The following is a 55,607-nucleotide window of genomic DNA, read 5'->3' as shown; positions in this document are numbered from 1 at the left end:
TACTTGGCTTCGGACGAATCTCGCTACATGACGGGGCAGACCCTGGTGGTCGACGGCGGACTCACCAGCAAGAGTCCGCTCGCGACCGGCCGTTCGTCGATGTTGAGCTGAATCAGCTCCGCCAACCGCTGGGGCCGGCGCCCAGAACCTCGATGGATCCCTGACTGGCGTGTGAATGCTTGGTGCGGTGCGTCATTCGCCACCTTCCGTCGATTCGGGTCCAAGAATCGTGGTAGTCGCCGAGGGTGAAGAAGTTCAGGTGAGCCTTGCTCCCGGTGCCCACATGCATGTCGCTGACATAGGAGCGGCTGGTGGCGAGATCGCCGACCACCTCGACCAGCACGTTACCGATCAGATGTTGGGTGGGACCGCACTCGTCGAGGAACGAGCGGATGGACGCCACTACCTCGGCGGGTCCGCGCAGAGTTCCGGTGCCCAATTCTGCCGTAGCGTCCGGCGTCATGATCCGGTGGAGTTCATCCCAGTCCCGCGCATCCATGGCTCGGGCGAACTCGAAGATGGAGCGGGTGATCTCGCGTTCGTCGAGAAGAGTGGTGATGTCGATGCTCATGCTGTGCGCCTTTCTTAACGTCGGGGGGTTAATAAAGGCGCACAGCAGATGTCAGCGGTTGAGCAGCTTGCGCATCGCTTCGGCAGCGCCCTTGACCATCTTGTCTCGGGGGAAGCCACTGCGCTTCTTGGCGCCTTCGTAGTTTCCTGCAGCCACCCAGATCGGGCCGTCGGCAAGGTGTTCGAGACCTTCACGTGCAACATCTTCGGGCTCTGCGACGTTCATGCCCGGGATGTCGAAGTTCAGTCCCGCGCGAATCATAGCGGGTGTGCGAGTGACACCGAGAATGAACTCGACGACGTGAACGCCGTACGGCTGGAGTTCGAGCCACAGGCTTTCGGCGAAGATGCGCCCGAATGCCTTGGACGCCGCGTAGATGCTCTGGTGCTCGGAGCCCATGAATCCGGCCAGCGAACCAAGCAGCATGATGCCGCCGCGTCCGCGATCCTTCATCAATCCGCCGAAGTGGTGCGAGAGTTCGAGCTGCTTGTTGATGTTCAGCTCGATGACTCCCGCAAATCCCGTCAGATCACCGGTCACGAACTCGTGGCCGTAGCTGTTGGCGCCGGCGTTGAAGATGAGCAGGCCGACCTCGACGTCGTCGGTGACCGCCTTGATCTGATCGAGCGCGTCCGGAACGAGCAGATCCAATGCGAGAGTGCGTACTTCGACGCCGTTGGCGCGTGCCTTGGCCGCGGTCTCCTCGAGCGGGCCCGGCTTGCGGGCGATGAGAACGAGGTTGATGCCGATCTTGCTGAGCTCGTCGGCGAACCCTGCGCCGACACCTTCGGAACCGCCGGCGATGACTGCCCACGGGCCGTAGTACTGAGGATCGATCATTACTACCTTCTTCGAAAGATGTTGGCTTGACTAGTGAAACGGAGTCGGTACGGGTTCGCTGTCGTCGACGATCGGCTGAGGCACCGGCTCGTCGTTGAGAATCTCGAGCTTGCCGGCCGTTGCAGCGTTCACGATGGACGCGATCAAGGCGCCGCACTCCTTGCGGGGAGCACCGGGTCGTCCTTCGCGTTGCCCGAATTCACGGTCGTCGGCGATTTCGAGGCACTGGGCGCGGGCCTGGTCACTCCACTGAACGGTGGTGTGTTCCCAGCTGTTCTTCTGAACCAGGACCTGCGCCTTGCACTCAGCGCACTGAAGAGGCTGCATCTTCGTCTGCCTTCTTCGCAGCGAGGTTGTCTTCGACTTCCTTCTGCCAGGCGGCGACGGGTCGCGCGGTGTCGAGTTCGAATTCGAAGCGTTCGGTCATCTCGGGAGCGATGTCCGCGACGTCGACGTAGAACTGTTCGTACCAGCGACGGAGCTGGTAGACCGGGCCGTCTTCTTCGCACAGGAGCGGGTTCTCGATGCGAGTCTTGTTCTTCCAGATCTCGACGTCCTGCTCGAAGCCCTTGGCGATGAACGTGCCGAAGTTCGCGGCCATCGCGTCGGCAGCTTCACCCTGGAAGCGATCCGACTTCTTGACGATGATGCCGTACTGGAGGACGAACTTGTCAGCGCTGACCGGGTAGTGGCAGTTGATGAGCACAGAGTCGACGTTGTAGTCCTCGTACTCGTAGGTCAGGTCGTCGACCATGAAGGAGGGGCCGAAGTACGTGGCAACAGAGTTGCTGCCGACCATCTTCGGGGTGCCTGCTGCGTGGGGACGCATGTCCGAGCGAGCGACGCCGCGCATGTACTGCGTTGCGGCGTGGCCTTCGAAGACGTTCTTGAAGTACGTCGGGAAGGAGTAGTGCACGTAGAAGAAGTGCGCCATGTCGACGATGTTGTCGACGATTTCACGACAGTTGGTGTCGACGGTCGTGGTGTACCAGACCCAGTCGCTCCACTCGTCGCTGAGCGCGCCTTCGATACGGGGGATGGCTACGTCGTCGGTCGGCGGGTTGCCCTCGGGGTCGTGCCAGACGAAGAGCATGCCGTCCTGGTCGAGGGTCTGCCAGGCGCGCGTCTTGGCCAGCGGGGGAACGCGGCGTGCATACGGAATCTTCTGGCACTTGCCGTTGCCGCCCCAGCGCCAATCGTGGAACGGACAGGCAATGGCGTCGCCCTTGATGGTGCCCTGGCTCAGGTCGCCACCCATGTGGCGGCAGTACGCGTCGAGGATCTTGACGTTGCCTTCACTGTCGGCGAAGACGACGAGCTTGGTGCCGAACGCCTCGATGGAGTGCGGCTGGCCGTCCTTGAAGGACTCCGTGAGCCCAATGCAGTGCCATCCACGCGCAAAGCGTGTAGGCGCGGTTCCAGCTTGGATCTCGCGAACCTCGTCGTTGTCGGACTGAGTGATCGTCACGATGAGTCCCGTCCTTTCCAGGGGCAGTGTCGACGCCCGACGCTAGGGGAGCGTGAATTGCCTCTGGGGTCTCGTCTCACTGGCCGGGACCAGCGGCGAGCGCGAGGATCCGGCGGCTGATCCCGGCCTCCGGGACTTCCGATCACCGGAACGCGTGACCGACATATCGTGACGGGGCAGCCGTTATGTCTATCTGCCGATCCGCTCCCTCACGGTTCGGTGCGAGGAGTGTCTCCCATGGTCAACAAGGTTCTGAGTTCAGTCCGTGATCTGCTCCCGAAGATCGCGGCCCGCGCTCAGAAGGTCGACGATTCGCGCAAGATCTCCGAACGGACCATCCGGGAGCTGTCCGAAGCCGGCGTCTTCTCCATGCTGGCGCCGAAAAGATACGGAGGTGCCGAGAGCGACCCGGTTCAGTTCTACGAAGTGGTCAGGGCCATCTCGGCTGCCTGCGGCTCGACCGGTTGGGTCGCGTCGGTGGTGGGGGTGCACCCGTGGCATCTTGCACTTTTCGACGACCGAGCGCAGGCCGACGTGTGGGGAGAGGATCAGACGACGCTCATCTCGTCCGCCTACGCGCCGGTCGGTCGACTGACGGCGGTGGACGGTGGTTACGAACTGTCGGGCCAGTGGGGCTTCTCTTCCGGCTGTGATCACGCGAGTTGGGCATTGCTGGGCGCGATGGTGGTCGGCATGGATGGTCGTCCCGTCGATTTCATGACGGTGTTGGTGCCGCGTACGGATTACGAGATCCGAGATGTCTGGGATGTCGTGGGGATGCGCGGCACCGCGAGCAACGAGATCGTGGTCGACAAGGCCTTCGTTCCCGAGCACCGATTGAAGCGCAACTACGAGACCGCACAACTTCGCGGCCCAGGCCAAGCAGTCAATCCTGGTCCGCTGTACAAGCTTCCGTTCGGGAGTATCTTCACCTCGACGGTTGCCGCTCCGTGTGTGGGCATCGTCGCCGGTTGTTACGAGGGGTACCTGGACGTGATGCGTGAGCGCGTCCGTCTGAGTTTGGGTGGTGGACGGTTCAGCGAGGATCAGTTCGCTCAGGTCGCCGTCGCACGTGCGTCGTCGGAGATCGATGCTGCGATTCTGCAGATGGATCGCAATATCCGGGAGATGTACGAACTTGCTGTGGCCGGTCAGGAGCTCCCACTCTCGATGAGGCTGCGTGCGCGTCGTGATCAGGTTCGTGCGACGGAACGCTCGGTGGAAGCGATCGACATGCTTTTCAAGACGGCAGGCGGGAACTCCCTCTCTCGCGGAAACCCGATCGAGCGTGCGTGGCGTGACGTTCATGCGGGCAGCGTTCACGTTGCCAACGAACCCGAGCGCGCGTTGGCGCTCTACGGCCGGGCGGCGTTCGGACTGCCGGTGGAGGACAACCTGATCTGACGGGTTGGCGCGTCACCGGGTGGGGTATTTGCCTTTGGATGAGGGAAGTACCGGCTCTGACCATCGGCTCGATCGTCGACATGGCGGGTGTCGCGCGCGCGAAGGTGATGCCGGCCGGCCGAACCGGTGTCTTCGAGAAAGCCGGTGCGGGAGTCTCACCGAGCTGGAACGTCTTCTGTAGCGACGATCGGATTGCCTTCACCGATTCCTTTTCCGTCGTGGGTGATCTCCGGTTGCGTATCGACCGCTCCGACCTCCGTGATCTCGGAGGGGGCGTGTCGTGGGCGCCGGCGACGTTGCACGAGCAAGACGGTGCGACGGCTGCCGTGTGTACTCGGTCCGCACTCACTGCCGTCGTGGCGCGGCTTGCCGCCGACGGACTGGAAGCTCGGGTGGGTCACGAGATCGAGTTCACTCTTTTCGGTGATGCGTGCAACGGAGCGTGGTCGGCGTACGGGTTAGGTGCAGTCCTGCGCCGCGAGGACTTCCTCAAGGACCTTCTGCGCAATGCCGAACGCGCACAACTTCATATCGAGCAAGTTCATGCAGAGTACGGACCGGAACAATTCGAGATCTCCATCGCTCCGGCAACTCCTGTTCAGGCTGCCGACCTGGTGATACTGGCCCGGATCTTGATCAGCCGCACTGCCAGAGCCCACGGATTGGCGGCCTCGTTTTCACCGATACCTACGGTCGGAGGTGCAGGGAACGGTGCACACCAGCACTTTTCGTTGAACTCAGGTGGGCGACCCGTCTTCTCCGGTGGCGGGCAGGAGTACGGGATGACCGACAAAGGATCGTCAGCTTTGGGTGGAATCCTCTCTCACCTCACGGAATTCACGGCCATCTTTGCGTCCTCACCGCTCTCCGGGGTCAGGCTGCGACCGGACAATTGGTCGGGGGCCTACGTCTGTTGGGGGCTCGAGAACCGGGAAGCGGCACTGAGGTTCTGCGCAGAGTCACCGTCGAATCCACACGGCGCCAACGCCGAAGTGAAAATCGTCGATCCATCGGCCAACCCGTATCTGGCGACCGCTGCGATACTTGGCCTTTCGCATATCGGTATCGGCAATGCCTCGCCATTGCCGCCGGAAATTGTGGTGAACCCGTCGACTCTCACGGAGGCGGAACGTGATGAGCGCGGGGTGACCCGAGTCCCCACCGATCTGCGCGAGATAGTGCAGAAGTTCAACTCCTCCTCGGTGGCGAAGGAAATCTTCGGGGAGTCGATCATCGAAGCGATGGTGTCAGTGAAGGGAGTTGAGCGCGAGACTTTCTCCCAGATGGACGAGGCGACAACCGTCGAGCGGCTTCGATATACCTGGAGCTGAAAGGGTTGACGCGCAAGATGTCGAGTCCTATGTTTAAGCTATTCCTTAATTAAGGAGTTGCTTACATGGACGAGCGAAGTGGCCGACTCGATGCAGTGTTCAGCGCATTGGCCGACCCGACGAGGCGTGAAATGCTCTCTCGCCTCACTGATGGTTCGATGACCGTCGGTGAGTTGGCCGAGCCGTTCGAAATGAGTCGACCTGCCATCTCTCAGCATCTGAAGGTGCTCGAGCGAGCCGGTCTCATCGAACGAACCGCCACCGCGCAATGGCGCACGTGCACCCTTCGCGCAGAGGGTCTCGACGACGCCAGCGCCTGGGTCGACGAACACCGGCGAGGCTGGAACGAACGCTTCGACCTCCTCGACGAGCGTCTACGTGAGCTGAAACAACGTCGACCGAAGAAGGAGAAGGACAATGAGTGACCGGAATGCCGATGCCACTGCAGAATTCACCATCACCCGGATCTTCGACGCGCCGCGCGACCTTGTCTGGCAGGCGTGGACCGACCCCGACGAGGCGGCGCGCTGGTGGCATCCGAAGGGTGTCAGCAGTCCCCGTGAGCATGTCACGATCGATCCCAGAGTTGGCGGAACGTACCGCTACCTGATGATCAACGACGAGAACGGAGCCGAGTACCCCACCGGCGGAACCTATCTCGAGGTCGACGAGCCGAAGAGGCTGGTCTTCACCTGGGGAAATCCGAGTGATCCGGTGGATGCCGCACCTCGGATAACGGTCACGCTCGCAGAACGGGGTGACAAAACCGAGATGACCTTCCACCTGGTAGGAATTCCGGGATTCAAGGGTGACGGGAATGTGTACGACGGATGGGAATCCGCTTTCGACGTGTTGGACGAAGTTCGCGCCGGCGACTAGTCGGGAATCGGACACCGCGACAGCGGTGCCGGTGATTGAATGAGACTGATACTTCATTCATCACCGACTCAGGAGAGCCCGATGGCACCAGAAGTTGCGGTAGTTCTCGAGGGATACACCTACTTCGAATGCCCGCGCTGGCACGAGAACCGGATCTGGGTGTCGGACTTCTACACCTACCAGGTGATTTCGGCCCGCGAGGACGGGACCGACATACGCGTCGAGGCGGAGGTTCCAGGGCAGCCGTCCGGGCTGGGGTGGCTTCCGGACGGCAGATTACTGGTCGTCTCCATGCGGGACCAGAAGATTCTGCGGCGAGAATCCGATGGCGAGTTGGTGGTGCACGCAGACTTGTCCGGGTACGTCAGTGCCAACGTCAACGACATGCTGGTCGACGCACAGGGACGAGCGTACGTGGGCAACTTCGGGTTCGATCTGATGAACCTGGCCCCCGTCGAGACGGCAGATCTCCTCCGCGTCGACCCCGACGGATCGGTGCACGTCGTCGCGCGAGATCTCCACTTCCCCAACGGAATGGCTCTGACGTCGACCGGAGATCTGCTCGTGGACGAAACGCTGGGAAATCGAATCAGTGCGTTTGCCGTCCAGGCCGACGGCTCTCTGGGTGAACGCCGCGACTGGGCGTCGTTCGGGCCGGTGCCTGGTGGACCCGAGATGGAGACCACCCTCGCTCAGATCGTCGTTGCGGCGGACGGGTGTTGTATCGACGGAGACGATTCGATGTGGGTGGCCGATGCCCTCGGAAGCCGTGTTCTTCATGTGGGCGCCAGCGGGGAGATAGTCGACGAAATTGCCTTCGACAGCGGTGTCTTCGCTTGCGGACTCGGCGGTTCCGACGGTCGTACCCTGTTCGTTTGTGCCGCCCCGGATTTCAATGAACACGCTCGCAAGGTGGCTACCGAAGGAAAGCTGCTGTCGATTCGCCTGGAGCCTTTGAGCTGATATGGAATTGGTGACCTCGCTACCTGCCGACACTCCGCTGCGGCAGGTAGCTGAGCACGTCCGACGCATCGAGAACCTTGGTTTCGACACGGTGCACATCTCCGAAACCATTCGTGATCCGTTTGCGGTGGCGGCCTTGGCCGTCGAGCACAGCAGTACTCTCACTGTCCGGACGTCGATGGTTGTCGCGTTTGCGCGCAGTCCCATGGTGACGGCTTTGGCTGCCTGGGATCTTGCGGGTTTCTCGGGTGGGCGATTTCAACTGGGGCTTGCGACGCAGGTGCGTGGGAACATCGTCGGGCGGTACTCGATGCCGTGGACGGATCCTGTTGCGCAACTGCGTGATTACGTCAGCGCTGTACGCGAGATCTTCCGAGTTTTTCAGGAGGGCGGTGAACTCGACCATGCCGGAACGCACTACACCTTCGACCGGCTGCAGCCCTACTTCAATCCCGGGCCGCTCGATGTTCCGGCTCCGGAGATCTGGACCGGGGGAGTGAACTCGCGCATGTGCTCACTGGCGGGAGCCGTCGCCGACGGTTTTGTTTCTCACCCCACCAGCTCCCATCCGAAGGTGCTCGCGGAGAGGATCATTCCATCGTTGACGGCAGGAGGAAGGAAGCCGCGACTGATTGTCGTTCCGAAGATGATCACCGGCAAAGATCCTGCCGCGATACTTGCTCAACGAGAAGCGGTGCGCAGTGAACTTGCCTTTCTCTACTCCACTCCGGCGTACCGAGTCGCGCTGGAGGTCCTCGGATTATCCGAGGTCGGGGAAGAACTGACAGTGATGGCGCGGGCAGGTGATTGGGCTCGACTACCTGCCGTCCTCACCGACGATGTTCTCGACAGGCTGGTCACGCAATGCACCTACGCCGAACTCCCCGAGGTGCTGAGTTCGAAATACGCGAGTCTCTGCGACGGCATTGCACTGGCGGTGCCGGCGAATCCCGCCGACGACCGCGTCTTCGCAGCGATGTGTGAGGAGATTCGAGCCGCCGCAGCGTCTGCCCCGTGACGTCCAGTCGGCGCGAACTACACTCTCGACATGGGGCGCGTCTACGAAGGCATCGATGAAAAGCTCACCACGTGGTTGCAGGCTCAACCGCTGTTCGTCGTTGCCACCGCACCGTTGTCTGCTGACGGGTTGGTCAATTGCTCACCCAAAGGGGGAGTCGGATCGTTTGTGGTGCTGACATCCAACCGGGTGGCGTACCTCGACCTCACCGGCAGCGGTGTGGAAACCATCGCGCACGTGCGCGAGAACTCCCGAATAACACTGATGTTCATGGCGTTTGAAGGCCCGCCGAAGATCGTACGACTGCACGGTCACGGACACGTTCTGCTTGCAGGGTCGGAACCGTTCAACGAGCTTGTCGGTAGGTTCCCTGAGCACCCGGGGGTGCGGTCAATCGTCGTGGTCGATCTGACGCGCATTTCGGATTCGTGCGGATACGCAGTACCGCTGATGGACTACCAATCCGATCGTGACGTGCTCGACCGCGTGGCGGAGAAGAAGGGCCCGGAGCGGCTAATCGCCTATCGCGCCGAGAAGAACGCGAAGAGTGTGGACGGGTTGCCCGGTCTCGACCCGGAGTGACGCTCTGGTCCTGTCCGTTGTTCAGTCGCCGTCTCACCTGCGATGGGTGATGCGCGAATTCCGCGTGGCCACCAGATTGGTTGCAGAGGGTTCCGCGTGAGGTCACGTCGATGGCATCGCGTTCTTGCGTGGACGAGGACACAAGGACCGGAGGAGAGTGCTCATGGGTGCTGAGACCAAGCCTGCAACACCGTTCACCGTCGAGGTCAATCGCGCGGCAGTCGACGACTATCCCATGTCTGACCGGGAGGATTTCGGCGACGCGGACCGCGGGTTCATCGCCGGGTGGGAGAACGATCAGGTCTTCAACGACGAGGGCGATCTGATTCACGACGGTCAACCTCTGGAGTACATCACCGATGACAAGCAAGCGCCTGACTCTGTGAACCCCAGTCTGTGGCGGCAGTCGCAGTTGGTGAGGCGCTGCGGGCTCTACAAGGTTGTCGACGGGCTGTACCAAGTCAGGTTCGCGGTTAACCTGACCATTGTCGATGCGCCGGACGGACTGGTCATCATCGACACCACCACCAGCGCTGATCTAGCCAAAGCAGGCCTGGAACTCTTCCGCCGTGAACTCGGCAACAACAAGCCGATCGTCGCGATCATCTATACCCACACGCATTTCGACCACTACGCCGGCGTCAAGGGCCTCGTCGACGAAGCAGACGTGGTGTCCGGCAAGATTCCGATCGTCGCGCCTGGAACCATCGAGTCTTTCAACAAGTTTGCGATCGGCGAGAACGTCATCACCGGCAATGCGATGTCGCGGCGGATGGGGTACACCTTCGGTTTGATTCTGCCCCAATGTGATTGTGGTCTGGTGACCGTCGGTCTGGGATCAGGCGCCGACGGGATGAACATCCACATGACCTACATTCCGCCCACCGACGGCATCACCAAGACCGGTGAGGTACGCAATCTCGGCGGGTGGGACTTCGAGTTCCTCTACGCTCCCGACACCGAAGCGCCGGAGGAGATGCATATCTGGATCCCGGCCATCAAAGCGCTCACCTGTGCCGAGAACGCCAATCACTCGATGCACAACATCCAGACGATCCGAGGCGCACGCACCCGAGATGCGCGCAACTTCGCCAGATACCTGGATGAGACTTTGGTGCGGTGGGGCGACGAGGTCGAAGTTCACCACGGTCCGCACACGTGGCCGGTGTGGGGGAACGCCACGGTGGTGGAATTCCTTGAATCACAACGGGATATGTACAAGTTCATTCACGACCAGGCGCTAAGGTTCGCGAACCAGGGCTACACGCCGCTCGAAGCTGCGGAGGTCGTCCGGCTACCGGAAGCCATCGGACAGAAGTGGTACAACCGCTACTACCACGGCGGACTGCACCACAACGTGCGCGCTGTGTTCCACAAGGAGCTCGGCTTCTGGGACGGTGACCCTGCGACGATCCTGCCGTTGCTGCCCGAGGATCACGCCAAGCGGCACGTCGACTTGATCGGGCGGGAGAAGATACTCGCCGAGGGCCGCAATGCTTTTGATGCAGGCGATTATCGGTGGGCGGTGCAGCTTCTTCATCACTTGGTATTCGCCGATTCTGACGACGAGGAAGCGAAGAATCTACAGGCGGATGCCTACGAACAGCTCGGGTATCAACAGGAAGTGCCGCAGTATCGGTCGATTTTCCTCGCCACCGCAATGGAACTGAGAAACGGGGTGACCGGTGCCGGCCAGGTCAACACCGACAGTACGGACACGATTCTGTCGATGCCGATAGATCTGCTCTTCGACTACGCCGGTGTGCATCTCGTTGCGGAGAAGGCGAACGACGTCGACATTTCCATCAACTTCAGTTTTGCCGATACCAAGCAGGATTGGAACATGTGGGTGCGTCGGGCGGTGCTGAACGCACGCTCCGGACGTGCACCCGACGCGCAGCTGACGGTCACGGGCCCGAAGCCGTTACTTGCCGGAATCCTGCTCCAACCGGGCAAGGCATCCGCCATTCTCGAAAGCGGGAAGGTCACGCACGACGGCGACGTCTCGACACTGTCGCGCTTTGCCGACATCATGGACGTGTTCGACCCGAATTTCAACATCGCGACGCCGTGAGACAGAGTGTGGGGCAGCCGATTGCGATATCGGCTGCCCCACGATCTGTTGCCACACAGTGCGATTGAACTGTGTTACTTCGTTACTTCGCCATGTCCTGGGCTGCTCGGTACGAGAAGACCATGGCCGTGCCGAGCGGAACGCCAGGACCGGGGTAGAAGCGGCCGCTCAGTGACGCGCTCGTGTTGCCGGCGGCGTACAGGCCGTCGATGGCGCTGCCGTCGGCACGCAGGACTCGACCGTTGACGTCGGTGACCAATCCGCCCTTGGTGCCGAGGTCACTGAGGACGATGCGGGCCGCGTAGAACGGACCGTTTTCGATCGCCGTCAGTGCCGCATTCGCGCCGCCGTTGGGTGGGCAGAAGAATGCGTCGTACGGGTCTTCGCCGCGATGGAACTCTTCGTCGACTCCCAGCTTTGCGGCATCGTTGAACTTTTCGACAGTACTGCGCAATGCGTCGGCCGGCAGTCCGGTCTTGGCGGCGAGTTCTTCGAGAGTGTCGGCGGCGACCCAGGTTCCGGCCTCGAGGTGCTTGGCAGGCGCCGTGTTCGGGATGCAGATGGCAGGTAGTCCGCCACCCTCGCGCGAGTCGAAGATCATGAACGATGGCACTGCAGAACCGTTGTCGTCGTGCGCATCCATGGCCCGGCCGAACTGGTCGTACGGGAGAGACTCGTTGAGGTAACGCTCGCCCGCGTTGTCGACGACGAGTCCGCCGCGAACGCCGACCATGAATGCGGCGCTGCCGTCCGGCTGCTCGACGCCGGGGCAGAACCACGCCTGATCGAGCAAAGCGGTTGCGCCACCGACAGCAATTCCGGCGGAGATCGCGTCACCGGTGTTGGCGCCGAAGGGACCCATACTCCAGATCGCTTTGCCGGGGGTGCCGGCCTGCTCACGCATCTCGGCGTTGCCTTCGATGCCGCCCGCTGCCATCAGCACACCGCGGTTCGCCTTGATTCGCTGGGTTTCGCCGCCGGATTCGACCTCGGCGCCGACAACCCGACCGTCTTCCACGATCAGGGAGGTGAGGATGGATTCGGTACGAAGTTCTGCGTTACCGGTGCTCTGGACTGCGGCCAGCAGTCGGCCGATCAGTGCGCGCCCACCGATCATCGGGCCGGGAGCATGATCCTGACCGGTGCGGTCTTGGTCGAGTTCCGGACGCACCTTGCCGGCGAGGTCACCGATGTCGGCGGGATCGAGATCGAGAGGGTTGATGGAGCGTCCCGTGTCCATCCGGCCTTCGGCCTTGTAGTAGTCGGGGAACGCACGGAACTCGAATTCGATGTGCGGGTTCTGCTCGAGTAGTGCGACGACATCGGGAGCGGTCTCGACATAGGCATCCTGGCGCTCGGACTCGGCGTCGCCGAGCAATGCGCGCAGATAGGTGCGTGCGTTCTCCGTCGAGTCGGGGAGTCCCGCACGTTCCTGTACTTGGGTTCCCGGCAGCCAGATGGATGCGCCCGAGTACGCGGAAGTTCCGCCGAAGCGATCGGTTTTCTCGAGGACGATCGTCGTCAATCCTCGAGCTGCCGCGGTGTATGCGCCGGTCAGCGCGCCGCCGCCGGAGCCGACTACCAACACGTCGCACTCGGTGGTCCAGTCCTGCATCATTGCGTCCTTACTCCAAGAGGGTGGGGTGTCCACGGAATACCGCACGGGGAGAGAAGGCCATGCCAGGTCCCACTGAGCGGGCAATATGCCGAGATGGGTGGTCGAGATGAGAGAATTGGCGAGGTCGTTCGCGACCGGGACACAGAATCGATGATGGGGGCGACGTTGCCGAGAATTGCCGAGGTCAGGGACGCTGCAGAGCCCAGTTCGGACGAGCAGCGGGCGCGCCATGTGCGGATGCTGGAAGCGGCAGCCGAATTGGGGACCGAGAAGGAACTCTCACGGGTACAGATGCACGAGGTCGCCAAGCGGGCGGGCGTGGCTATCGGCACTCTTTATCGCTATTTCCCCTCGAAGACGCACCTCTTCGTCGCTGTGATGGTCGAGCAGATCGACCAGATCGGTGCCAGCTTTGTCAGGCATCAGGTTCAGTCGGACAATCCGCAGGATGCGGTGTACGAGGTATTGGTTCGCGCGACTCGCGGGTTACTGCGTCGGCCGGCTCTCTCGACTGCGATGCTGCAGTCGTCCAGTACCGCCAACGTCGCGACGGTGCCGGACGTGGGAAAGATCGATCGCGGCTTCCGGCAGATCATCCTCGACGCGGCCGGGATCGAGAACCCCACCGAGGAAGACAACACCGGGTTGCGTCTGCTGATGCAGCTGTGGTTCGGGGTCATCCAATCGTGCCTCAACGGTCGAATCTCCATCCCCGATGCGGAGTACGACATCCGCAAGGGATGCGACCTGCTTCTGGTGAATCTCTCACGGCACTGACGTGACTTCGCCCCTCTCTGGGGAGGGTTCGTCATGTTCGCAAAATTGAAATCAATTCTATTTTTGAATCAGCATCAGTTGAGAGTTGATGTCAATCCGGACATTGCCCTGGCATCATTAATAGAATAAATTACAGAAAAATAGACGGTGAGCCAGCTCACCGACCGAAAACTCCACGAAGGAGCGAACATCATGGGTCATGCAGTCATCGTCGAGGCCGCTCGGACACCTATCGGCCGTCGTCGCGGCGCCCTGGCGGGACTGCACCCCGCCGAGATTCTGGGAGCAGCGCAGCTCGGCGTTCTCGAACGGGCAGGCGTCGCACCGGAAGACATCGGACAGATCATCGGCGGCTGTGTCACCCAGGCAGGTGAGCAGTCCAACAACGTCACGCGGCAGGCGTGGCTGCACGCCGGATTGCCGTACAGCACCGCGGCAACCACTATCGACTGCGCCTGTGGATCCGCCCAGCAGGCAGTGCATTTGATTTCCGGCCTGATTTCGTCTGGTCAGATCTCGGCCGGTATCGGCTGCGGCGTCGAGGCTATGAGCCGTGTGTTCCTGGGTCAGGCAAACGCACCCGGAACGGGAAACCCGTACCCGGACGACTGGACCATCGACATGGGTGACCAGTTCACCTCCGCGCAGCGAATTGCCGAGAAGCGTGGGATCACGCGCGCCGACGTCGACGCGTTCGGTCTGGAATCGCAGCGCCGCGCAGCTCAGGCTTGGGCAGAAGGACGCTTCGACCGCGAGATCGTGCCCGTCAAGGCTCCCGTGGTGGACAAGGAAGGCGTGCCTACCGGTGAGATCGCCACTGTCACTCGCGACGGGGGACTGCGTGAGACGACGGCAGAAGCGCTGGCTGGGCTCAAGCCGGTCATCGAAGGCCATATCCACACCGCCGGCAACTCGTCGCAGATCAGTGATGGCGCGGCTGCGGTACTGCTGATGAGCGAAGAGCGCGCACAGGAACTGGGATTGAAGCCCCGCGCGCGGATCGTCGCGTCCGGCATGGTCGGATCCGATCCCTTCTATCACCTGGACGGACCGATCGAGTCCACCCAGATGGTGCTCGACAAGGCCAAAATGACCTTGGACGACATCGATCTCGTCGAAATCAACGAAGCCTTTGCCTCGGTCGTGCTCTCCTGGGCGCAGGTTCACGGCGCAGACCTGTCCAAGGTCAACGTCAACGGTGGTGCGATCGCGCTCGGACATCCCGTCGGTTCCACGGGCGCTCGTCTGATCACCACTGCGCTGCACGAACTCGAGCGCTCGAACAAGTCGACGGCTCTGGTCACGATGTGCGCCGGTGGCGCTCTCTCGACCGCCACCATTATCGAACGCATCTGACCCGTACTGACACTGTCGAATTGACGAGGTAGACATGACTATTGGATTGAGTGAAGAAGATCGTGACCTCCGCGACTCCGTACGGGGCTGGGCGGCGCGTCACGCAACACCCACCGTCGTCCGTGAAGCCGTCGAGGCGAAGGTCGAAACTCGCCCCCAACTCTGGAACGGGCTTGCCGAGCAGGGGCTTCTCGGACTACACGTAGCCGAGGAATTCGGCGGCGCAGGATACGGATTGGTCGAACTCGCCATCGTCGTCGAGGAACTTGGACGCTCGATGGTTCCCGGACCGTTCCTGCCGACGGTAGTGGTCAGCGCTGTTCTCAGTGATGCCGGAGAAACGGACAGACTGCCGACGCTCGTGGATGGCAGCACGCTCGGAGCTGTTGCACTGCAGCCAGGGTCGCTGAAGATCACCCGCGACGGCGACAACACCACCCTCAGCGGAACGTCCAGCCTTATTCTCGGCGGCCATGTCGCTGACCTGTTCCTCCTCGCGACGGACAGCGGATTCGTTCTGCTCGGACGTGACCGCCTCGAGGTCACGGACTTGGCCAGCTACGACGTCGTGCGTCGTAACTCCGAGGTCACCGTCGACGGTTTGGTGCTCACCGATTCCGAGATCCTCACCATCGATACCCAGCGTGTACTGGACATTGCCGCAACACTGTTCGCGGCCGAGGCATCAGGCTTGGCCGACTGGGCAGTCACGACGTCGGCCGACTACGCGAAGGTGCGTCAGCAGTTCGGTCGCCCGATCGGCCAGTTCCAGGGTGTCAAGCACAAGGCTGCACGTATGCTCGCGCTTGCCGAGCAGGCACGCGTCTGCGCTTGGGACGCTGCGCGTGCGCTGACTCCCGCCAACGGCGTCGGTGCCGAAGAGGCTTCTCTCGCAGCAGCCGTCGCCGGAGCCACGGCCCTCGAGGCTGGCTTCTCCGTCACGCGTGACTGCATCCAGGTGCTCGGCGGAATCGGCTACACGTGGGAGCACGACGCGCACCTGTACCTGCGCCGCGCGCAGTCCCTGCGAATTCTGCTGGGTTCCACGGCATCCTGGCGTCGTCGCGTTGCCGAGCTGACCATTGCCGGAACCCGTCGCGTGCTCAGCGTCGAGCTGCCGCCCGAGGCCGAGGCGATCCGAGCCGACGTCCGAGCCGAGCTCGCTCCTGCACTCGAACTCGAAGGCGCCGCCCAGAAAACGTATCTCGCGGAAAAGGGCTACACCGCACCGCACTTCACGGCTCCGTGGGGCAAATCCGCCGATGCCGTCAGCCAGCTGGTCATCGCCGAAGAGCTGCGCGCTGCGAAGATCAAGCCGCACGACATGATCATCGGCAACTGGGTCATCCCGACGCTCATCGCGCACGGCAACGAAGAGCAGCTCGCCAAGTTCGTCCCGCCGTCACTGCGCGGCGACATCGTCTGGTGTCAGCTCTTCTCCGAGCCCGGCGCAGGTTCCGACCTCGCCGCGCTGAGTACAAAGGCCACCAAGGTCGACGGTGGCTGGAAGTTGCAGGGCCAGAAGGTGTGGACGTCGATGGCACGCGACGCGCACTGGGGAATCTGCCTCGCGCGCACCGACGCCGACGCCCCCAAGCACAAGGGTCTGTCCTACTTCCTGATCGACATCAAGAACAGCGGCCTCGACATTCGCCCGCTTCGCGAGATCACCGGTGAAGCACTGTTCAACGAAGTCTTCTTCGACGACGTCTTCGTTCCCGACGAGTGCCTGGTCGGCGAGCCAGGCGACGGCTGGAAGCTCGCTCGCACCACGCTGGCCAACGAGCGTGTCTCGCTGTCCAACGACTCGTCGCTCGGATCGGGTGGCGAGGCTCTTCTGAGCCTGGTCGACGGACTGCCCGGTGGCATCGACGACGAGCAGCTGACCGTGCTCGGAAAGGTGCTGTGCGACGCGCAATCCGGTGGTCTGCTCGGTCTGCGCACCACGCTGCGCTCGCTCACCGGCGCGCAGCCGGGTGCCGAATCCTCGGTGGCGAAGCTGATCGGTGTCGAGCACATCCAGCAGGTCTGGGACGTGGCAATGGAGTGGGCCGGACCGAGTTCACTTCTGGGCGAACAGCATCGGATGTCTGCAACCCAGATGTTCTTGAACTCGCAGTGCATGTCCATCGCGGGTGGTACAACCAATGTTCAGCTCAACATCATCGGTGAGCGAATCCTGGGTCTGCCTCGCGACCCTGAACCGGGAAAGTGACCTGCACATGAGCAATCGCACCTTCGTCATCGGCGTCGGCATGACCAAGTTCGAGAAGATCGAGACCCGCGACTGGGAATACCCGGACATGGTGACCGAAGCCGTCTCGAATGCCCTGACCGATGCCGGGATCGGCTACGGCCAGATTCAGCGTGCTGCGGTCGGTTACGTGTTCAACGCGTCGACAGCAGGACAGCGAGCTCTCTACGAGACCGGTCTGACCGGCATTCCGATCTTCAACGTCAACAACAACTGCGCGACCGGCTCGACGGCGCTGATGATGGCGCGCGAGTGGGTCCAGGCCGGACAAGCCGAGTGCGCCTTGGCCGTCGGCTTCGAGAAGATGACCAAAACGGCGTTGACCGGTAACGGTGAGATGCCCAAGGTCACGACCTTGGACTCTCAGCTGAAGATCATGGTCGAGGATTACGGGTTCGCCCGATCGCCGATGACAGCTCAGCTGTTCGGTAACGCTGCCGTCGAGCACATGAAGAAGTACGGCACCACGGTCGAGCAGATCGCAGCGGTGGCGGTTAAGAATCACAAGCATTCGGTGAACAATCCGTACGCACAGTTCCGTGACGAGTACACCCTCGAACAGGTACTCGGCGACAAGATGATTCACGAGCCGCTGACACGTTCGCAGTGCTCGCCGACCTCGGACGGCGCCGGAGCCGCGATCGTCGTGAGCGAGAAGTTCGTGCGTGAGCACGGCCTCGAAGACCGGGCGATCGAAATCGTCGCACAGGCGTTGACCACTGACACCGAGGCAGCGTTCGCCGAGAAGTCGATGATCGACGTGGTCGGCGCGCCGATGACGGCAGCGGCCGCCGAGCAGGTCTTTGCCGAAGCCGGCATCAGCATCGACGACGTCGATGTCATCGAACTGCACGACTGCTTCGCGATCAACGAGATCATCACCTACGAAGGTCTCGGAATGTGTGGCGCCGGCGAAGGCGGAAAGCTCGTCGAATCCGGTGCCACGACGTACGGCGGCCAGTGGGTCGTCAACCCGTCTGGCGGTCTGATCTCGAAGGGCCACCCGCTGGGTGCCACCGGGCTGGCACAGTGTGCCGAACTGACGTGGCAGCTTCGCGGGACCGCAGACGCTCGCCAGGTCGAAGGCGCACGAATCGGATTGCAGCACAACCTCGGACTGGGCGGCGCGTGCGTCGTGACCGTCTACCGAGCCGGAACTTTGGAGAACTGATGGCTATCGATCTCGAGGTGGCATTGTCCGCCGAACCGACTGTGCGCGAAGCGTCGTGGACCGACCGCGACGTCATGCTCTACCAGTTGGGGCTCGGCGCCGGCGTGAACGCTCTGGATCCCGCCGAGCTCACCTGGGTGTACGAAAAGGGTCTGAAGGTGCTCCCGACCTTTGCAATGGTTGCAGGCCAGGGAGTTTCGGCGGGTGTACTGCCCGCAGCGTCGATGAGTATGCCGGGAATCGACATCGACCTGCGCAAGATTTTGCACGGTGGGCAGTCGCTGACACTTCACGCGCCGATCCCGTCGACGGGTGCTGCTCGTATTTCCACTCGTATCGCTGACGTGTGGGACAAGGGCAAGGCTGCCGTCATCGTGCTCGAGACGGCGGCCGAGGACCTTGACGGGAATCCGTTGTGGACCACCGGAATGCAGATCTGGGCCCGCGGCGAAGGTGGCTTCGGCGGCAGCGCCGGTCCCGAAGTTGTTGCCGGGGTGCCTGACCGGGCGCCCGACAAGGTACTGACGTCGAGCACGAGTACCTCACAAGCTCTGGTGTACCGACTCAGTGGAGACATGAACCCGCTGCACGCTGATCCCTCCTTCGCGAAGATGGCGGGATTCGACGCTCCGATTCTGCACGGTCTGGCGTCGTACGGCATCGTCTGCAAGGCGGTGGTCGACGGAATTCTCGACGGAGATCCGACGCGGGTGAAGAACTACTCGGTGCGGTTCGCCGGTTCGCTCGTCCCCGGCGAATCCATCACCACCTCGGTATGGCAGGACGGCAACACACTGACCTTGACGGCGACGTGCCCCGAGCGCGAGAACTCCCCGGTTCTCACACACGCAACAATGGAGATCAACTGATGGACCTCGGCACGCACCCCACGGCAGCCACACACCCGGGCGGCACGATTCTGACGTCGCCGCCGCAGGACGCCCCGGTCGACCGGGCCACGGCAGCAGCGCGTCGCGTTGTCGACGCGATGCTGCGCACCGACCGCGGAAACGCCAATCTGGACCGGGTTGCGGAGGAGCTCAACAGCATTGCCGAGCACCTCGAGCAGCACTCACCCGAGGTGGCCGAGCGCTTGATCGACATGTGGAACGGTGAGGGCGTGACTCGTCACGACCCCGTGACCGGCCCCGAGAACGCCATTGCGCCGCCGCTCGTTCTGGAAGGGCTCGCTGACGGGTCGGTGCAGGGAGTGGTCACGTTGACGCTGCCGTACCAGGGCCCTCCCGGCCATGTGCACGGCGGTGTTTCGGCGCTGCTGCTCGATCACGTTCTCGGCGTCGCGAACGCCTGGGGTGGAACTTCCGGCATGACAGCACAATTGAGCACTCGGTACCATCGCCCGACTCCGCTGTTCGAGCCCCTCACGATCAGCGGCAAATTCCTGTCCAAGGACGGCCGCAAGATTCACACCGTCGGTGAGATCAAAACTGCGGACGGCGAATTGTGTGTGTCGGTAGAGGGACTGTTCATCGACAAGACCGTGCCGCGCCCCAGGTAGGGGCTTCGCCCCCGTGCGCCTTTTTGGTAGTGGGAACTACCAAAAAGGCGCACAGGGGTTCTGACGAAGGAGGGCCCAGTGGGCAAGCTCGACGGACGTGTAGCAGTGGTCACCGGTGCCGGTATGGGCATCGGGCGCGGAGTGGCGGGCGCGTTCGCGCGTGAAGGCGCGTCGGTGTTGGTTGCCGAGATCGACGAGGCAGCGGGCCTCGAAACCACCCAGTGGTTGCGGGACGAATGGGGCGCGGAGGCGGAATTCGTCCGGACCGACGTCACTGACAAAGCTCAGGTTGTTGCCATGGTCGACAAGTCCGTCGAGCGGTTCGGACGCCTCGACATCCTGGTCAACAATGCTTGGCGGACTTTCGGTTTCGCTCGGCTCGAGAAGATGACCGACGAGCAATTGCGCGGCGGTTTCGACATGGCAGTGATGGCGGCATTCTGGGCGATGCAGGCTGCCCTGCCGGAACTGGAGCGTCACGGCACGGGCCGCGTGATCAACATGTGCAGCCTCAACGGCGTGAATGCTCACATGTACTCGGTGCAGTACAACGCGGCGAAGGAAGCATTGCGAACCCTGACTCGCACTGCTGCCCGCGAGTGGGCTCCCAAGCAGGTGAACTGCAACGTCATCTGTCCCGGTGCGCAGAGTGCGGCGTACAAGCGTGTCGCCGAAGCCAATCCGGAGAACGTGGCAGTGATGGCCGCACAGAACCCGATGGGGCGGATCGGCGATCCCCTCGACGACATCGGCCCCGTTGCGGCCTTCCTGGCAAGTGACGACAGCCGTTACGTCACCGGCAACACCCTCTTCGTCGACGGTGGTGGGCACATCAACGGCGTGCAGTGGGCGCCGACCGTCGACTGATCGACGGCGACTCGGCCGGTGTATCCGGCGTCTATTTGGCCGTGAACCCGGCGTCGACCGGCAACGCGATACCTGTGACGTATCGAGCCTGATCCGAAACCAGCCAGGCTATCGCGTTGCTGACGTCGGCAGCTTCGATCAACTCGACATTCAAGAGGTTGCCCACGTCGGCTCCGCTCGATGTCGGGGAGTCCGCAAACAGCTTCGCGACCGCGTCGTTGACGACCATCGGTGTATTCGCGCCAGTCGGGTGCACGGAGTTGACACGAATATTGTGGGGAGCAAGCCAGTGCGACCACGTGCGCCCAAGCCCCACGATGGCGTGTTTACTCGCGCAGTAGCCGTCGGATCCGCCGGTGCCGTCACCTCCACGACCGACAAGTCCCAGAGTTGATCCGGTAAGGACTATTGCGCCACCTGTACCTTGTTCGATCATCGCGGGCGCTGCTGCCTGGACGGTATTCCAGACGCCGAATAGGTTGACCTCCATCTGGTCGCGGAAGGCGCGAGCATCGTCGATATCCGGGGACATCATGCCGATACCGGCGTTGGCCAGGACGATGTCGACGCTGCCCAGCTCCGCAATTCCTTCGGATACCGCAGTTCGCAGTGCGGACAGATCGCGAACATCCACTTCTCGCGCGACGATACTTCGTCCCAGGTTCTCGACCGCTGCTGTTGTCTGCCGCAAATCGTCGGCGGTTCCCATCGGGTACGCCACCGATTCGATCTGACGGCAGATGTCGAGCGCAATGATGTTCGCGCCCTCCTGCGCCAATCGCACGGCGTGGCTCCTGCCCTGACCTCGGGCGGCCCCGGTGATCAGTGCGGTTTTGCCTTCCAACTGTCCGGGCATGCGTGCTCCGTCCGTCGTGAATCATGATTACTCGGTCATGAGTACTGACCCGAGGGGACAGCGAAATTCGTCGCCGGCGACGTAGTCTGAGTTCAGTTACAGCGGGAACTCGCTTCGGAAGAGAAGAGGCTCGGGATGTCCGATTGGGTGAAGAAGGTCGAAGCTGAAGCCAAAGGGCTCCTCGCCGAGGCGGAAGAAGAGCTGACCGTCCTCGAAGGTGTCGACACCATAGATCCGCTTGCCGACGACGATCCGGCACCAGAAGACGGCACCAAGCCGACGTCAGACTGACCCTGCGACCCGTCGGCGCGCCTCGACACCGCTCGGTATCTCAGAACGGTGGCGGGTCGTCCCCGTAGTCGATGGGTTCTCGGCGGGCTCGCGGTGATTTCCGCCGCTTGTATTGAACGTGCTCCTCTGCTCGTTTCTGTATCCGTCGGCGCTGGCGATTGCGTTCACTCTGGATACGGGCAGCTTTGTTCTCCGCCTGGGTCCGCCGATTTCGACCGCCCTGGGGCGGTGTCGGTTCGTGCGATCCAGCCATCAATCCTGCGGGTCGCGTTCGGTAACAATGCCCGGTCGGCGACGTCAGCGACATGGTCCGATCCTCGTTCGACGTGAACCGCCACCGGTCGGAATGCTTGAGGCGATGATGGTTGCGGCAGAACGCACTCATATTCGACGCGACCGTTTTACCGCCGCATTCGGGGTCGCCGTGATGGAACGGTTCATTGTGGTCCAGATCGGAATTCCAGGCCGGGACATCACAATGCAGCCATTGGCAGCTGCCCGCGATGATCCGTAACCAGGTATCGAGAACGGCGCCCGGTCGGTAGACGCGCGCCGAAGCAGGCACCGGCTCTGCGACGTCATCAGCAGGTGCTCGGACGTTTCGAATTACGGCGTCACGGGCGATATCGCGAGCATGCTCAGCGCTGATCACCCCGTACCCGTCGAGGTGGGCGGGCTCGCCGCCACCGTGCAGAGTGGAATCAGTCATCACGACGTGAACCACGGGCCGACGAACGACAACACCACCGCTACGATCCTGCGGGCAATCAGCTCGGCCACAGTTGCACGGCAAGAATTGTGATCCGTTGGTCAACTCGAAGAGCGCGTCGGCTCGTCGCTGCTCGTACGTTCGAGAGTCGTTTCGGCATACCGACACTGCCAACTCGCGTAGTCGGCCGTCGAATGCCCGAGCCTGCTCTGCCGGAACGCTTCCCAAGATCTTTGCCATCCCGTCCTCGGCAGCGCTGACCCCGACGAAGCGATCGGTGAGAGCACGGCGTCGGCGTTCTCGCATACCTTCCGGGTCCACCATCGCCACGATCCGATCGATCGCCGCTGTCAGTCGCCTTCCCGTCAAGCCCGTTCCGCCTGCTACTGGTGGGGCGAGAACCTGCTCGAGCAGTAGTCGTTCCACCTCGTCGATCAATTCGTCTTTCACGTTCGCGGTCGCGGAATCGATCAAACCAACTCGGTACAGATCCAACTCGCCACGCGCCATCGCCGCTCGAGTGCGATGCAGACGAGTCTTTAACGAGAACCCCAACCCGATCAGCTTGCCGGCAGCCGCGCGACCCATCGTCAGTGACGCACCGACTTCCGATTCAGCCAACTCGTGTGCGGTCGACGACCACGCACCACTGGCGACATGCTCCGAGCTTCGCCGCGAAAAGAACTCGGCAATCACAGCGAGCTTGCATTCGACCAGCATCGCCTCGCATGCATGCAGATCGGTCATGAGATCAACCAGCGCACAATCAGTTTCGGTACCGGTCAGCTGTGCTGAGATACCGAAGAGCTCTGTTGTCGGGTTGACCATGCATCGATCTTATTCGAATATGCGTTCGAATGGCGTCGAATTCTTAAATCAGTCGGAATAGTCGGTTTCCTGAATTTCAGTGCATCTCAAGGGTTAGTCGTAATGCTGTCAGCGGATCCGAGGCATCTCGACGCCCACGCGGACCAGGCCCTTCGGGGTTGACGAAGCGGCCCTCGTCCGAGCGAGTCCACTCGCGTACGGCCCATCTCTCCTTGATCGCCCAACGGCCGTCGCGCCGCTCCATGTGGTCGATGAACCGCGCACCACTGGTGAAGTTGATCATTCCGATGTCTTCGGGCCCGCCCCAGTGTGTGGACATCGAATACGCCTCGCTGATCGCGTGGTCGCCGTGCAGTTCGACCAGGTGGTTGCCGATGTGGTGCATCGTGCCGCCGATCGCGGAGAGTTTTGTTGTGGCCCAGGCGATGTACTCGTCGATGGTGCCGTCGAATCCGGTGTGATGGTCGATCGCGTCCGGGTGGTAGGCGCTGCGGACGAGATCGAAGTCGAGGCGATCGATGCCGCGGCAGTACGTCAGAACCACCTCACGAATTGCCTGCTTGTCGATGAGATCCTGCAGTGCCTGGTCCATGTCACGCCTCCTTGATGCTGGTCATCCAGTCGAGTAATTCTGGTAGTTCTTCGGCAGCGCAATCGAATACGGCAGGCCGAAGCACCACGGCAGACGCGCCGCGGCCGGACCAGTCCAGGACCTTGTCAGCGGTTGCCGAGAGGTCGACGGACCGATTGTCGCGCCGAACCGGCGCCGCAGACACTTGCACACGTGCGGTATCCGGCTCGCGGTCGTGGGCTTCGAACGTGTTGCGCAGCAATGTGACACTGTCGGTGAACGTTCCCAGGTCGGTCGGGTTCACGGTCCAACCGTCGGCGACGCGTGCTATGCGGTCGAAGTTCCGCTGGCTTGGTCCGAAACCGAAGAGCACCGGTACGCGATTTTGGATCAACAGCGGGAGGCTGTGGTAGTTCTCGAAGGCGAAGTCGCGTCCCTTGAAGGTGGCCGGAGCATTGGTCCACAGTTCGCGACACGCTGCGACAGCCTCCTCCATGCGCCCGAATCGCGCGTCGAAAGGCATGTTGGTAGCGGTGTATTCGGCTTCTTGCCAACCGACGCCGAAACCCATGACGGCTCGACCTTCGGACAATGAGTCGAGAGTTGCAACCTGTTTGGCAAGCAGGGCGGCTGGGCGAACAGTGGCGATCAGAACCGATACTCCGAGGCGAGCGCGTTTGGTCACCGCGGCGATCGAGGAAAGAAGTGAAATCGGTTCGTACCAAGGGTGATCCAACGGGAACAAGAAGTTGTGTTCGGCTACCCGCTGAGCGTGTGCTTCGGCATTGAACCCGAGATGATCGCCGGTGCAGATCAGATCGATCCCGGCACGGTCAGCACGCGCGGCGAAGTCCAGAACCGGGCGAATCTTGCCGTCGAACAGGGCCTCGAGGCCCAAGATGTTGACGCCGATTTCCACAGTCGTCGTTCCTCTACAGTGCCCGCTTGGCATGCGCGGACATCTCGCCCATGTTGTCCAGACAGAAGAGTCTCGAGCTGAACTGCCACGACCCGTCGACGCAGGTGAAGCGATCGAAGTAGCGCCCCGCCAGAATGGGTTGCAGGGCAAGATCTTCGGTACCTTGGATGACCGTGACGTACGAGAGTGCCGTCGCTGATTCACCGTCGACCGCGATTCGCGTGTTGGTCAGCAGATGTTTGGTTCGTGGAACCGGCGGATCACCGTACATTCGAATGAAGCCGCTGCAGGCTGCGAACACTGCGTCGGCGTCGGACGAAATGAGCGTGGTGGCAACCCCGTCCGGCCCGCACTGCCCGTAGTCGGACGAAGCGAACAATGCAGCGACTTCACGCAATCGGCCCTGATCGATCAGATGCGTGTACTCGCAGAGCAGGTCACGGATCGCCGACTCGGCGACGATCCGTGACAGCTCCGCGGTCATACGGTGATCTCGCGCCGAACCATCTTGCCGGTTGCATTGCGAGGCAGCAGATCGCTGGTGATGCGCCACTTCGACGGCACCTTGAAATAGGACAGTCGCTCGGCAGCGTAATCACGCAGCTCCGCCTCCGTTGTGGCGGCTCCGGGACGCAGGACAACCACGGCGGACACTTCCTGGCCGAGGTCGGGGTGCGGCATGCCGATGACAGCGCACTCGATCACGTCGGGGTGTTCGTCGAGCGTCTGCTCGATCTCGGTGGGGTAGACGTTCTCGCCGCCACGCAGAATCAGGTCGGAACGACGACCGGTGAGACGGAGACGCCCGTTCTCGATTACGCCGAAATCGCCGGTGCGGAGCCAGCGTCCGGGGGCAATTGCCGACTCGGTCGCCTCGTCGTTCTCCCAGTATCCGAGCATGACGAAGGGGCTGCGTACGCACACTTCACCTTCGATGCCGTCCGGCAGCCATTCGCCGAAGGGATCGCGAATCTCCATCGAGACGGTGATGATCGGACGCCCGAGAGTGCCTGGGAACTCTTCGAGTTCGGCGCCGACGGCGACCGCAATGGCGGTGCTGCATTCGGTGAGGCCGTAGCTGTCGACCAGAGCATTGCGTGCGAACGGCACCTGCTCCTTGAGGCGTTCTTTGAACGCGGGCGACGACGGCGCGGATGCCAGCGAGAATGCAGTCAGTGAAGAGACGTCGTACTTGGCGATGTTGCCGTGCTCGAGTAGCCGCGATGCCATCGTGGGGACAGCACCCCAGTTGGTGACACGCTCGCGTTCGACCAACCCGAGCACCTTGTCGACGTCGAAGCCGCCCTCGGTCAGGATGACGGCACTGCCCGTAGCGAGACGGGGAACCACCAGATTGTGAAGGCTGGCGATGTGGAAGAGCGGGGAGGTGAGTAGATAACGCAGTGGGCTCGGCTTGGAAGCGTCGTACTCACGGCCGGTGAATGCAGCGCCGATCGCGTCGCTGTACTTGTGGTAGTCGACGACGGCCATCACGTTGCGGTGCGAGTGGAGTGCGCCCTTGGGGCGGCCACTGGTACCACTGGTGAACAAGATGACGGCAGGATCGTCCTCGTCGATGTCGGTGCTCGGCACGTCGGAGCCTGCATACTCCGCGATGAGCGCGGGCAGATCCTCTTCCATGGTGAGGACCGTGATGTCTGCCGGCAGTTCGGGGAGGGCGGCGCCGCGCTTGGCGTCCACGACCAGAACCTTCGGACGTGAGAGCTCGATCCCGTGGGTGACCTCGCGTGGAACCCACCAACCGTTGAGTCCGACAGCGATCGCGCCGAGCGCCTGCGTCGCGAAGAACGTCATGACCCATTCGGGAGTGTTGGCAGCGAGGATGCCCACACGGTCGCCCTTGCGGACTCCGTACTTGTCCCGCAGAGCAGTTGCCAGCGCGGCGACGGAATCGGCGTGCTCGGTGAACGAGATTCGACGATCGCTGGTGACGAGATAGTCGCCGTCGCCCCAGGCGCGAGATGCCGAGATGAGTTCACCGATGGCGTGACCACGGTTCTTCATCACGGGCATTATGGTGCCGAGAACCTCTTCTTCGACGATCTCGAATGGCCCACCTGGACCGGTGAGGCGTGAGACCGCCTGGTCCAGAAGCAACTGCGGATCTGCGGGGGCAGTCATGGAATGGCCTTTCGTATTGTGGCGCTTTTCACGTCACAAAATCTCACGAGAAAATCATATCTGTGGCGGCGGTTACCACTGAGCGAGACTGGGACGGTTCCGGCTCTGAGGCGTCGATACGTTCGAGTCGTATCGCAGTTGGAGTAATCGACATTCCGATATCGACTAGGACACAGGACACGATGACGAACACCGCCACCGAAGCATCTTCGAATGCAGCTCTTGCAGCTCCTCAGCGCGAGGACGTCGCGCAGATGTTGATCGACCGTCTCGGTGATCAGCACCTGGGTCTGCGGACGCGGACGCAGGACTGGAGCTGGGACGAGGTGGTGCGCGAGAGCGCAGCGCGCGGCTCGCTGGCGAAGTCGCTTCGCGCGCCCGGACCGTTTCACATCGGAGTTCTTCTCGAGAACGATCCGGAGTTCCTGTTCTGGCTCGGCGGCGCGGCCCTGACCGGGGCCACGATCGTCGGCATCAATCCGACCAGGCGTGGAGCTGAACTCGAGGCTGAGGTCCGGTACGTCGACTGCCAGCTGATCGTCACCGACAAAGCAGGCTACGAGAAGCTTGCCGGCCTGGACCTCGGGCTGACCGAAGATCGTTTCGTCCTGGTCGACGACGCGTCGTACCCGGACAAGATTGCAGCACATCACGTCGAGTCGCCTCAGATCGACCTCGGTGTCGACGCGTCGACGCTGTTCTTGCTTCTCTTCACCTCGGGCACTACCGGAATGTCCAAGGCAGTGCGGTGCAGCCAGGGGCGTCTGACGCGGTTGGCCTACGCGAACTGCGCCAAGTACGACATCGACCGCGACGACGTCTGCTACTGCTGCATGCCGCTCTTCCACGGCAACGCGTTGATGGCTCTGTGGGCGCCGGCCCTTTCGCAGGGAGCTACGGTCTGCCTCGTTCGTAAGTTCACCGCATCGGGATTCATGCCGGACGTTCGGTTTTACGGCGCAACATATTTCACCTACGTCGGTAAGGCCTTGGGGTATCTCATGGCGACGCCGGAACTGCCCGACGACATCGAGAACACCCTCACCCACGGCTTCGGGACCGAGGCGTCGCCGGGGGACAAGGCAGAGTTCATCCGTCGTTTCGGTGCACAACTTTTCGAGGGATACGGTTCGAGTGAAGGTGCCGGTTCAGTAGTGCTCGATCCGAACCAACCTGCCGGAGCGCTGGGCCGTCCCGCGGGCGAGAACATCGTCATCGTCGATCCCGATACGCGCGAAGAGCGACCCCGCGCAATTCTCGACGAGCACGGTCACGTGCTGAACCCCGACGAATCCATCGGCGAGATGGTCGACAAGGCCGGATCGAAGAAGTTCGAGGGGTACTACAAGAACGAAGACGCGATCGCCGAGAAGATTCGCCACGGTTGGTACTGGACAGGCGATCTCGGCTACGTCGACGAGGCCGGCTTCATCTACTTCGCGGGACGCAAGGGCGACTGGATCCGCGTCGACGGTGAGAACACCTCGGCTTTGATGATCGAGCACATCCTGCGTCGGCACCCCAAAGTGATTGCCACGGGTGTCTTCGCGGTACCGGATCCGCGTTCGGGTGATCAGGTCATGGCTGCGATCGAGGTCGCCGATCTCGCCGATTTCGATCCGGTCGAGTTCGCCGACTACCTTGCCGCGCAGGCGGATCTGGGTACCAAGGCAGCGCCACGATTTGTTCGCGTTTCGACCGACCTGCCCGTCACGGGCTCCAACAAGGTACTCAAACGTGAACTTCAAGCCGATCGCTGGCGGACCGACGAACCAGTGTTCCACTGGGTGGGCCGAGGCACTCCCGAATACACGTTGATGACCGAAGCTGACGTGGTGAACCTGGAGAAGGAGTTCGAGACGCACGGCCGCACGCGGTTCCTGTGAGTGAAGTTGCGCTGGTGACCGGCGCTTCCCGGGGGATCGGCCGAGAGTGCGCGCTGGCATTCGCGCGCGCCGGATTCGACGTTGCAATCACTGCTCGCACCGTTCGTGAAGGAGAGGGGCGGGCAGCCCCGCGAACGAGGCAAGGCGAGCAAGTGATTCCGGTGCCCGGCAGCCTGGAGACGACGGTTGCCGAGATCGAGTCCTTCGGTGTGCGCGCATTGGCCGTTCCGATGAACCTGCTCGATCTGGCATCCGTCCGCGGCGCCGGTGAACGGGTGCTGGCCGAGTGGGGACGTGTCGACGTGCTGGTGAACAACGCCTATGCGCAGACTGTCGGAAACATGGACCGGGTGCTCGACATCGAGATCGACGACGCTCAGGCGATGGCGATCGGGAATTATCTGCACCAACTCGCTCTGGTCCAGGTGATACTCCCGTCGATGATCAAGAGCGGCAACGGCGTAGTGGTCAATCTGGCATCGGGTTCGGCGACCATGGATCCGCCTGCGCCTCCCGGCGAGGGTGGTTGGGGTCTGTCGTACGCCGCGTCGAAGGCGTCGTTCGGACGTATTGCCGGAGCGATCAACTCCGAGTACCGAGACGCCGGAATCAAAGCGTTCAACCTGAGTCCGGGATTTGTCATCACGGAATCAGGGAAAGCCCGTGGTGGCGCGGACGCAATCGTGGACGCCGGATTTGCGGCCACACCGGCATCCGTACCCGCTGCAGCGGCGGTGTGGCTTGCAACAGATCCCGATGCGGACCGGTACCTCGGTCGCGTCGTGGATGGTCCGAAATTGATGGCGACACTGGAGGAAACGGTATGAAGCTCGGCGTGGTCGTTCCGGTCGAACTGGGTCGAAGCGGAGACCCTGATTGGATTCTGCAATTCGCCCGTGCGGCCGAGTCGCTGGGTTTCGACGAGATCTCGGCAGTGGAGCACTCGGTGGTCATCGCCGACACCGAGAGCGAGTACCCCTATTCTCCGACCGGAAAATCGCATCTTCCCGATGACTGCGACATCCCGGATCCGCTCGAACTGCTTTCGTTCGTGGCGGGTGCCACAACCACTTTGGGCTTGTCCACTGGAGTTCTGGTGCTGCCCAATCACAATCCGGTAGTGCTCGCCAAACGATTGGCGACGCTCGATCGCCTTTCCGGTGGGCGATTGCGCATCTGCCTCGGCCTGGGATGGATGAAGGAAGAGATCGAGGCGTGCGGCGGTGACTTCGAGCGCCGCGGCAAGGTAGCCGATGAGGCCATCGCGGTGATGCGTTCACTCTGGGCGGGCAAGGAAGCAGTCGATTTCGACGGCGATTACTTCTCGTTCAAGGGTGCGTACAGCTGGCCGAAGCCGCACCGCGAATCCGGAGTTCCGCTCTACATCGGTGGACACAGTCTCGCTGCTGCTCGGCGAGCAGGCCGGTTGGGTGACGGTTTCCAGCCGCTGGGACTGGCCGGTGAAGATCTCGACAAGGCTGTAGCGGCGATGAAAGCGGCTGCGGTGAAGGCAGATCGAGATCCTGCCGACGTATCGCTGGTACTCGGTGCGACACTGCCCAGGCTCGACGAAGCGAAACTCGACTGGGCACGCGGGTTGGGAGCCGATCGAATCGTGTTGTCCGCGAGTCGTCGTGGCACGTCGCTGGAACTGATCATCGACGAAATGGCCGAATGCTCGAAGCGGCTGGGGCTGAGTAACTAGGAGTGCGGGCGTGACCGGCAGCCATCGGAGCGGCTGCCGGTCATTGCTGTCGGAACGTCGATCAGTTATTGCTTGGTCAGCAATTTACTCCGGAGCTTTGCGATCGTGTCGGCGTCAAGTTTCAGCACGTCCTGCGAAAACTTCTCCCACCCACCGAACTGGTCGCGAATCTTGTCGAGTACTGGCTGAATCTGGCTGGGACGCTGCTCCATCAACGGTTTCAACAGATCGACATCGATTCCTTTCGAAGACAGAAAGGTGTAGGTCTGTTCGTTCTTGGCTTTGTTGTAGGTGTTCGACAGGACGAAGTCGTCGACGATGGTCTTGTCAGGAACACCCAGAATGCCGAGAAGTAGAGCTGTCATCAGTCCAGTGCGGTCTTTGCCTGCCGTGCAGTGGTAAGCGACTGCGGACTCGGAATCGGCGATGGTCCGTAGGGCTTGGGAATACCCGGCCATTCCGTCAGGCTTGGACAGTTGGTCGACGGCGCCGGTGTCGCTGATCCGGACGGCTTCACCGCCCCCGAGCACCTGCTCCACGATTGCAGGGTCACCAGATTTCAGGGCACTCGTAATCGCTGTGGCAAGAGCCTGAGTGCCGGCATCCAGGACTGCCGTGTTGACCACTTTCACGTTCGCGGGAACCTTGTCTGCTCCGTCCTTTGCGATCTCGCTGTCACCTCGGAAATCGACAACGGTCCGGATGCCTGCGTTCTCGATCGTTTGTTGATCGTCAGCAGTCAGATCGCTCAAGCGGTCGCCACGAAAAACCAGGCCCCACTTGACTGATCGGCCGTCGGCTGTCTCGTATCCGCCGACATCACGCACGTTGGCTGCGCCCTGCAGCGTCACGTGGCGGGTTGACGCGATGGTGGAAGTGCCGTCCTCGTCTATGACCTCGAAGTACCAGCGTGACAGTGGGTCGAGGCCGTCGACCTCAGTGGAGAAGCCGTCGACCGTGCCAATTTCCTTTCCTTCTGCGGCTGGGTTTTTCGGGTCGGTGGCGGCGAATACACGCACCTTTTCCGAGCCGCCGTGTTCCCAGACCAGTGAGTAGTGTCCGGCGGACGCTGATGTCACGTCGAGGTCGGTCGGCGTTTTCGCCGACTCGGCCTTGCTGCATGCGCCGAGTACGAGCATGAGTCCTGCCGCCGACAGCGCAAGAACTCGAGTTTTGCAAGTAGCCATGGGTCCTCCGAATCCAATTGGAAATCGGAGGCTACGCACCAGTGATCACTGTGTCGTGACCGTGTTGTGCAGAGCGGGAAAACTGCAGGCTGGAGTGCTTGTCGCCGATGATGATCAGGGATGGGCCAGCCCGTTCAGGAGCATCGCGCCGACAAAGATGGCACTGCTTGCGCGGGCGCTGCAGGACGGGTTGATCGCAATCGACGAACTCTGATCGAAGCGCGAGCGATCGGGTGCGTCGATCCGGGAGTCAGTCGAGGGCGGTGGCGTCGGTTGTCGGCGTCTTGGTGCCGGGAGTCGCTTCGATGTCGAGAACGACCTGGCTGTCGGTGGCTTCTTCGGGGAAGACGTACCGACGCATGGCCCACCAGCGGAAGGCCGTCGCCAGCAGGGTCCCGATGATCGATCCGCTGATGAAGTCCGCGAAGTTTTCCATCAACACCGACACCTCGGGTTGACGCAGATGGAACACGTACCGGGAGGTCCAGAGTGGTACCTGGTTGATGGCCAAACCGATACCCGCGACGATGAAGAACAGAGCGGCCTCGTGATGGCGCTGTCGACCACCGCGCTGCGCAAACGACCATTCGCGGTTGAGGACGTAGGACAGAACCGTCGCGATCAGGACCGCAAGGATGTTGGCCGTCACCGGGTGCTGAGGCAGAACCGTCCACTTGATGCCGAAGAACAGCACCGTGGTGACGATGAAGGCGATGCCGCCGACCACCAGGAACTTGAGCATTTCTGCGTGCGGCAGGACGCGCACGAGAACCCGCTCAGGAAGCCTATTGACCATCTTTTCGACAAACGCCATTGTTCGAGGCTAACCCTGAATACGACCGACGGCACAAATCGTCGATGCCCGTGTCGGCAAGATCATCAGAATCCGTACCCGAGAATTGCGGGCTTCTGCGCGTTGAAAGCGAAGTCGAAATTCAGGATCTCCTGCGGATCGGACGCGTGGAGTCGGTGCGCCGCCGCGAAGGTCTTGGCCTGGTGCTCGCCCAGGTACAAGCTGCTCAGGACATCAGAGGGCATCGTGATCGCAGGCACCGCGTCAGTGGCCGTACAGGTGGCCTTGCCGTCCTTGACCTGAAGTGCGAAGGTTCCGCCGGCCTTCAGGAACGGATCTTCGACCTTGATGACTGTGTCCAGGTCAGCAGCATATTCACGAGCCTCGAGAGCCGCGGGAACGTCCATGATGCGCAGCCACAGTCGATCGGAGCGCGTCGTCGTCCGGGCAAGGCGGTAGTCCGAGAGCATCAGCCGGAGTGGATCGGCAGGATGCTGGCGTGTCTCGATCCGGGTGACGAGGTCGAGGCCGCAGATCGTGCGCCACAGCGCCGCGTGCGCATCTTCGGTGATCGTCACGAACTCGTCGATCCGGGCGATGCTGTCGCGGCCCTCGCTCGTGTGCCGGTAAGCGATGTATCCGTCCGCGTGTGTCAGAAAGAACAGTCCGGAGGCGCCGTCACGATCCTCGGACGGGTCGGCGAACATGTGGTCCCAGAGTGGTTGCGGACGGACCTGAGCGCCGGGTGTCTGCAGTCGCCAGCGGTCGTAGATCTCGGGAAGAAGCGTCGAGGCAGCATTGATGTCGACGATGGACACGCCACCGTTGTCGGGCACCTCGGGGCGGAATCGTGCGAAGCGGCGATCGAGGGTGATGCCTTCGCTGAAGGTGGCCGGGCCGTATCCGAAGCGGTTGTAGATGCCGGCCTCGCTGGCCGTCAGGGCCGCAAGTGGTGCTCCGGTCGACTCGATGTGGGCGTGAAGTGCAGTGAACATCGAGCGTAGGACACCACGTCGACGGTGAGTCGGGGCGACGGATACCCAGGTGATTCCGCGCGTGGGGAGTTGGCGTCCGCCGGGCACGGTGAATTCCATGTCGATTTCGATGGCCACGCCGACGGGTAGGTCACCGTCGACGGCGAGGATGATGTCCTCGGGCTTGTAGAGCGCCTTCGTCAGTTCGCTGACCGCGGGAGACGGGTGAAAACCGAACCCCACCGAGTCGAGTAGTTGGAGAGCCGGCCAGTCGCTCTCGGTAGCGGTGCGGATGGTGATCTTGTTTTCGGGGCTCACGTATATCGACTTTGGCATAGATTGCGTGAAGACGCACATGAATATCGGGGCTGACGTTTCCGCACCGGCTCCCAGGGGTACCGCCCGACGGACCAGTCCTGCGGCACGGAGAAAACCGATACGGAGAAACACTGTGGCGATCACCGACATCAAGGAATATGCCCATCTCACCGAGGAAGACGTCGAAGCGCTCGGGCGCGAGTTGGACGCCATTCGGCTCGACATCGAGGAGAAGCGCGGCGCGCACGACGCTCGATACATCCAGCGGACGATCGCGTTTCAACGCTCTCTGATGGTGGCCGGCCGCATCGTCTTGTTCGCCAGCAAGAAGAAGCCTGCCTGGATTCTGGGGACTGCGCTGCTGGGGGTCGGCAAGATCATCGAGAACATGGAACTCGGCCACAACATCATCCACGGCCAGTGGGACTGGATGAACGATCCCGAGATTCACTCGAGCAACTGGGAGTGGGACAACACCTGCCCGTCCTCGGGATGGAAGCACTCGCACAACTTCACCCATCACAAGTTCACCAACATCGTCGGACTGGACAACGACGTGGGCTACGGAATCATGCGCGTCACGCGCGATCAAAAGTGGCACGCCGACTATCTCTTTCAACCGATCACGAATTTCGTGCTCGCGACCCTCTTCGAGTGGGGAGTGGCACTGCATCACCTCGAAACGGACAAACTCCGCAAGGGTGAGGTGAAGTGGTCCGAGAAATCGGAGATGGCCAAGGACGTCGGTAAGAAGATCGCGCGTCAGGTGGCGAAGGATTACATCCTGTTCCCCGCCCTGACCGGCCCGGCGTGGAAGACCACGTTGACGGCGAACGTCGTTGCGAACCTCATCCGAAACTACTGGAGTTACGCCGTCATCTTTTGCGGGCACTTTCCCGACGGTGCCGAGAAGTTCACGCTCGAGGAATTCGAGAACGAATCCCGAGCTCAGTGGTACTTACGACAGATGCTGGGGTCCGCCAACTTTCATGCCGGTCCCGTCATGGCCTTCATGAGCGGCAACCTCTGCTACCAGATCGAGCATCACTGCTTCCCTGACCTGCCGAGCAATCGGTACTCGGAAATCGCGGTGCCGTTGCGGGACTTGTGTGACAAGTACGACCTCCCGTACACGACCGGGCCGCTGTGGAAGCAGTACGGATTGACTCTGCGCACCATCTGGAAGTTGTCGCTGCCCAACAGGTTTCTCTCGGCTTCCCAGGACGACGCTCCGGAGACGCACTCGGAGTTGAAGTTCCGCATCCGAGGCGGAATCAAGGAAGTGTTCGGCGTCGATCCGCAGACGGGTAAGCGGCGCGGACTGCGAACAGCGATCGCGATGGTCTCGAACTGAATGCTGCAGGGTAGATGGTTCTCGTTTGTGGTCAAAAAACTGGCGCCGACCTTCGGGAGTCGCGATCAGTACCTTTGGTCGGAACGTTTAATTTCCGCGGCTTGTATAAACTGCAAGTGTGGTTCAGGTGATCTCTATCAAATTGTGAATGGTTAGGGCTGCCCGCTCGATGGCATTTTTTCGAGGTTGCAGAGGTTGATGTGGTGTCTTATATCAGCCGATGGCATCGTCTCTGGCTAAGTGTCCATTGGGTTGACGATCATCGACGGAATTTATTGAGTTCACCCAGTAGATCGCCGGGGTTAACCGGGTTCGATTTTTACATCGTTTTTTAGGGTAGAAATAACCCGCTCCAGCGCATTGTCCAGGTTTAACTCAAGATCCTCGGTGTCGCGTTTCCTCGGTGCGTCTACGACGAGGGAAGCCAAATGGCAAAGGATCTGAATCGCCTCGCCGGAATCCTCAAGGCCGAGCAGACGAAACCTAGTCTCGAGCATTTCGAGTTGAGCGTTGAGCGATGCTATGTGCAGCCTTGCCTCTTGTTCCGCATTCCGGTCTTCTGAATATGTCATCCTCAGGCGCAGTCTGCACACGGTCCTGTGAAGGTCATCCGAAGCAGTCAGAGCATCAATCGCGACTAGGAGGTTGCTCGCGCGACGTTGCCGACGATCCTCGGCGGCACGAGTGCTGTCGTGCAGTCTCTGCTGGACCGCAAGTTGCCGTTCAAGATTCAGACGTGTGCGGCGCTGAGCGTAAAGAACTCCGCAGAACGCAATGATTGCGGCTGTCAGGGTGACAATCGATCCGATGAGCGTTGCTTGAGGTGCCGTCAGCCCACCAGGGGCAGAAATTGTCAGTTTCTCGATTACCTCGGGCGGTAGGTTGAAATGCGGTTCGATTTGGATGGGCGTCGGTTTTATCTGCTCGGATACGGTCGGTGATGGCTCCGGGACTTGCTGGCTGAGCATCGGCCACACGATTGCCGCGTCCTCTCTCGAAGCGAACTTCTCAAACTACGAAATTGCACTGTCAGTGTAGTGATCTTTTTTATTGGATACCGCAAAGAGGAATTAAAGACCTGTCGCATTTGATAAATCTGCGCCCTTTTCCTCAATTGATGGATCGCCAATCGGCACAAAATCGTCCGGGGCGGAAGAATCTTTTTGAGTTCATTCGGTCCTTCGTGGACGGGTATAAATCTGCGTCGTGATTCATGGTTAGATCAGGCGTAGGTATGGATGATTGCCAAATATTGTATCTCAAGTCAATGGATTGATTCATCGCTCATCGTGCTACGCCGGAGAGTCCTGTGTAGATTTCTTTGTCATTTTCTGATCCCATGCTGAGTTGAGCCTGATCGATCACCGACTCGGCTTCCGATGTGGGTGTAGTGCGCGCGGATTCGGGCAAAAAGGCGGTGTACTTCTCTCTCATTGCTGCGAGCCCCGAATCTCGACCGGACTCATATTGCAGCGACCTCTGAACGAACTTCAGTCGGTGTTCCACATCGCCGATAACTTCCGCCCATTTCTTCACGATCAGTCGGTACTTCTTGCTGTCTTGGACGACGCCGAAAGGCTTGTTTTCTTGAGCACGTTGCTCGTCAACCGACCGGGTCGTTTCGTTGCCAACCAGCCAAAACTCCCATGTTGAGTTAGGCTGGTCAAACCTCTCGTCGTTTGTGATCGCGCTTGCGTAGCTCCGAAGTTGAGTGACATCGTCATCATTCAATCTGTGACTCGGTCGCTTCAGTTCGACCACTAGATGAGCGAAGTGGTTCTCGCGTGTCTCAAGCTGCCGTCCCAAAACGAGATCTGGAATGGCGTCCGTTCCATCTTCGCGGGTCACCGGACCGTCACCTACGAGTTTGACGTCGAGTCCTAGTTTGACCAGGAATTTCTTGAGTACTTCGTTGAGGCGTTCATCATCTCCTGTAAGCGACCATTCCTCGCCGAAGATCCAGGTTTCGTGAGCCAGAATGCGGTGGAGTTGTTTGCGTTCCAGTGTTGTCTTCTTGGTTAGTTTATCGAAAATTAGGGCATTCAGGCCCTGTATGAAGTCGACACGATTACCAACCTCTTTGCCCATCGCGATGAGATGAGTAAGAGTGGTTCGTTCCAAAAGGTCGCTCAGTTCCTTGATTCGGTCGGAGTTAAGTCGTGAGAACTGTTTCAGAATTGGTAACAGCGCTTCTGGATTGTTCTCGAATGTTTCTTTCAAGAGGCTTAAGGCCATTGCCTTTGAAGTGGTGGTCTTAGACTCGTCAACTGTACGTGATGCCGCCATTGCGACGACGTTGAAGGTATCGCGAGTGGCTTTGTCGACTGGCGTCGTTGGGTTTGTCGAGTATGGATAGACGCCCTCGGACTTCCACTTGGCCACAGTGTCAGCTTCCCGTCTCCGATTTGCCTCAGTGAGATACTGCCGAAGAGTATTTCGACCAGCTTGTAACACCTGGCCTCTGGGAGATTCGGTATCGCCTTCCAGCAGCAGTTCGTCGTTTCGGTTGAATCCGTCCCATGCCAAGTACGCAGTAAACTCTGCACCTACCGCCTGGATTTTTGGGGGCATCTCGCCTGTGATGGCTAAGTCCGACGTGCACAGGTATAGGCGCCTCTCCACGTTCTGAAGATTCCATTCGATCACTGTCAACGTGACTGCACCGTCAATGCCGGGTGGTAGCGAGACTTTAATCTCTTTTCGGTTCGCGATAACCGCCGAAGGGTCGATTGCGGCCCCAAGGAGCTTGATGCTGAAATCTTGGTGTCGTTCAAGGTGCAGGGCGAACTCGGTGAGGATGCGTTGACGAAGAATCTCCGGTGTATCGAAGGCCGCTATCGCTTCAGCCGTCACAGCACCGATCACAACTCTTGTGCCTGTGTGTGCGCCATCCAATGGCACGTCCGCGATCTGGAACTTGGCTAGATCGGATCGATTTCCCTCAACCTGGATGGTTACCAACTGCGCGTTCTGGACTGCCTCAGAAGTTGAGACCCAATTCACGGACGTTCCCAATGAGAAGGCTGCATACCGGCCACGGCCATGCTTGCCATGCACAGGTCGGCCGTTGTCGCTCTTTGTGCCCGGCATGAGCTTCCAACTGTCACCAACCGTCGAGAAAGATTGGGCTGCCTTCTGGCGATTCATGCCGTTGCCGTCGTCTTCGACCTCGATTAGGTCAAGACCACCTAGATCATTGCGCTCAACCCTGACGGTGACGGTCTTCGCATCCTCGTCGAATGCATTCCAGATCAGCTCACACAGCCCAACCTGGGGGGTCTTTATGAGAGATTCCAACATAGTTGTGCCAGGCGTGACCCGAATCTCCGTCATACCTTGCATGATCGCACAGCAATCGCTGAGACATGATCATACGATCGAACCCCGCTTGATCTTCAGGCGACCGAGCAAGCGTCCGGCGTCAGTCTTCTGTGGTCGCGGCCTCACCATGGTATCGATGCGAAGCAGGGACATTGAGCCAAAGAACACCGCGATTTTCTCATGTACCTATTGTCCGAGCAGGATGACCGGAACGTCCTCGGCAAAATCGACTATCAGTTCGCGACGCGAGAACAACCAGGTGTCGTCGATCTTTTCGAAGCTGTCCTGGTAACGAATCTCGATCCGGTTGTCCCGGTGGCCCTCGCCCCGCGGATAGATGTGGTGAGCGGAGCAGTAAGCCTCACCGTGTGCGGTGGTGGGGCCGTCGAGGTCGAGGATCTGCTGCTCGACGATGTGCCGGGTCGAGTGCAGATGTGAGACGGCATCGACCACCGAACTGCTGACGACGGAGTTCCCACGTATCTCCGTCGGCGCAGCCGTTCCGTTCAGTGCCGGCGGCAAGACGAATGCCACGTCGTCAGTGAAGAGAGCCGCAAGTGCAGTGGTGTTTCGGCGGTCGACGGCCTGTGCGTACCTGGCGGCCAAGTCGGTGAGAGCGACGCGATCCGAGGAGTCCATGCGCATATCTCACCCTATGTGACGCCGCTCATGTTTCGGCTTCCCGCTCATCGAGACACTCACAGCGCCCACCTGGGCATCTGGTTAGCGTCCAGGCCAAGAGTTGCCAGCCATGAATGCCATAGGAGAAACAGCGATGGATCTGAGGGAATCGCCCGAGCAGCAGGAGCTCCGCAAGGAGTTGCGCGCGTACTTCGCGGCGCTGCTGCCGGAAGAGAAGCGTCGCGCGGCCGGCGAGCAAGGTGTGGGTGGCGAGTACTTCCGCGAGATCGTGAAGTTGCTGGGCAAGGACGGTTGGCTCGGTATCGGCTGGCCCAAGGAATTCGGTGGACAGGGACGCTCCATCGAAGAGCAGTTCGTGTTCTTCGACGAGGTTCAGCGCGCAGGTCTGCCGTTTCCCTTCGTGACGGTCAATACCGTCGGACCGACGTTGATGAAGTACGGCACCGAAGAACAGAAGGAACGCTTCCTGCCCGGCATCCTGGCCGGCGACATCGTCTTCGCAATCGGGTACACCGAGCCCGAGGCCGGCACCGACCTTGCGTCACTCAAGACTCGTGCGGTTCTCGACGGTGACGAGTGGATCGTCGACGGCAACAAGATCTTCACCAGTGGCGCCAACACTGCCGACTACGTGTGGCTGGCCTGCCGCACCGACGCGGATGCCCCCAAGCACAAGGGAATCTCGATCCTGATCGTCCCCACCGAGGATGCAGGCTTCGAGTGGTCACCGATCAACACCGTCGGCGGTTTGATGGTGACGTCCACGTACTACTCCGGCATTCGAGTTCCGTCGAAGGACGTTGTGGGCGAGGTCAACGGCGGCTGGCAGCTCATCACGGCTCAGCTCAACCACGAGCGAATCGGCCTGGCGGCCATCGGTGGTCGCACGTACGGTCTGTGGAACCTGGTCCTGGACTGGGCCAAGGAAAACGGCGCCATCGACATCCCGTGGGTGCAACAGGACTTCGCTCGCACACACGCCAAGCTCGAGGCCATGCGACTGCTGAATTGGAAGATGACGGCAGCCGTCGCACAGGACACGCTCTCCGGAGCCGACGCCGGTGCCACCAAGACGTACGGGACCGAGACTCACGTCGATGTCTACCGCACCCTGCTCGGAATTCTCGGCTCCGCCGGTCGCATCCGCCCCGAGTCTCCGGGCGCTCTGCTTGCCGGTCAGATCGAGCAGATCTCGCGTCAGGGTGTCGTGAACACCTTCGGCGGCGGCGTCAACGAAGTTCTGCGGGACATGGTCGGCACCATCGGCTTGGGACTCGTTCGCGAAAAGAGGGTCAAGTGAGCGACATTTCGGCGCAACTCGACGCTTTTGTAGGCCAGACGCTTGTTCCCACCACCTGGGGGCCAGACGAGGTCAACATCCCCATGATCCGGCATTGGGCCGAGACCATGGGCGATACCAACCCCGTCTACCTCGACGACGACGCTGCCCGCGCCACCGGTCGTGACGGCGTCGTCGCTCCCGCTCAGATGCTTCAGGTCTGGATCATGCGGACCTTTACCGACAAGATGGCGGGCAACGACCCGTCGCAGGTGTGGACCGATCTGATCGCCACCCTCGACGCAGCCGGCTACAGCTCTGTCGTGGCCACCGATTCCGATCAGGAGTTCTTCGCCGAACTGCGCCCAGGCGATCGCGTTAACTACACCGAGGTCATCGAGTCGATTTCGCCGGAGAAGAAGACCGGCCTCGGTGTCGGACACTTCGTCACGACGCTCAAGACCTACCGCAACGGTGACGATCAGGTTGTCGGCACCCAGCGGTGGCGGACGCTGCGGTTCAAACCTCAGGAATCTGCTGCACCCGAAGCTCCTCGTGCACTGCGTCCGCGTCCGGCTCTCAACGCGGACAACGCTTTCTGGTTCGAAGCGGCCAAAGAGCACCGTCTGGTGATCCAGCGCTGCACGTCCTGCAAGACGTTGCGTCATCCCACCGGCCCGATGTGCGGCGAGTGCCAGTCACTCGAGTGGGACACGATCGACGCGTCGGGGCGTGGCACGGTGTACAGCTTCGTGGTCAATCATCACCCCAAGATCGACGCGTTCGACTACCCGCTCATCGTTGCGGTAATCGAACTCGAAGAGGGAACCCGATTGATCGCCAACATGGTGGGTATCGCGCCCGAAGATGTCGTGGTCGACATGCCCGTGGAACTTGACTGGATCGACGCCGACCCGGATCTGACGCTTCCCGCGTTCCGGCCGGCCGTACGCGAGGAGCACTGATGGACTTCAATTTCAGCGAAGAGCAGGAAGCAATTCGCGCACTGGCCGACGAGGTCTTCACCAGCAAGGCAACGATCGAGCGCACCAAGGAGATCGAACTCTCCGCTGAGCGCGTCGACCGTGAACTGTGGCGTGAGCTCGCGAGCACCGGGTTGCTCGGTATCGCCCTGCCGGAGGAGTTCGGCGGCGGTGGCCTCGGCTTGTCCGAGCTGTACGCACTGCTCGAACAGCAGGGACGTCACGTTGCGGCCGTGCCGATCTGGGAAACGACCCTTGCAGCATTGGCTGTCAACGAATTCGGCTCTGATTCCCTTCGCGCCGAACTCCTTCCGGGAGTTGCCGACGGCAGTCGATTCCTGACCGTCGGTCTCGAAGAGTTCGGTCCGTACACTGGCGGCGACCCACTGACCACGGCTGAGCAGGACGCCGACGGCAATTGGACTCTGACGGGTGAGAAGGCAGTAGTGCCGATGACTCACGTCGCGAACCTTGCTCTCGTTTCGGCAACCGCTTCCACTGGTACGGCACTGCTGCTGGTCGACCTGAATGCCGAGGGAGTGACGCTCGAACAGACGCAGTCCACCAGTTGGGAGATCTGTGCCAACGTCACCTTTGCCGGTGCCCCCGCGCAGCTGATCGGTGCGGCTGACGGCACCACGGTTCCGTGGCTGATCGACCGCGTTCAGCTGGCATTGGCCGCAATCCAATGGGGCGTCGGCTCGGGTGCAGTCGCGCAGGCCGTCACGTACCTGAACGGCCGCAAGCAGTTCGGCCGTCCGCTGGCGACCTTCCAGGCCGTCAATCATCAACTCGCTGACTGCTACATCGATCTCGAAGCGATGCGCGTGACACTGTGGCAGGCCGCCTGGCGCATCTCCGAGGGACTGGATCTCGGCACCTCGGTACTGGTCGCCAAGTGGTGGGCTACCGACGGCGGACAGCGCGTCGTGCATCGCACCACGCATGTTCACGGCGGCATGGGCGTCGACACCGACTACCCGGTTCACCGTCATCTGTTGTGGGGCAAGCAGATTGCTGCCACCCTCGGTGGTTCCAGCTCCGATCTGGCGCGTCTGGGTGCGCAGCTCGCATCCGGTGTGGAGGTGCTCGCATGACCGTACTTGCCGGTCGCAGTTACGCAGACGTCGTTGTCGGAGAGGCATTGCCCGAGTTGGCGATCCCGCTGACCCGCACGTTGATCGTCGCCACGGCAATCGCCACTCGCGATTTTCAGGACGTGCACCACGATCCGAGCCTGGCCCAGGAGCGTGGCTCGAAGGATGTCTTCATGAACATCCTCACGAGCAACGGTCTTGTCGGTCGATACGTCACGGACTGGGCCGGATCTGCATCGACCTTGCGCCGCATCGCCATTCGTCTCGGGGCGCCCAACTACCCGGGTGACACCATGACGATGACCGGTGAGGTCGTGTCCAAGGAAGACGGAGTGGTCGTGGTCAAGGTGCAGGGTGCAAACAGCCTCGGCAACCATGCATCCGGCACCGTCGCAGTCGCTTTCAAGGAAGAGGAGAGGCCCTGATGGCGATCAGCCCACTCTCGGGTGCCGCCGCCATCGTCGGCATCGGATCCACCGAGTTCTCCAAGAACTCCGGCCGCACCGAACTGCAGTTGGCGTGTGAGGCCATCGTCGCGGCACTCGCTGACGCCGGTATCGATCCGTCCGAGGTCGACGGTCTGTCCACCTACACGTCGGAGACGAACGGCGAAGCGATCGTGGCTCGCAACTGCGGCCTCGGTGAGCTCAAGTTCTTCTCGCGCATTCACTACGGCGGCGGCGCTGCGTGTGCCACCGTGCAGCAGGCGGCCATGGCAGTTGCGACGGGTGTTGCCGACGTCGTGGTTTGTTACCGCGCCTTCAACGAGCGCTCCGGTGTGCGCTACGGCCTAGGGCAGCACGATCGACCGATGGACAGCACGGCGGACCGCGCCGCGTATGCGTGGATGACTCCTCAGGGATTGTCGACTCCCGCTCAGTGGGTCGCCATGTTCGCCCGCCGCTACATGCACCAGTACGGTGCGACGAGTGAGGACTTCGGACGAGTTGCAGTGGTGGCGCGCAAGCATGCCGCCAACAACCCGGCTGCTTGGTTCTACGAGCGTCCGATCACGCTCGAGGACCATCAGAACTCGCGCTGGATCGCCGAGCCGCTGCACCTGCTCGACTGCTGCCAGGAAACCGACGGCGGCCAGGCATTGGTCATCGTCTCTGCCGAGCGCGCAAAGGATCTGGCCAACAAGCCCGTCGTCATCAAGGGCGCCGCTCAGGGCAGTAGCAAGGATCAGCACATGATGACCAGCTACTACCGGCCCGACATCTCGGGTATCCCGGAGATGGGCTTGGTTGCTCGTCAGCTGTACGGCCAGAGCGGCCTGACACCGGACGACATCAACGCCGCGATCCTGTACGACCACTTCACTCCGTTGGTGCTTCCCCAGCTCGAAGAACTGGGCTTCTGCAAGCCAGGCGAAGCCAAGGACTTCATCCGCGAAGGCAACCTCGAGATCGGTGGATGCCTGCCGTCCAACACTCACGGTGGTCAGGTCGGCGAGGCGTACCTGCACGGTGTCAACGGAATTGCCGAAGGTGTGCGACTGGTGCGAGGCACGTCGACCAACCAGCCCGAGGGCGTCGAAAACGTATTGGTCACAGCCGGAACAGCAGTACCCACCAGCGGTCTCGTTCTCGGCGCTGTTTGAGAGAGGAAAAGACAGTGACAACTTCGGAAGCTGCGAAGACCGCCGGCGATTGGCGTGGAGCCGATCTCGGGACCCGCACCGTGTCGTACACCGAGCGCGACGCGATCCTGTACGCACTTGCCGTGGGCGCCAAGGCGACCGAGCTGGACCTCGTCTTCGAGGATCAGCTTCGGGTACTGCCGACCTTTGCTCTGACGCTGGCGCAGTGGGCTCCCGACGCTCTGGGTTCGGCGGGCGCCTTCGACACCTCGACGGCACTGCACGGCTCGCAAGAGCTGAAAGTGCTTGCTCCGCTTCCGCGTAGCGGTGACGTGACCTTGAAGGCTTCGGTCGGCGAGGTGTGGGACAAGGGCGCAGCGGCCGTGTTCGAAGTGAAGGTGGAGTGCGAATACTTCGTCGCGACCTGGTCACTTTTTGCCCCCGGTGCCGGTGGATTCGGCGGAGAACGTGGACCCTCACGTCCGGCGGAACCGACCGGCGAGCCTTCGTTGACCGGTGTGTTGACCACAGCGGAGAACCAGACGGCGATGTACCGGCTCCTGGGCGACAAGCACCACATCCACATCGATCCCGAGGCTGCGGCGCGGATCAACCAGCCGCGTCCGATCATGCACGGCCTGTGCACGTTGGCCGCGAGCACGCTCGAGCTTGCCCGGGTCGCCGGAGTGCATCCGGCGCACCTCGTGAGCCTCGAGGGTCGATTCGCTGCGGCGATCCATCCGGGTGAAGCGCCGTCCATCGTTGCGTGGGGAACTCCCGACGACCTGGCCTTCCAGGTCACCAAGGGTGATCAGGTAGCGATTTCCGGTGCACGAGTGAGCTTCTCCGCTCGCTAGTCCCTCCAGACTCAACTGCGGGGTGCTTGACCCCTCGTCGCGCCCCGCAGTTGTTCACACGAAGAAGCAGCCCCCGAGCGAATCCGCTCAGGGGCTGCTTCGTATTTGTTTCAATCCTGGTGGGTCGCCATGTAGCGAGCCGGGTACTCACCGCCGCCGTGAACGGCGATGTCGGCGCCGTTCACGTACGAGGAGAGCGGGCTCGCCAGGAACAGGCAGGAGTTGGCGATATCGGCCGGCACGGCCATGCGCTCCATCGGAATGGTCCTGGTGACCGCAGCGCCGCCGTCGGCGCCGTAGACCTCGGCGGCAGCCTCGGTACGGATCAGGCCGGTGGTGATGTGGTTGATCCGGACCTTCGGCGCCCATTCGAGGGCCAATGCCTTGGTCAGAACGAGGAGGCCTGCCTTGGCTGCGCTGTACGCCGCGGTTCCGGGCTGCGGGTCGATCGCCGAGACACTGCCGATGTTGATGATGGCACCGCCGTCGTCCTGAGTCTGCATCACTGCATTTGCGGCCTGGGCAACGTTGAAGGGTGCCAACAGGTTCAGGGCCACGATCTTCTCGACGAAGCGGGGTGACACCGTCGCAGCATCGGCATCGGGGGAGCCGCCGGCGTTGTTGACCAGGACGTCCAGACGGCCGAAGCGCTCGACGGCATCCTGGACGAGGGCTGCGGCGTCGGCGGGATCGCGGACGTCAGTGGCGCGAAAGGCTGCGCTACGGCCGTCGGCGGTGGGTAGGTTTTCGGGCTCGTTACGGCCACAGACCAGCACGTTCGCACCCGCGGCGAGGAAGGTTTCGGCGATGACGTAGCCGATGCCTTTGGTGCCGCCGGTGACGATCACCGAGCGTCCGCTGAAATCGACGGGGTTGGGCAGTGTCACGGTGGAGCCTTCCTGGTGCGGTGCCGAGCTGAATTGCCGCCCAATGTGATTGACGCGACGTGGTCGCGCACCGTAGGGTCAAGCAAGTGCTTGGTTGTTTTGTAGGTCGAGTGTAGACGACAAACGGCGGCAGTCACCAGAATCGACCGGTCCCTCCCGCAAAGGGACCTCTGCGTCGACAGACATTGGAGTAGTCACATGGGCAAGCTCGAAGGCAAAGTTGCACTCATCACGGGTGCGGGTCAGGGAATCGGGCAGGGGATTGCCCTGGCCTTGGCCAAAGAGGGCGCCGTGATCGCCGTTGCCGGCCGCACCGAATCCAAGTTGCACACCACGTGCGGACTACTGGCTGACATCGGTGCGCGCGGTGAGGCGGTGGTCTGCGACGTCAGCAAGAAGGACGACATCACCGACGCCGTGGACCGTACCGTCGAACTGTTCGGCGGAATCGACATCCTGGTCAACAACGCCAACGACTGCAAGCCCGGCCCACTCTTGAGCGTGCTCGACGAAGACTTCGAGCGTTCCTTCGCGACGGGGCCGCTCGCAACCCTGCGCATGATGCAGGCGTCGTACCCCCACATGAACAGTCGTGGCGGTGGCGTCATCATCAACATGGTCACCTCGGCGGCGGTGCGCTGGGATGCCAGTAACTACGGCGCTTACGGTTCCATCAAAGAAGGCATGCGCTCGTTGACCCGCGCTGCGGCCTGTGAATGGGGCAAGGACAACATTCGCGTTCTCAATGTTGCCCCGCACGCCAAGACTCCCGCGTTGCAGTGGTGGATGGACAAGAATCCCGAAGAGGCAGCGGCATTTGTCGCAGGTATTCCGCTGGGACGCGTCGGAGACCCCGAGACCGACATCGGTCGTGCCGTCGTCTTCCTCGTCAGCGAAGACGCCGGGTACCTCACGGGTGCCACGATCCCGCTCGACGGCGGCCAGTCGCGCTGGGGCTGACCGCCATCGACCCGATCAGGTCATCACGGCGCCGCCGTCGACGGCAATCGTCTGGCCGGTGACGTTGCGAGCCTTGTCACTGAGCAAGAAGGCGACCATCTCGGCGATGTCTCCGGGCGTCTGAGCTCGACCCATCGGAACCATCTGGGCCACAAAAGAATCGAAGACGTCAGCATCGGAAACGTCTGCCAGCGCAGGATCGCGTCGACGCAGTTCCTTGATGGTTCGAAGCCACATGTCGGTGAGGATCAGGCCGGGCATGACCGTATTCGAACGGAGTCCTCGAGTCGCACCGATCCGGGCGACGCTGTGACTCATCTCGATCACGGCGGCCTTCGACGGTCCGTAGTGCGCGAGCATGTCACCGCCCAAGCGGGCACCGATCGACGCGATGTTGACGATCGCTGCCGGACCCTCGGTTCTGCTCACGAATTCGCGGCACATCAGGAAGCTGCCCTTGGTGTTCACCGCAAAGGTGTTGTCCCACTGGTCTTCGGTGATCTCGAGGAACGGAGTGAAGACGCCGATTCCGGCGCCGTTGACGAGTGCAGTCGGGCTTCCGGCCGACGCAGCCACGTCGAAGGCGTTCTTGACGTCACCTTCACGTCGAACATCGCATCGTGCCGTGTGGACTGCTACGCCAAGGCTTTCCAGGCGTGCTGCGGTGTCGGCGAGTGCAGCCTCTTCGATGTCGAGGAGAAGCAGGGTGCCGAAGTCCTCCGCAAGGCGCTCGGCAATAGCGGCGCCCAACCCGGCAGCTGCGCCGGTGACAATGGCTTCGGGCGCGCTCACGGCAGGTGCGTTTCGAGCAGTGGGGCAAGCAGTTCGGCTGCGCGCGCCGCCGTGATGACCTCGCTCGGGTCCACCTTGGTCACGACTTTCGAAGCAGAATCTTCGTAGACATGCTCACCGATGAGTCGCCCCTGCTCGTCGTACGGCCAGACAAATGCCAAGGTCCGACGCACGAGATACCAACCGTCGGGGTCGATGTCCGACGACTGTTCGGGGGCTGCGGGGGTGGATCCACCCGATTCGTGCACCGCGCCGAACACCCCGTCTCCCAGAATCGATCCTGGGACGAATTGACTGAAGAGAGTCTCACCCGAGAATCCGCTGTCGGAGACCGCGAAGTCGGACTGTCCGGTCCACATGACAAGGGTGTCCGTCTCGGCGAGTGACTGGTAGAAGTTGGTGACGGCGTCCATGCCGTCCAGAACAATCGACTGCCCGTCTTCGAACAACCGGTAGACGGGTTCTTCGACGGTCATGTCGGGCGAGAGGATTTCCTTGTAACGACCGGAGACCTCGAGCAATGCGTGGCGCCGGTAGTTTCGGAGGATCTTCTGGTGCCGCGGATTGTCGATGGTTTCCAATTGCTTTTCGACGCCATCCATCATGTGGACGAATTCGTGCTCGTACTTACTCATCACATCTCCTGGTTTCGCGGATTCGGCGGGCTGTCCGGATCTGCGACAACTGTGACCTGACGTGGCATTCGCTGTACATGTAGAACTTCGTTCGACAATTGCCGGTTTGCTTAACTCCGCTGTTCAGATACCGTGATGGTCATCACTTTGCTGGCGAACAGCGGCCTAAGACAACCGAATGGACGGTAATGAAAAAGGCGAGAAGAGGTGAAGATCTGAATCTGCGGTTGGTGTCCTCGTTGCTCGTCGTCGTGGCGGAAGGGCACTTCGGTCGAGCGGCAGACCGGTTGTTCGTCACGGCGCCTGCTCTCAGTCAGCAGATTCGTCGACTCGAGGAACAGGTGGGTGTCGAGTTGGTCGATCGCAGTTCGCACCCGGTGGTGCTCACCGCCGCGGGTGAGGTATTCGTCGCGGATGCGCGGCCCGCTCTCGAGTTCGCCGTTCGCGCGATGAACGGGCTCGACGCACTCGAGCGTCGGCGGGCCAGGCGGTTGCGGATCGGATTCATCAACGGGGCGGCCGGAAGTTTGGGACGTGCGGTGATCGATTCGTTGCATGCGGAGGTGGAGCTGGTCCAATTGGACTGGTCCCAACAGGTTTCCGCGGTGGCGAGCGCGACCGTCGACGCGGCCTTCGTGCGACCGCCACTGCCGGTGCTCGACGGTGTGGTGCTCGAACGGATAGGCGTCGAACCGCGGGTGGTGGCTCTGCCTCGAGGGCACCAACTGGCGGGTCGCGCGAGCATCGAGATTTCTGAAATAGATGGGACTGTGCAGGTTTCGAGTGACGGCGCACCACCCGAATGGGTGAAATGGTGGTCGGTGGACCCGCGCCCGAGTGGTGTACCCGTCCGGTACGGTCCCTCTGTCCGCACGATGGACGAAGCGCTCGAGGTTGTCGCCAACGGTCGGGCGGTGGTGATAACGGCAGCAACCATTGCCGAGTACTACACCCGCTCGGATATCAGTTTCGTGCGCATTTCCGACATCGAGCAGTGTTCGATCGATCTGTGTACCCGCGAGGGCGACAGCAGTCCGGCAGTGATCGAGCTACGCAAAGCTGTTTCAGCCCTCGGTACCGCCAGGTGATTGCCGTGTCCTGATGTGATGCGCATGTACTCGGATGAAATACGCATTCTTGCCGTCTTCGTTTTAGTCAGATAGACTAAAACCATGAAAACGATCAGCACGGCACTTGAAATCGTCGAGGCAGCACGAGTTTCGGCCGATGTGTTCGGGGGAGACTCCAGCGATCTCGACACCCGTCGCGCTGCGAAGCGTCGTTTTCATCGGCTCGCCTCCGCCATTCATCCGGACCGGGCGAAGCCCGAAGATCGGGTGCGATACTCGGCCGCAACATCTCGGTTGAACGAGCTATACCGCAGTTGGACAGCGGAGTTCGAGCCGGCAGATTCTCGGCCCGTTTATGTCGGCGAGCGGGGCGAGTACACGTTGGGTGGACTGGTAGCGCGCGGCTCGGTCGCTAACCTGTACCGGTCCGATGCCCGTGTCGTACTCAAGATTCCGCGAGACCCTCGGGCGAACTCGATGATCGAGGCCGAACGGAATGTGTTGACGGACATCGAGAATTCGTGCGAAGCCGGTTGGGCAGTCTCGTACTTCCCGCGATTGATCGATCAAATCACCCATGTGGGCAGCGGCACGAGACGTCAGATCGATGTGCTGGACGATCTGACCGAAGGTTTTGTGAGTCTCGCCGACGTCCGTGAGGCGTATCCGGGTGGCCTCGATCCACGGGACTGGGCGTGGATGCACCGACGGCTACTTCGGGCTCTGGCAGCAGCGCATGCGACTGGTTGGGTGCACACCGCGATTACCGCGGAGAACGTGCTGATCGAGCCTGATCGGCACGGGGTGGTGCTGGTCGGCTGGTCCTTTGCCACCCGTACGGGCAGCCGCCCGGTGGCGACGATCGGTTCCGATCGTGATTCGTACCCACCGGAACTCGGCGAAGGAGCGTCTCCGGCCTGGGACGTCTACATGGCTCATCATTTGATGCTCCGAATGCTGGGCGAGCAGACCCACGAACGGATGAAGGCGTTTGCCGACGGCTGCATGCAGGACAACCCGAGATTGCGTCCCGACGCGGTCGACCTACTGGGTGAGTTCGACGAACTCCTCGATCTTCTCTATGGCCAGCGGACATTTCGTCCGTTCGCCGTTCCATCCACGAAAGGACAGTGATTGTCATGGGCTACGGAAACTGGGACGACAACACCTATTTGGCGGGCAAGACTTTTCGTGCCGCACGCGGTGTCGACGATTTCGGTTACACCGATTCGCTTCGGTCGCGTCCGCGAAGCAGTTGGAAAGCGGACCCGACCCTCGACCCCTTCGGCGTCGACAAGCGTGAATGCCGGGACTCGGCCGGGCACCCCGATTCTCTCCCGATAGCAGTGCTCTTCGATGTCACCGGCTCGATGGGCGCTGTTCCTCGAATCATGCAGGACAAGCTCGGAAAGCTGCACGGGCTGCTGCAACGCAAGGGATACGCGGATGATCCGCAGATTCTGTTCGGTGGTATCGGCGACGCCGATTCCGATCAGGTGCCACTACAAGTCGGCCAGTTCGAGTCGGGTAACGCGATGGACGAGCAGCTTCGGACCATCTTCCTCGAGGGCAACGGTGGTGGACAGAAGTCGGAAAGCTATGAATTGGCAGCATATTTCATGGCGCGCCACACCAGTACGGATGCCTGGGAGAAGCGCGGAAGGAAAGGCTACCTCTTCATCATCGGCGACGAGCTGAACAAGCCGCGACTCTCGGCTCGTCACATCCGTTCGGTGATCGGCGACAAGGTACGTCAGGACGTATCGGTCTCGTCGATCTACCGTGAACTCGAAGAAAGATGGAATGTCTACTTCGTTCTGCCAGATCAGTCGTCGTACTTCAACGATCCGGAAATCGCGGATCACTGGAAGAAGTTGCTCGGTGAACGCTTCGTCAAACTCGACGACCCCGCTGCGGTGTGCGAACTGATCGCGCTGACGGTCGGAATCGGTGAGGACCGCATCGACCTGCGTGACGGACTGGCGGATCTCCGCGACATCGGTTCAAGAGCTGAAGCCGAGACCGTCGGCAAGGCTCTCGCTCTAATTCCAGGGCGCAGCACCGCGACGGTGGCCGGGTTGCCCCACGATCTCGGAACCGATACGGACGATGTTGATTTCGCATAGAAGGAGAGCATGATGGAGCTGTTCGAAGACCGCGATATCGTCGTCGTAGACCTCGGATTCGGAGATGCGGGGAAGGGAGCAACCGTCGATTGGCTTTGCTCCGACCAAGCCGATTTGGGTGTGGCCGCAGTGGTCCGGTTCAACGGTGGGGCACAGGCAGCGCACAACGTGACGGTCGGCGAGCGCCACCACACGTTCTCGCAGTTCGGTTCGGGAACGCTGTCCGGCGTCCCGACGTTTCTCTCGAGATTCGTGTTGGTCGAGCCCATCGCCCTCGCCCGGGAGGCGCGTGCTCTGGAAGCGCTCGGAGTTCGAAATCCGTTCGATCTGATACGGATCGACGCGCGCGCATTGTTGACGACGCCGATTCACGTGGCCGCCAACAGGGCTCGTGAGGATGTTCGCGGCGGTAACCGACACGGCTCGTGTGGCAAGGGGATCGGTGAGACCGCGGCGTATGCGCTCGAAGTTGCGAATGCGCCTACGGTGGGAGACTGCCGGCGACCTGACTCCTTGCGTCGTAAGTTGTCGGCGTTGGCCACATTCTACGGACCGTTGATCGCGGAGAGTCGCCACGGTTTTCCGCCGATCGACGACATGGTCGACATGTACGCGGAATTCGGTGCCGTCGTGGACATCGCCGACCCGGATGCGCTGGGCGCGTTGGGTGCCCGTGGTCGTCTGGTATTCGAGGGGGCACAAGGTGTCCTTCTCGACGAGTGGCGGGGGTTTCACCCACACACCACGTGGTCGACGGTCGAACCGTCCAACGCGCGAGCGATGATCGACGAGTTGGGCCGGGACAGTTACGTACTCGGCGTCACCCGCACGTACATGACACGACACGGAGCTGGGCCCTTCCCGACGGAGGATCCGGAGCTGGCGAAGGTGTTGCCCGAGCTGCACAACGGGACGGGTGAGTATCAAGGCGGATTCCGGACGGGCCACCTCGACGAGTTGTTGTTGCACTACGCAATCGAGGTGAGCGGTGGCGTCGACGGTTTGGCGCTTACTCATCTCGACGCGATGGATCGCGCGCGGGCTGCAGGCGTCCCGATCCACGGGGTGCACGCGTACGAAGGATTGCCGTTCGTTCCCGTCGGAGAGTGGAAGGATCTCGATCACCAGCAGGCGCTGACAGATTCCCTGAAAGCCGTAGGGGTCGTGCCGAAGGAACTTCCGGCCGACCCGGAGGATTTCGCCCGGTATCTGAGCGAGGAAATGGGTGCGCCGGTAGTGCTGACCGCGAACGGTGCCGACCGGGTCGATCGTCAGATGCGATGCCCAGTGCCTGCATGATGGACGGTGTGGACCAGTCACTTGTCTCGATCGATGTCATCGCGCTCCGGTTCGGCAATCCGGAACCCGGGATGTTGCGATTTGCCGTCACTCCGCGGCAAGCGGAGCCGTACACCGGGCAGTTGGCGCTGCCCGGTGTACTGCTGGGCGCCGGTGAGCGGTTGCAGGACGCCGCCAGGCGGGCCGTGACCACCAAGCTCGGAATTCCCGACGAGAAGATCCTCGTCAGCGGTCAATTGACCGTGTTCGACGAACCCAATCGCGACCCCCGCGGTCCGACGCTCTCGGTGACCATGTGGGCAGTGATCTCGTCGGACGAGGTGCCGGGTTCGGCCGAATGGGTGAGCTGGGACAACCCGGGGGACCTTGCGTTCGACCACAATCGGATAGTCGCCGATACCCGCCCGATCCTTGCTGACACCCTGTTGTGGCGAGATCAGGCATTCACGCGGGCATTACTGGGTCCGTCGTTTCCGGCGTCGTACGCGCTGGCCGTGGCGGAGGAGCTTTCCGGTGTGCGTCCGGACCCGGGCAATTTGAACCGGACGCTCAAAGCGTTGCCAGGGCTGGAACGTACGGACGAACGAGTCCGGGTCAGTGCCACCGGGCGACCCGCGGTGGTCTGGGCGTGGACCGAAAACAGCTGACCTACCTCAGAAGTTGCCCCGCGCGGCCTGCTCACGCTCGATCGCTTCGAACAGGGCTTTGAAGTTTCCCAGTCCGAATCCCAGTGAGCCGTGGCGTTCGATGATCTCGAAGAACACGGTGGGACGATCTCCGATCGGCTTGGTGAAGATCTGAAGAAGATAGCCGTCCTCGTCGCGGTCGACGAGGATGCCTCGCTTCTGCAATTCCTCGATCGGAACTCGAACCTCTCCGATACGCGCGCGCAATTCGGGATCCTCGTAATACGAAGCCGGAGTAGAGAGAAACTCGATTCCTTCGTCGACCAGAGCATCGACTGCTCCGAGGATGTCGTTGGTCGCAAGTGCGAGATGCTGAGCGCCGGGACCTTGGTAGAACTCGAGGTACTCGTCGATCTGTGACCGCTTCTTCGCGATGGCAGGTTCGTTGAGTGGGAACTTGACTCGGTGATTGCCGCTCGAGACGACCTTGCTCATCAGCGCGGAGTAGTCGGTGGCTATGTCGCCGCCCACGAACTCGGCCATGTTGGTGAATCCCATGACCCGGTTGTAGAAGTCGACCCACTGGTCCATCTTGCCGAGTTCGACATTGCCGACGACGTGGTCGAGGGCCTGGAAGATTCGCTTGGGCGCGCCGTCACGCTTGCGGTACGACGACGTCCGTTCGACGTATCCGGGAAGGTAAGGGCCGGTGTAGCGGGAACGGTCGACGAGGGTGTGCCGAGTCTCGCCGTACGTCGCGATGCTGGCCAGGCGAACGGTGCCGTGCTCGTCGGTGACGTCGTGCGGTTCGCTCAACACTGTCGCGCCTTGGGTGATGGCGTGTGCGATGCACTTGTCCACGTCAGGGACGCTGAGCGCGATGTCGCGGATACCGTCGCCGTGACGGCTGTGATGTTCGATCAGCGGACTTGCCGGATCCACAGCACCTTTGACGACAAACCGCACGGCCCCGCTTTTGAGTACAAACGCGTGGTGGTCGCGGTTTCCCGTCGACGGGCCTGAATAGGCCACCAATTCCATGCCGAACGCAGACTGGAAGAAATGTGAAGTCTGCGTGGCATTTCCGACGACCCATTCGAGGCCGTCCCAACCGCTCACGGGGAAGGGATCGTGATCGCTGTCGTACTCGACCAAGCCGACCAACTGGCGCAATTGCTCCAGATCCAGGCCGGCCAGCTGTTCGTCGTCGGTGAGAGTCTGTTCGACGGTCATGATGAGTCCCCTCTGAGTGCGATGTACACAGCGCGGTGCGCGAGTTATGTTCGGCACTGCCAGTACAAACAGATAAGTCCTTCAGAGGTTGGGTAGTCAACGGAGGTAGTTGAAAGTAGACACAGCGCCGGAATGCGAAGATGGTGGCACTGTTTTGTAGGCAATTTGCATAGTTGAACGACGAGTGGAGCAGACGTGAATCTCGACGCAGTGGATCTGGCTCTGTTGGACGCGATGAACAAGCACCCGAGAGCCGGTGCGTTGGAGCTTTCGCGTCAGGTCAAGGTTGCGCGGGCGACAGTGCAGGCGAGATTGAAAAGGATGGAAGATGCGGGCGTCATCGCCGGATACGCGCCGCACGTCAATTTGGCTGCAGCGGGTTTCGGAGTACAGGCATTCGTGACTTTGCAGATCGCCCAGGGGGCGCTCGACACCGTCACAGCGGAACTCGAGGCAATCCCCGGTGTGCTCGAAGCCTTTGCCACCACCGGCTCCGGCGACGTGCTGTGCCGGATTGCCGCTGCGTCGCACGAGGATTTGCAAGCGACGCTGCTCGAACTGAATCGGTCGGGGATAGCCACCCGGTCGACCAGCGTCATGGTTCTCTCGGTTGTGGTGCCGCTCCGGTCGATGCCCCTCCTGCAGACTCTGCAGTCGGAGCAGACGACCAAGGCCCCGGCGTACCGACGAGGCGGTCAGTCTCGCTGACGACCCGGAGCCCAGAATCCCAGAACGATCGCGGATACCCACATGATCGCAGCGAGCGTGAGTGCTCCTTGATCCATGCCTTTGATGAAGGCTTCACGGGCGAATTCGGCCAACTGGGCACCCTGCGGCCCGGCTGCTTCGGCGACGTGGAGAGCGGCGGCCAGAGAACCGGATACCGGCTCCTTGGCCGGTTCGGGTAGCAAGTCGACCGCGGGCTGGACGTGATTTCCGTAGCCGGCGGCGAGGATACTTCCCGCCAGTGCAACGCCGATGGCGGAGCCGATC

Annotated in this window: 56 protein-coding genes and 1 pseudogene (1 of these 57 cut by a window edge); 35 read left to right on the top strand and 22 right to left on the bottom strand. The window is 61.6% G+C overall.

Translation table 11 applies throughout. From position 1 onward, the window contains the following. Positions 1–111: the end of an SDR family NAD(P)-dependent oxidoreductase gene (locus ACYP01_RS04355; protein WP_075834420.1), read on the top strand. The gene continues 684 nt to the left of window position 1, outside the view; the window shows 111 of its 795 coding nt (coding positions 685–795); its start codon lies beyond the left edge, outside the window; its stop codon occupies positions 109–111. A gap of 1 nt (position 112) precedes the next feature. On the opposite strand, the gene ACYP01_RS04350 is transcribed toward ACYP01_RS04355, so the two are convergent. Genes ACYP01_RS04350 through ACYP01_RS04335 form a run of 4 tightly spaced genes read right to left on the bottom strand, consistent with a single transcriptional unit; the run spans position 113 to position 2,879 of the window. Beyond that, entirely contained in the window at positions 113–571 is a 459-nt protein-coding gene (locus tag ACYP01_RS04350; protein WP_459678768.1) for a nuclear transport factor 2 family protein, read from the bottom strand. A gap of 51 nt (positions 572–622) precedes the next feature. Next, the gene (locus tag ACYP01_RS04345) at positions 623–1,411 is read right to left on the bottom strand and encodes an SDR family NAD(P)-dependent oxidoreductase (RefSeq protein WP_020909164.1); all 789 of its coding nucleotides are present in this window, start codon (positions 1,409–1,411) and stop codon (positions 623–625) included. Positions 1,412–1,441: 30 nt separating this feature from the next. Next, positions 1,442–1,738 (bottom strand): hypothetical protein, encoded by a 297-nt coding sequence (locus tag ACYP01_RS04340; protein ID WP_192712211.1) that lies wholly within the window; start codon positions 1,736–1,738, stop codon positions 1,442–1,444. Beyond that, the gene (locus ACYP01_RS04335) at positions 1,716–2,879 is read right to left on the bottom strand and encodes a Rieske 2Fe-2S domain-containing protein (RefSeq protein ID WP_003940257.1); all 1,164 of its coding nucleotides are present in this window, start codon (positions 2,877–2,879) and stop codon (positions 1,716–1,718) included. Before ACYP01_RS04335 ends, ACYP01_RS04340 begins: the two co-directional genes overlap by 23 nt. Before the next feature lie 237 nt (positions 2,880–3,116). On the opposite strand from ACYP01_RS04335, the gene hsaA reads away from it, so the two are divergent. The 8 genes from hsaA (at position 3,117) to ACYP01_RS04295 (ending at position 11,130) form a co-directional block, all read left to right on the top strand. After that, positions 3,117–4,283, top strand: a complete 1,167-nt coding sequence (gene hsaA, locus ACYP01_RS04330; protein ID WP_042448427.1) for a 3-hydroxy-9,10-secoandrosta-1,3,5(10)-triene-9,17-dione monooxygenase oxygenase subunit — start codon at positions 3,117–3,119, stop codon at positions 4,281–4,283. A 38-nt stretch (positions 4,284–4,321) separates the two neighbouring features. Then, positions 4,322–5,614 (top strand): type I glutamate--ammonia ligase, encoded by a 1,293-nt coding sequence (locus ACYP01_RS04325; RefSeq protein ID WP_228401331.1) that lies wholly within the window; start codon positions 4,322–4,324, stop codon positions 5,612–5,614. 65 nt (positions 5,615–5,679) lie between these two features. Next, positions 5,680–6,039 carry an ArsR/SmtB family transcription factor gene (locus ACYP01_RS04320; protein ID WP_003940373.1) on the top strand — a complete coding sequence of 120 codons (360 nt, stop codon included), beginning with the start codon at positions 5,680–5,682 and terminating at the stop codon, positions 6,037–6,039. Continuing rightward, complete coding sequence (locus tag ACYP01_RS04315; RefSeq protein WP_030536982.1) at positions 6,032–6,493, top strand: SRPBCC family protein; 462 nt, start codon at positions 6,032–6,034, stop codon at positions 6,491–6,493. Before ACYP01_RS04320 ends, ACYP01_RS04315 begins: the two co-directional genes overlap by 8 nt. A gap of 81 nt (positions 6,494–6,574) precedes the next feature. Continuing rightward, a complete protein-coding gene (locus ACYP01_RS04310) occupies positions 6,575–7,456 on the top strand; it encodes an SMP-30/gluconolactonase/LRE family protein (RefSeq protein WP_058037664.1) in 882 nt (293 codons plus the stop codon). A gap of 1 nt (position 7,457) precedes the next feature. Then, positions 7,458–8,474, top strand: coding sequence for a TIGR03617 family F420-dependent LLM class oxidoreductase (locus tag ACYP01_RS04305; RefSeq protein WP_459678765.1), 1,017 nt, complete (start codon positions 7,458–7,460; stop codon positions 8,472–8,474). 30 nt (positions 8,475–8,504) lie between these two features. Further along, a complete protein-coding gene (locus ACYP01_RS04300) occupies positions 8,505–9,056 on the top strand; it encodes a pyridoxamine 5'-phosphate oxidase family protein (RefSeq protein WP_459678763.1) in 552 nt (183 codons plus the stop codon). 163 nt (positions 9,057–9,219) lie between these two features. Next, a complete protein-coding gene (locus tag ACYP01_RS04295) occupies positions 9,220–11,130 on the top strand; it encodes an alkyl/aryl-sulfatase (protein WP_099697521.1) in 1,911 nt (636 codons plus the stop codon). A gap of 82 nt (positions 11,131–11,212) precedes the next feature. Here ACYP01_RS04295 and ACYP01_RS04290 read toward each other — a convergent pair whose 3' ends face one another. Beyond that, a complete protein-coding gene (locus ACYP01_RS04290; protein ID WP_037128865.1) occupies positions 11,213–12,745 on the bottom strand; it encodes an FAD-dependent oxidoreductase in 1,533 nt (510 codons plus the stop codon). A gap of 153 nt (positions 12,746–12,898) precedes the next feature. Between ACYP01_RS04290 and ACYP01_RS04285 the strand changes: the two genes are divergently transcribed. From ACYP01_RS04285 to ACYP01_RS04255, 7 genes are all read left to right on the top strand, one after another. Next, a complete protein-coding gene (locus ACYP01_RS04285) occupies positions 12,899–13,525 on the top strand; it encodes a TetR family transcriptional regulator (protein ID WP_030536987.1) in 627 nt (208 codons plus the stop codon). Positions 13,526–13,717: 192 nt separating this feature from the next. After that, positions 13,718–14,881 (top strand): steroid 3-ketoacyl-CoA thiolase, encoded by a 1,164-nt coding sequence (locus ACYP01_RS04280; protein WP_007732681.1) that lies wholly within the window; start codon positions 13,718–13,720, stop codon positions 14,879–14,881. Positions 14,882–14,915: 34 nt separating this feature from the next. After that, entirely contained in the window at positions 14,916–17,096 is a 2,181-nt protein-coding gene (locus ACYP01_RS04275) for an acyl-CoA dehydrogenase (protein WP_007732680.1), read from the top strand. A 7-nt stretch (positions 17,097–17,103) separates the two neighbouring features. Next, the gene (locus ACYP01_RS04270; protein ID WP_459678760.1) at positions 17,104–18,306 is read left to right on the top strand and encodes a lipid-transfer protein; all 1,203 of its coding nucleotides are present in this window, start codon (positions 17,104–17,106) and stop codon (positions 18,304–18,306) included. Beyond that, entirely contained in the window at positions 18,306–19,175 is an 870-nt protein-coding gene (locus ACYP01_RS04265) for a MaoC/PaaZ C-terminal domain-containing protein (protein ID WP_459678759.1), read from the top strand. The genes ACYP01_RS04270 and ACYP01_RS04265 overlap by 1 nt, the downstream gene beginning before the upstream one ends. Beyond that, positions 19,175–19,825 carry a PaaI family thioesterase gene (locus ACYP01_RS04260; RefSeq protein ID WP_019745318.1) on the top strand — a complete coding sequence of 217 codons (651 nt, stop codon included), beginning with the start codon at positions 19,175–19,177 and terminating at the stop codon, positions 19,823–19,825. The genes ACYP01_RS04265 and ACYP01_RS04260 overlap by 1 nt, the downstream gene beginning before the upstream one ends. Positions 19,826–19,903: 78 nt before the next feature. Then, positions 19,904–20,692, top strand: coding sequence for an SDR family NAD(P)-dependent oxidoreductase (locus tag ACYP01_RS04255; RefSeq protein ID WP_007732675.1), 789 nt, complete (start codon positions 19,904–19,906; stop codon positions 20,690–20,692). Between the two features lie 31 nt (positions 20,693–20,723). Here ACYP01_RS04255 and ACYP01_RS04250 read toward each other — a convergent pair whose 3' ends face one another. Next, the gene (locus ACYP01_RS04250) at positions 20,724–21,548 is read right to left on the bottom strand and encodes a mycofactocin-coupled SDR family oxidoreductase (protein ID WP_003940537.1); all 825 of its coding nucleotides are present in this window, start codon (positions 21,546–21,548) and stop codon (positions 20,724–20,726) included. Positions 21,549–21,683: 135 nt separating this feature from the next. Between ACYP01_RS04250 and ACYP01_RS04245 the strand changes: the two genes are divergently transcribed. Then, complete coding sequence (locus tag ACYP01_RS04245) at positions 21,684–21,839, top strand: hypothetical protein (RefSeq protein ID WP_003940615.1); 156 nt, start codon at positions 21,684–21,686, stop codon at positions 21,837–21,839. Positions 21,840–21,879: 40 nt separating this feature from the next. Here ACYP01_RS04245 and ACYP01_RS04240 read toward each other — a convergent pair whose 3' ends face one another. The 5 genes from ACYP01_RS04240 to casG all read right to left on the bottom strand — a co-directional run bounded on the left by ACYP01_RS04240 (position 21,880) and on the right by casG (position 27,008). Beyond that, complete coding sequence (locus ACYP01_RS04240; RefSeq protein WP_459678757.1) at positions 21,880–23,376, bottom strand: DUF222 domain-containing protein; 1,497 nt, start codon at positions 23,374–23,376, stop codon at positions 21,880–21,882. A 76-nt stretch (positions 23,377–23,452) separates the two neighbouring features. Further along, positions 23,453–23,968: a nuclear transport factor 2 family protein gene (locus ACYP01_RS04235; protein WP_007732673.1), complete on the bottom strand. Its 516-nt coding sequence runs from the start codon at positions 23,966–23,968 to the stop codon at positions 23,453–23,455. 1 nt (position 23,969) lies between these two features. Continuing rightward, a complete protein-coding gene (locus ACYP01_RS04230; RefSeq protein ID WP_459678756.1) occupies positions 23,970–24,866 on the bottom strand; it encodes a TIGR03619 family F420-dependent LLM class oxidoreductase in 897 nt (298 codons plus the stop codon). Between the two features lie 13 nt (positions 24,867–24,879). Next, a complete protein-coding gene (locus tag ACYP01_RS04225; protein WP_030536992.1) occupies positions 24,880–25,350 on the bottom strand; it encodes a nuclear transport factor 2 family protein in 471 nt (156 codons plus the stop codon). Beyond that, the gene (gene casG / locus ACYP01_RS04220) at positions 25,347–27,008 is read right to left on the bottom strand and encodes a steroid-24-oyl-CoA synthetase (protein ID WP_003940339.1); all 1,662 of its coding nucleotides are present in this window, start codon (positions 27,006–27,008) and stop codon (positions 25,347–25,349) included. Before casG ends, ACYP01_RS04225 begins: the two co-directional genes overlap by 4 nt. A gap of 254 nt (positions 27,009–27,262) precedes the next feature. Here casG and casI point away from each other — a divergent pair, with 254 nt between their 5' ends. From casI to ACYP01_RS04205, 3 genes are read left to right on the top strand one after another with little or no spacing between them, the layout of a single operon-like run. Further along, complete coding sequence (casI, locus tag ACYP01_RS04215) at positions 27,263–28,894, top strand: steroid-22-oyl-CoA synthetase (protein WP_459678793.1); 1,632 nt, start codon at positions 27,263–27,265, stop codon at positions 28,892–28,894. Further along, positions 28,891–29,721, top strand: coding sequence for an SDR family NAD(P)-dependent oxidoreductase (locus ACYP01_RS04210; RefSeq protein WP_030536994.1), 831 nt, complete (start codon positions 28,891–28,893; stop codon positions 29,719–29,721). The genes casI and ACYP01_RS04210 overlap by 4 nt, the downstream gene beginning before the upstream one ends. Then, positions 29,718–30,599 (top strand): LLM class F420-dependent oxidoreductase, encoded by an 882-nt coding sequence (locus ACYP01_RS04205; protein ID WP_058037669.1) that lies wholly within the window; start codon positions 29,718–29,720, stop codon positions 30,597–30,599. Before ACYP01_RS04210 ends, ACYP01_RS04205 begins: the two co-directional genes overlap by 4 nt. A gap of 65 nt (positions 30,600–30,664) precedes the next feature. On the opposite strand, the gene ACYP01_RS04200 is transcribed toward ACYP01_RS04205, so the two are convergent. Further along, a complete protein-coding gene (locus tag ACYP01_RS04200; RefSeq protein WP_082239179.1) occupies positions 30,665–31,786 on the bottom strand; it encodes a tyrosine-protein phosphatase in 1,122 nt (373 codons plus the stop codon). A 55-nt stretch (positions 31,787–31,841) separates the two neighbouring features. Here ACYP01_RS04200 and ACYP01_RS04195 point away from each other — a divergent pair, with 55 nt between their 5' ends. Further along, the gene (locus ACYP01_RS04195; RefSeq protein WP_223304510.1) at positions 31,842–32,000 is read left to right on the top strand and encodes a hypothetical protein; all 159 of its coding nucleotides are present in this window, start codon (positions 31,842–31,844) and stop codon (positions 31,998–32,000) included. A 36-nt stretch (positions 32,001–32,036) separates the two neighbouring features. Here the strand turns inward: ACYP01_RS04195 and ACYP01_RS04190 are convergent, their stop codons facing one another. Beyond that, complete coding sequence (locus tag ACYP01_RS04190; RefSeq protein ID WP_003939753.1) at positions 32,037–32,600, bottom strand: GtrA family protein; 564 nt, start codon at positions 32,598–32,600, stop codon at positions 32,037–32,039. 65 nt (positions 32,601–32,665) lie between these two features. After that, positions 32,666–33,871 (bottom strand): enhanced intracellular survival protein Eis, encoded by a 1,206-nt coding sequence (locus ACYP01_RS04185; RefSeq protein ID WP_459678753.1) that lies wholly within the window; start codon positions 33,869–33,871, stop codon positions 32,666–32,668. 133 nt (positions 33,872–34,004) lie between these two features. Here ACYP01_RS04185 and ACYP01_RS04180 point away from each other — a divergent pair, with 133 nt between their 5' ends. After that, entirely contained in the window at positions 34,005–35,225 is a 1,221-nt protein-coding gene (locus tag ACYP01_RS04180; RefSeq protein WP_459678752.1) for a fatty acid desaturase family protein, read from the top strand. 302 nt (positions 35,226–35,527) lie between these two features. On the opposite strand, the gene ACYP01_RS04175 is transcribed toward ACYP01_RS04180, so the two are convergent. The 3 genes from ACYP01_RS04175 to ACYP01_RS04165 form a co-directional block, all read right to left on the bottom strand. Then, entirely contained in the window at positions 35,528–36,193 is a 666-nt protein-coding gene (locus ACYP01_RS04175) for a hypothetical protein (RefSeq protein ID WP_459678750.1), read from the bottom strand. Between the two features lie 316 nt (positions 36,194–36,509). Next, positions 36,510–38,558: an ATP-binding protein gene (locus ACYP01_RS04170; RefSeq protein WP_459678749.1), complete on the bottom strand. Its 2,049-nt coding sequence runs from the start codon at positions 38,556–38,558 to the stop codon at positions 36,510–36,512. A 174-nt stretch (positions 38,559–38,732) separates the two neighbouring features. Then, positions 38,733–39,191, bottom strand: coding sequence for a nuclear transport factor 2 family protein (locus ACYP01_RS04165; RefSeq protein ID WP_459678748.1), 459 nt, complete (start codon positions 39,189–39,191; stop codon positions 38,733–38,735). A 130-nt stretch (positions 39,192–39,321) separates the two neighbouring features. On the opposite strand from ACYP01_RS04165, the gene ACYP01_RS04160 reads away from it, so the two are divergent. The 6 genes from ACYP01_RS04160 to ACYP01_RS04135 are packed head-to-tail and all read left to right on the top strand — an operon-like array spanning position 39,322 to position 44,986. Then, the gene (locus tag ACYP01_RS04160; RefSeq protein WP_003940442.1) at positions 39,322–40,488 is read left to right on the top strand and encodes an acyl-CoA dehydrogenase family protein; all 1,167 of its coding nucleotides are present in this window, start codon (positions 39,322–39,324) and stop codon (positions 40,486–40,488) included. Further along, a complete protein-coding gene (locus tag ACYP01_RS04155) occupies positions 40,485–41,432 on the top strand; it encodes a bifunctional MaoC family dehydratase N-terminal/OB-fold nucleic acid binding domain-containing protein (protein WP_070161968.1) in 948 nt (315 codons plus the stop codon). Before ACYP01_RS04160 ends, ACYP01_RS04155 begins: the two co-directional genes overlap by 4 nt. Then, on the top strand, positions 41,432–42,547 hold the full coding sequence (locus ACYP01_RS04150) for an acyl-CoA dehydrogenase family protein (protein ID WP_151098222.1): 1,116 nt from the start codon (positions 41,432–41,434) through the stop codon (positions 42,545–42,547). The genes ACYP01_RS04155 and ACYP01_RS04150 overlap by 1 nt, the downstream gene beginning before the upstream one ends. Further along, the gene (locus ACYP01_RS04145) at positions 42,544–42,972 is read left to right on the top strand and encodes a MaoC family dehydratase (protein ID WP_003940399.1); all 429 of its coding nucleotides are present in this window, start codon (positions 42,544–42,546) and stop codon (positions 42,970–42,972) included. Before ACYP01_RS04150 ends, ACYP01_RS04145 begins: the two co-directional genes overlap by 4 nt. Continuing rightward, positions 42,972–44,150: a lipid-transfer protein gene (locus tag ACYP01_RS04140; RefSeq protein ID WP_459678746.1), complete on the top strand. Its 1,179-nt coding sequence runs from the start codon at positions 42,972–42,974 to the stop codon at positions 44,148–44,150. Before ACYP01_RS04145 ends, ACYP01_RS04140 begins: the two co-directional genes overlap by 1 nt. A 14-nt stretch (positions 44,151–44,164) precedes the next feature. Then, positions 44,165–44,986, top strand: coding sequence for a MaoC/PaaZ C-terminal domain-containing protein (locus ACYP01_RS04135; protein ID WP_075834402.1), 822 nt, complete (start codon positions 44,165–44,167; stop codon positions 44,984–44,986). Positions 44,987–45,096: 110 nt separating this feature from the next. Here the strand turns inward: ACYP01_RS04135 and ACYP01_RS04130 are convergent, their stop codons facing one another. Continuing rightward, a complete protein-coding gene (locus ACYP01_RS04130) occupies positions 45,097–45,873 on the bottom strand; it encodes an SDR family oxidoreductase (RefSeq protein WP_003940546.1) in 777 nt (258 codons plus the stop codon). 198 nt (positions 45,874–46,071) lie between these two features. On the opposite strand from ACYP01_RS04130, the gene ACYP01_RS04125 reads away from it, so the two are divergent. After that, the gene (locus ACYP01_RS04125) at positions 46,072–46,833 is read left to right on the top strand and encodes an SDR family NAD(P)-dependent oxidoreductase (RefSeq protein WP_007732643.1); all 762 of its coding nucleotides are present in this window, start codon (positions 46,072–46,074) and stop codon (positions 46,831–46,833) included. 15 nt (positions 46,834–46,848) lie between these two features. On the opposite strand, the gene ACYP01_RS04120 is transcribed toward ACYP01_RS04125, so the two are convergent. After that, positions 46,849–47,625, bottom strand: coding sequence for an SDR family NAD(P)-dependent oxidoreductase (locus ACYP01_RS04120; RefSeq protein WP_459678745.1), 777 nt, complete (start codon positions 47,623–47,625; stop codon positions 46,849–46,851). Continuing rightward, positions 47,622–48,260, bottom strand: coding sequence for a hypothetical protein (locus ACYP01_RS04115; protein WP_007732640.1), 639 nt, complete (start codon positions 48,258–48,260; stop codon positions 47,622–47,624). Before ACYP01_RS04115 ends, ACYP01_RS04120 begins: the two co-directional genes overlap by 4 nt. A gap of 188 nt (positions 48,261–48,448) precedes the next feature. Here ACYP01_RS04115 and ACYP01_RS04110 point away from each other — a divergent pair, with 188 nt between their 5' ends. The 5 genes from ACYP01_RS04110 (at position 48,449) to ACYP01_RS04090 (ending at position 53,402) form a co-directional block, all read left to right on the top strand. Further along, positions 48,449–49,348 (top strand): LysR family transcriptional regulator, encoded by a 900-nt coding sequence (locus tag ACYP01_RS04110; RefSeq protein ID WP_447000824.1) that lies wholly within the window; start codon positions 48,449–48,451, stop codon positions 49,346–49,348. 84 nt (positions 49,349–49,432) lie between these two features. After that, complete coding sequence (locus ACYP01_RS04105; RefSeq protein WP_042448370.1) at positions 49,433–50,464, top strand: hypothetical protein; 1,032 nt, start codon at positions 49,433–49,435, stop codon at positions 50,462–50,464. A 5-nt stretch (positions 50,465–50,469) separates the two neighbouring features. Further along, complete coding sequence (locus ACYP01_RS04100) at positions 50,470–51,456, top strand: hypothetical protein (RefSeq protein WP_328599382.1); 987 nt, start codon at positions 50,470–50,472, stop codon at positions 51,454–51,456. Between the two features lie 9 nt (positions 51,457–51,465). Beyond that, the gene (locus tag ACYP01_RS04095; RefSeq protein WP_459678744.1) at positions 51,466–52,755 is read left to right on the top strand and encodes an adenylosuccinate synthetase; all 1,290 of its coding nucleotides are present in this window, start codon (positions 51,466–51,468) and stop codon (positions 52,753–52,755) included. Next, the gene (locus tag ACYP01_RS04090; protein WP_020909123.1) at positions 52,752–53,402 is read left to right on the top strand and encodes an NUDIX domain-containing protein; all 651 of its coding nucleotides are present in this window, start codon (positions 52,752–52,754) and stop codon (positions 53,400–53,402) included. The genes ACYP01_RS04095 and ACYP01_RS04090 overlap by 4 nt, the downstream gene beginning before the upstream one ends. Positions 53,403–53,408: 6 nt before the next feature. Here the strand turns inward: ACYP01_RS04090 and hppD are convergent, their stop codons facing one another. After that, positions 53,409–54,614: a 4-hydroxyphenylpyruvate dioxygenase gene (gene hppD, locus ACYP01_RS04085; RefSeq protein ID WP_042924794.1), complete on the bottom strand. Its 1,206-nt coding sequence runs from the start codon at positions 54,612–54,614 to the stop codon at positions 53,409–53,411. Positions 54,615–54,809: 195 nt separating this feature from the next. On the opposite strand from hppD, the gene ACYP01_RS04080 reads away from it, so the two are divergent. Beyond that, positions 54,810–55,322 carry an Lrp/AsnC family transcriptional regulator gene (locus ACYP01_RS04080; protein ID WP_051649709.1) on the top strand — a complete coding sequence of 171 codons (513 nt, stop codon included), beginning with the start codon at positions 54,810–54,812 and terminating at the stop codon, positions 55,320–55,322. Here ACYP01_RS04080 and ACYP01_RS04075 read toward each other — a convergent pair. After that, positions 55,310–55,607, bottom strand: a pseudogene (locus tag ACYP01_RS04075) (MFS transporter); the annotation flags it as partial. The gene ACYP01_RS04080 and the pseudogene ACYP01_RS04075 overlap by 13 nt on opposite strands.

Source organism: Rhodococcus sp. no. 34, assembly GCF_054589475.1.
Note: the sequence above shows the minus strand (reverse complement) of the source record. Positions and strands in the feature narration are given on the sequence as shown.

Excerpts from the sequence above, each read along its gene's own strand:
- ACYP01_RS04350 (WP_459678768.1), bottom strand. The coding sequence starts at position 571 with ATGAGCATCGACATCACCACTCTTCTCGACGAACGCGAGATCACCCGC.
- ACYP01_RS04345 (WP_020909164.1), bottom strand. The coding sequence starts at position 1,411 with ATGATCGATCCTCAGTACTACGGCCCGTGGGCAGTCATCGCCGGCGGT.
- ACYP01_RS04340 (WP_192712211.1), bottom strand. The coding sequence starts at position 1,738 with ATGCAGCCTCTTCAGTGCGCTGAGTGCAAGGCGCAGGTCCTGGTTCAG.
- hsaA (WP_042448427.1), top strand. The coding sequence starts at position 3,117 with ATGGTCAACAAGGTTCTGAGTTCAGTCCGTGATCTGCTCCCGAAGATC.
- ACYP01_RS04325 (WP_228401331.1), top strand. The coding sequence starts at position 4,322 with ATGAGGGAAGTACCGGCTCTGACCATCGGCTCGATCGTCGACATGGCG.
- ACYP01_RS04320 (WP_003940373.1), top strand. The coding sequence starts at position 5,680 with ATGGACGAGCGAAGTGGCCGACTCGATGCAGTGTTCAGCGCATTGGCC.
- ACYP01_RS04315 (WP_030536982.1), top strand. The coding sequence starts at position 6,032 with ATGAGTGACCGGAATGCCGATGCCACTGCAGAATTCACCATCACCCGG.
- ACYP01_RS04310 (WP_058037664.1), top strand. The coding sequence starts at position 6,575 with ATGGCACCAGAAGTTGCGGTAGTTCTCGAGGGATACACCTACTTCGAA.
- ACYP01_RS04305 (WP_459678765.1), top strand. The coding sequence starts at position 7,458 with ATGGAATTGGTGACCTCGCTACCTGCCGACACTCCGCTGCGGCAGGTA.
- ACYP01_RS04300 (WP_459678763.1), top strand. The coding sequence starts at position 8,505 with ATGGGGCGCGTCTACGAAGGCATCGATGAAAAGCTCACCACGTGGTTG.
- ACYP01_RS04295 (WP_099697521.1), top strand. The coding sequence starts at position 9,220 with ATGGGTGCTGAGACCAAGCCTGCAACACCGTTCACCGTCGAGGTCAAT.
- ACYP01_RS04290 (WP_037128865.1), bottom strand. The coding sequence starts at position 12,745 with ATGCAGGACTGGACCACCGAGTGCGACGTGTTGGTAGTCGGCTCCGGC.
- ACYP01_RS04285 (WP_030536987.1), top strand. The coding sequence starts at position 12,899 with ATGATGGGGGCGACGTTGCCGAGAATTGCCGAGGTCAGGGACGCTGCA.
- ACYP01_RS04280 (WP_007732681.1), top strand. The coding sequence starts at position 13,718 with ATGGGTCATGCAGTCATCGTCGAGGCCGCTCGGACACCTATCGGCCGT.
- ACYP01_RS04275 (WP_007732680.1), top strand. The coding sequence starts at position 14,916 with ATGACTATTGGATTGAGTGAAGAAGATCGTGACCTCCGCGACTCCGTA.
- ACYP01_RS04270 (WP_459678760.1), top strand. The coding sequence starts at position 17,104 with ATGAGCAATCGCACCTTCGTCATCGGCGTCGGCATGACCAAGTTCGAG.
- ACYP01_RS04265 (WP_459678759.1), top strand. The coding sequence starts at position 18,306 with ATGGCTATCGATCTCGAGGTGGCATTGTCCGCCGAACCGACTGTGCGC.
- ACYP01_RS04260 (WP_019745318.1), top strand. The coding sequence starts at position 19,175 with ATGGACCTCGGCACGCACCCCACGGCAGCCACACACCCGGGCGGCACG.
- ACYP01_RS04250 (WP_003940537.1), bottom strand. The coding sequence starts at position 21,548 with ATGCCCGGACAGTTGGAAGGCAAAACCGCACTGATCACCGGGGCCGCC.
- ACYP01_RS04245 (WP_003940615.1), top strand. The coding sequence starts at position 21,684 with ATGTCCGATTGGGTGAAGAAGGTCGAAGCTGAAGCCAAAGGGCTCCTC.
- ACYP01_RS04240 (WP_459678757.1), bottom strand. The coding sequence starts at position 23,376 with ATGGTCAACCCGACAACAGAGCTCTTCGGTATCTCAGCACAGCTGACC.
- ACYP01_RS04235 (WP_007732673.1), bottom strand. The coding sequence starts at position 23,968 with ATGGACCAGGCACTGCAGGATCTCATCGACAAGCAGGCAATTCGTGAG.
- ACYP01_RS04225 (WP_030536992.1), bottom strand. The coding sequence starts at position 25,350 with ATGACCGCGGAGCTGTCACGGATCGTCGCCGAGTCGGCGATCCGTGAC.
- casG (WP_003940339.1), bottom strand. The coding sequence starts at position 27,008 with ATGACTGCCCCCGCAGATCCGCAGTTGCTTCTGGACCAGGCGGTCTCA.
- casI (WP_459678793.1), top strand. The coding sequence starts at position 27,263 with ATGTTGATCGACCGTCTCGGTGATCAGCACCTGGGTCTGCGGACGCGG.
- ACYP01_RS04205 (WP_058037669.1), top strand. The coding sequence starts at position 29,718 with ATGAAGCTCGGCGTGGTCGTTCCGGTCGAACTGGGTCGAAGCGGAGAC.
- ACYP01_RS04200 (WP_082239179.1), bottom strand. The coding sequence starts at position 31,786 with ATGGCTACTTGCAAAACTCGAGTTCTTGCGCTGTCGGCGGCAGGACTC.
- ACYP01_RS04190 (WP_003939753.1), bottom strand. The coding sequence starts at position 32,600 with ATGGCGTTTGTCGAAAAGATGGTCAATAGGCTTCCTGAGCGGGTTCTC.
- ACYP01_RS04175 (WP_459678750.1), bottom strand. The coding sequence starts at position 36,193 with ATGCTCAGCCAGCAAGTCCCGGAGCCATCACCGACCGTATCCGAGCAG.
- ACYP01_RS04170 (WP_459678749.1), bottom strand. The coding sequence starts at position 38,558 with ATGACGGAGATTCGGGTCACGCCTGGCACAACTATGTTGGAATCTCTC.
- ACYP01_RS04165 (WP_459678748.1), bottom strand. The coding sequence starts at position 39,191 with ATGCGCATGGACTCCTCGGATCGCGTCGCTCTCACCGACTTGGCCGCC.
- ACYP01_RS04160 (WP_003940442.1), top strand. The coding sequence starts at position 39,322 with ATGGATCTGAGGGAATCGCCCGAGCAGCAGGAGCTCCGCAAGGAGTTG.
- ACYP01_RS04150 (WP_151098222.1), top strand. The coding sequence starts at position 41,432 with ATGGACTTCAATTTCAGCGAAGAGCAGGAAGCAATTCGCGCACTGGCC.
- ACYP01_RS04145 (WP_003940399.1), top strand. The coding sequence starts at position 42,544 with ATGACCGTACTTGCCGGTCGCAGTTACGCAGACGTCGTTGTCGGAGAG.
- ACYP01_RS04140 (WP_459678746.1), top strand. The coding sequence starts at position 42,972 with ATGGCGATCAGCCCACTCTCGGGTGCCGCCGCCATCGTCGGCATCGGA.
- ACYP01_RS04125 (WP_007732643.1), top strand. The coding sequence starts at position 46,072 with ATGGGCAAGCTCGAAGGCAAAGTTGCACTCATCACGGGTGCGGGTCAG.
- ACYP01_RS04115 (WP_007732640.1), bottom strand. The coding sequence starts at position 48,260 with ATGAGTAAGTACGAGCACGAATTCGTCCACATGATGGATGGCGTCGAA.
- ACYP01_RS04110 (WP_447000824.1), top strand. The coding sequence starts at position 48,449 with ATGAAAAAGGCGAGAAGAGGTGAAGATCTGAATCTGCGGTTGGTGTCC.
- ACYP01_RS04105 (WP_042448370.1), top strand. The coding sequence starts at position 49,433 with ATGAAAACGATCAGCACGGCACTTGAAATCGTCGAGGCAGCACGAGTT.
- ACYP01_RS04100 (WP_328599382.1), top strand. The coding sequence starts at position 50,470 with ATGGGCTACGGAAACTGGGACGACAACACCTATTTGGCGGGCAAGACT.
- ACYP01_RS04095 (WP_459678744.1), top strand. The coding sequence starts at position 51,466 with ATGATGGAGCTGTTCGAAGACCGCGATATCGTCGTCGTAGACCTCGGA.
- ACYP01_RS04090 (WP_020909123.1), top strand. The coding sequence starts at position 52,752 with ATGATGGACGGTGTGGACCAGTCACTTGTCTCGATCGATGTCATCGCG.
- hppD (WP_042924794.1), bottom strand. The coding sequence starts at position 54,614 with ATGACCGTCGAACAGACTCTCACCGACGACGAACAGCTGGCCGGCCTG.